Here is a 57,671-nt window from a genome sequence, read left to right on the forward strand (position 1 = left end):
GAAGAAGTTGAGATATTATTCAATCTTAGCGAGGGGATTTCAGAACAGAAGGTTCTTGAAGATGCCATTAAATCATGTATAGATGAAAGTGCTGAGGTCATGGATTCCGCAAGTGTAGAACTAGGGCAAGTGCGGAGAGAACTTAGATCTGGGGAGAGTCGTATTCGTGAGAAGTTGGATTCGATGATTCGTTCCTCAACGGTTTCAAAAATGCTACAGGATCAACTCGTTACTATTCGAGGAGATCGCTTCGTTATCCCGGTGAAGGCAGAATACCGCTCTCATTTCGGTGGTATCGTTCATGATCAATCGGGTTCGGGTGCAACCATGTTCATTGAACCAGAGGTTATCGTGGCAATGAACAATAAACTGCGAGAATTACGGATGAGGGAAGAACGCGAAATTGAAGTTATTCTTCAGAAGTTAACGGCTCTCGTTGGCGATCAAGCGGAGATGTTACTGATTGATATTGATTTGGTTGGACAACTGGACTTCATATTCGCCAAAGCAAGATTGGCACATGTGATGAAGGCGACGATGCCAAGAATGAATGATCGTGGATACTTAAAGTTGAGAAAAGGACGACACCCACTGATCCCTTTGGATCAAGTAGTACCCTTAGATGTGGAGCTCGGTAATGCCCATACATCTATCATCGTTACAGGTCCTAATACAGGTGGGAAGACCGTTACATTAAAAACGATTGGACTGCTGAGTCTAATGGCGATGTCTGGTTTATTTGTACCGGCTGAGGAGGAAAGTCAGCTTTGTGTATTTGATGCTATTTTTGCGGATATTGGGGACGAACAGAGTATTGAGCAGAATTTGAGTACTTTCTCCAGTCATATGACAAATATTATTCGTATTCTGAAGCAGATGACGACGAAGAGTCTTATCCTTCTAGATGAGGTAGGAGCTGGGACGGATCCTGCGGAAGGCTCAGCGCTAGCGATATCCATTCTGGAACATATTCATCGGTTTGGGTGCCGGATGGTCGCAACAACGCATTACAGTGAGTTAAAAGCCTATGCTTACGAACGTAAAGGAATTATTAATGCGAGTATGGAATTTGATGTGAACACATTAAGTCCGACATATCGCTTGCTGATCGGTATTCCTGGTAGAAGTAATGCATTTGCTATCGGAGAGCGATTGGGATTACCGCAGAATATACTGGATTTCGCTCGTGGTGAAGTGAAAGAGGAAGATATGCGGGTGGAACATATGATTGCATCTCTTGAAGAGAATCGTCTTCGCGCTGAGAATGAACGGGCAGAAGCTGAGAAGATTACAATGGAGATGGAAGTATTAAGAAGAACCCACCAGCGAGAGCTTGAGAAGCTTGCGGAATCACGCGATAAGCTGTTAGAGAAAGCGGAACTTGATGCACAGGAAGTGATCAACAAAGCTCGATCAGAGGCTGAACGAATTATATCTGAACTACGTGAACTTGCTATGGCTGAAGGAGCTTCAGTGAAAGAACATAAGTTGATTGCAGCACGCAAACAATTAGAAGAAGCGGAACCGAAGCAACGAAAGAAAACCCCAGCGAAGATGCAACTTAAAGCTCGTACGATTGAACCAGGTGATGATGTGAAAGTATATAGTCTTAACCAGAAGGGGACTGTTGTTGAGCTAACAGGTAACAAAGAAGCGCTAGTACAATTAGGTATTATGAAAATGAAAGTAAGTTTGGATGATCTGGAACTATTAAGTGCTAACAAGTCAGACAAACCACAAATTCAGAAGCAAGTAACGATGGTCAAGCGAACTAGAGACGATAATATACGTACTGAATTGGATCTGCGTGGAGATAATCTAGAAGAGGCATTAATGGAGGTCGATCATTTCATCGACGAGGCTTTTTTAAGTAATCTAGGTCAGATCCATATTATTCATGGTAAGGGTACAGGAATATTACGAGCTGGCATTCAGGACTATCTCCGCAAACATAAGCATGTAAAGAGTTATCGTCTAGGGAATTATGGAGAAGGCGGAAATGGAGTTACCGTTGTTGAGTTGGAATAAATCAATACTTTAAAAAGTACCGCAGTAGGAGGATCATCCTATGAAGAATTTGGCACGTATATTATTTGTGGCCGCTGTTATTTTCTTTGCGGCGGGTATTATATATTTGAAGAATAGCTAGGAGGAATAGGACATGGAAACAACGGTGTGCCCATGGTGTCAGACGGAAATTGTATGGGATGAAGAAATAGGTCCGGAGGATGAATGTCCACATTGTCAGAATGAGTTGAATGAGTATCGTACACTCAACATCGGTCTTGATGATGAGGATGAGCTAGAGGAACAAGTAAGCACACAAGCCTATGATAAACCAGTGAATAGAGTCGAATCTATTCAGCCATTCTGGGAGCAAGATATGATGACTACGACCCCTGCATTTCGTGCGCTTGATAAATATGAGAGTAGTCACGATCTAATGAACTATGAAGCTATGGTCGAAAAGGTGTTGGATCATCAGGAGGAAGTGCCTGAATGCCCTCATTGTCGTGAATTTATGTTGCTTACTGGGCAACAGCAAATAACAGGCGCTGGTTGGAATCCGGCTGTGGTGCCAGTACTGCAGGGATCTGTATTGAATGCACCATTCTCAGTGGACATTTATGTATGTACAGGTTGTTTCCATGTTCATACTACGCTATGTGAGGAAGATCGTTTAAGACTTATTCAAGGATTAAGTGGGTAAGACACAACTCAAGTAGTTGCATCATATACATGATCAATTAGCTTTTGAAAGGTATGCCATGAGGATAGTTTTTTCTATGCATAAACCTTTTAATGCTGTACTATATGAATTGATCTCTTTTTCGCGGGTATGTTATTTGATTATTATCAGTGCCCACAAAAAGCAAGCACTGGAGGGTAACTTATGAAGGAACTTAATGAACTGGAAATGAAAGTGCTAGACCTTCTGAAAGAAGATGCTAGAATGACGCCAGTTTTACTGGCTACTCTTATTGGTGTCGATGAAGCGGAAGTTGCAACGGCTATAGCAGAACTTGAAAGTGAGCACGTTATTGTGAAATACGCTGCTGTTGTAAATTGGAGTAAGGTTGAAGATGAGAAGGTAACAGCTCAGATTGAGGTGCAGATTACGCCTGAACGTGGGCGTGGGTTCGAGGGGATTGCAGAACGTATTTATTTATACCCTCAGGTGAAATCTGTTTTTCTGATGTCCGGGGCCTATGATTTACTTGTTGAGGTTGAAGGACGTAACTTAAGAGAAGTTGCAAATTTCGTATCCGAGAAGTTATCCACGATCGATTCTGTTCTATCTACGAAGACGAATTTTATTCTGAAAAAATATAAACAAGCTGGGATTATATACGAGGAACAAGAAGAAGAACCTCGACTTATGATCTCCCCGTGAAGGAGTAAACGTGATGATCTTGAATGAAGAGCGTGCGCAGAAACACAATAAATCAATGGATAGCTATTTAGCACCGCTCGTCAGGGATATCGCTCCTTCGGGCATACGGAAATTTTTCGATCTAGTATCTGGTAACAAGGATATTATTACGCTGGGAGTAGGTGAGCCTGACTTTGTCACCCCATGGCATGTACGTGAAGCTTGCATGTACTCTCTAGAACGTGGCCGCACAGGTTATACCTCTAATTCTGGAACCCCTGAACTTCGTGAGGCAATTGGCCAATACTTGCATGACAATTTCCAAGTGGCCTATGAACCTTCAAATCAGATTCTAGTTACCGTAGGGGGAAGTGAGGCGATAGATCTAGCATTGCGAGCATTGATTGTCCCAGGTGACGAAATACTCATTCCAGAACCGTGTTATGTATCCTATTCGCCGATTACAACGATTGGTGGAGGTATTCCTGTTGGGATTGAGACGACGTCTGAGAATGGTTTCAAACTGACAGCTGAGGCGCTAGAAGCGAAGATTACACCTAAATCGAAAGTATTGATGCTATGTTATCCAAGCAATCCGACAGGCGCGATTATGACCTATGAGGATTGGCTTCCCATCGCTAAAGTAATTGAAAAGCATGATCTCATCGTTATTTCTGATGAAATTTATGCAGAGCTTACTTATAGTGATGATAAACACGTTAGCTTTGCAGCCATTCCTGGGATGAAAGATCGAACGTTACTAGTGAGCGGGTTCTCTAAAGCATTTGCTATGACAGGTTGGCGGATGGGATATGTATGCGGGCATGAGGATTTCATTGCTGCGATGCTAAAGATTCATCAGTATACAGTCATGTGTGCCCCAGTGATGGGTCAAGTAGCAGCTCTAGAGGCATTGACCAATGGCTTGGAGGAGAAAGATCGGATGCTGGAATCTTACAACCAACGTAGACGTCTGATCGTGCAAGGGTTTCGCGAGATAGGTCTCAATTGTCATGAACCACAAGGGGCTTTCTATGCATTCCCAAGCATCCAAGATACTGGACTATCATCCGACAATTTTGCGGAGAGATTGCTAGTGGAGGCGAGGGTAGCTGCTGTTCCGGGTAATGTCTTTGGACTCGGAGGAGAAGGATTCCTTCGTTGTTCATACGCAACATCGGTAGCTCAATTGAACGAGGCGCTGGAACGAATAGGTAAGTTTGTAGAGCAATTGAAAAAGGGCTAAGTACTAAATAAAATAAACAATTAATAAATTCACTATTATTTTGAATGAACTATGTTATAATCTTCCTTTAGTATCAGAATGAACGGTCTAAGGAGGGATTTGAATTGTTTTGTGCTGATTATAACATGCCCACATATCGGGGAAGTAATATCGCCGAAAAAATCCGTGGTAAATGGTCAAGCCAAGCGATTGACTCTTCAAAAAGAGAGTGTACGTTAGAAGATGAGATCTGTTTACTTCGTAGTCAGATGGAACAGATATTTGTTCAGGAGCAGTCGTTTACTTCCAATATTGTAATCGAAATTAGCAGTTTGCTAGACTTGAAAATTAATGAATATATGAGAATTTCCTCATCCAACAAATAAAGTAATCATATCCAGAAAGGCTCGTCATGATGAGAGCCCTTTTTTTGTGGGTTGATCTTGACATATGGTATATTGATCTTACTTGCGATAGGAGGAATAAAATGAGATTAGGTAGAAAGTTACTTATTATTGTGATCAGTATGATCATGCTGGCAGGCTGTGGGAAGGGAAATGGGAAGGTATCGGTCTTTATTACAGATGATTACTTGGATCCTTCCGGTATTCGAGAGCCACTAGAAAAGATATTACAAGAAAAGGTTGGAGAAGAACTGGCGGTCGAGGTTTCTGCTTCGCCAATATATAATGAGCAAAAAGTAATGATAGAATATGCAGCTAAGGAGCATGAGATTTTTATATTGCCTGAATCGATTATGAAGCTATATGCTAGAGATGGAACCCATATCGTACTTGATGAGGATTTCGATTCTGAGAAATACCCCGCGGGAGTATTCGAAGCTGGTGTAATAGACGTGGACACCGATGAGGTAGTTATGGAGACGCATCTATTTGCCATTCCTATCTCCCAGATGAAGGTATTTCAGGATCTGAATTATGCGAGGGAAGGTCTGTACGCTACGATCCCAATCTCAACAGATTCTATGGAGAGTTCGATTGCATTATTGAAGGCAATGATGAAATAAGTAAATATTGTAGGAGGAATTCTAATGAAAGTATATACACGAACAGGTGATGCGGGTGAGACCTCTGTTATTGGAGGACGTGTGATCAAGGATGATAACCAAGTTGAGGCTTATGGAACGATTGATGAACTGAATAGTTTTGTAGGGCAAGTGATCAGTCTCATGGGAGAAGATCAGCTCTTCGTCGATCTGAAGGAACAATTATTAGAGATCCAACATGAGTTATTTGATTGTGGTTCGGATTTAGCATTCGTGAAGCTAAGCGAGAGTAAATATAAAGTGAGAGGCGAATTGGTTGAACGCTTGGAGCTTTGGCTGGATTCTTGTGAGAAGGAGAATCCGCCTTTAGAGCGTTTTATTCTACCAGGTGGTGACATCTTATCTTCCACTCTCCATGTCTGTCGTACAGTGTGCCGTCGAGCAGAGCGCAGAACAGTTACTTTAGGCAAGGAGAAGGATATCAATCCGCATGTACGTCAGTATTTAAATCGCTTATCCGATTATTTCTTCGTCATTGCAAGAACGGTAAATGCACGCAAAGAAGTAGTAGACATCGAATATGTGCGTAGCCAAAAGGTATTTAAATCGGAACAATGAGTCAATATTATAACCCAATCACACATGTTGTGTCCCCTGAAGAAGATGGCTGGATATTGAAGAAGCTCTTGCAAAAGAAGCTGAATGTTTCTCGTAAACTATTATCACGTTTGAAATATACCGAGCAAGGAATTATGTTGAATGGTGAAAGAGTTTACATTAGCGTACCTGTTAGGAATGGAGATGTGGTTGAAATTAGAATGGAGCAGGAAACTTCGGAAGACATTTTGCCGCAGCCCATTCCTTTCGACATTTTATTTGAGGATGATCACTTGTTAGTTGTGAATAAAGAGGCAGGTAGAATTGTCCACCCGACACACGGTCATTACACGGATACGCTAGCGAACGGAGTCGTTCATTATTGGCTTGAACAAGGGAAGAATTATCGTTTTAGGCCTATTCATAGATTAGATCGAGAAACGACGGGTGTCTTAGTTATTGCGAAGAATCCCTATGTCCATCAACATATCTCTGAGCAGATGATCGCTGGCGAAGTGGATAAGAAATATGTTGCAATAGTCCATGGTGTGCCTAGCTCACCTGAAGGAATGATAGACGGTCCGATTGATAGAGATCCAGAGGATCCTCATCGCAGAATAGTTACACCAACAGGTTACAGTTCATTGACACGGTATTGGGTGACTGAGCAATTTCATGATGCTAGCATGGTGAATTTGAAGTTGGAAAGTGGGCGAACTCATCAGATTCGTGTTCATATGACATCTATCGGCTGTCCATTGATTGGAGACTCATTATACCGGCATCCAATTTATGTTGCGTTAGATGTTGAGCAAGCGGATAATCGTATAGGAAATGAAAATGCTGACAGTTGCAGTGAGAATAATCATGTCATAAATCTTGATCTGAGTATAGGACGTCAAGCTTTACATGCATATGAATTATCGTTGATTCATCCTATTCTACATGAGTGGATGACGTTTAAGGCACCTATGCCATTAGATATGGAAACACTGCGACATCAATTACTTAATCGTTCGATCTAGGAGGAATAATACACATGAGTAATCTATTAATATATCTATATCCCAAATGCAGTACATGCAGGAATGCAGTGAAATGGTTAAGAGCTAACGGGCATGAGCCTGAGATCAGAGATATTTTTGTAGAACCTCCAACTATTTCTGAGTTAACTGAATTAGTGGAGCATAGTGGGCTTGAACTTAAGAAGTTCTTCAATGTAAGCGGGGATGTCTATAGAGCAATGGGGCTTAAGGACAAGCTTAGTGAGATGAGCCGAGAGGAACAAATCGAGCTTCTTTCGTCAAATGGCAGGTTGATTAAACGACCTATTGTAACTAACGGAGAGAGTGTGACTTTAGGGTTCAAAGAAGATCAATATGCCAATGTTTGGAGCGGTTGATGAGACCGCAAGGTCATTCATAGTTATGCTATACTAATCGTATCACCGCCATCTGTGCGGAAGTAGAGATATATAAGGAGCGGTAAAAGAGTGACACGCAATAAACAACAATCTATTATGCTAGTTGATGGAATGGCTCTATTATTTAGAGCGTATTTCGCATCAGCTTCCAGCGGTTATATTCGTCGAACGAAATCGGGTGTACCTACGAATGCTATTTATGGGTTCGTACGTTATTTCTGGGATGCAGTACAAAAATTTGACCCAACCCACGTTATTTGTTGTTGGGATTTGAGTGGACCTACCTTTCGTGCGCAGGAATATGCAGCTTACAAAGGGAATCGTTCAGAAGCACCAGATGATCTAATTCCTCAGTTTACATTGATTAAGGAAGTCGTTGAGAGTTTCGGAATTCCTAATATTAGTTATCAAGGATATGAGGCGGACGACTGTATTGGAACTTTAGCAGCGCAAATTAGTCAAGAAATGAATGTCATGGTATTGACTGGGGATCATGATATGCTTCAGCTGGTGAGTCCAACTACAAGCGTTATTATTATGAAAAAGGGACAGGGCAATTATAAAGTATATACGCCAGAATCCTTATACGAGGAAAAGGAGCTTCATCCTCGTCAAATCATTGATATGAAGGCTTTGATGGGAGACGCTAGTGATAACTATCCCGGTGTTCGTGGGATAGGAGAGAAGACAGCGACAAAGCTTGTTCAAGAATATGGCTCAATTGAGGGGATTCTTGAGAACTTAGATCAACTATCCGCGAGTGTACGTACTAAGATAGAGAATGATCTTGATATGCTTCATTTATCACGTAGACTTGCAGAAATTCATTGCGCTGTACCTGTCGCGTATTCAATAGAGAGCTCTTTACTTGAATTGAATCATGATCTAGTCGCATCTAAATTTGAAGAACTTGAAATGAGAAGCCTCTGTCAATTGATGGGGCTAGAGGTATCCTAAGTGAGGATTCTATCGTTTAAATTTAAGGGACGACATGTAGTAATTCCAGCACTAGTGATCGTAACGGTATTATCTTTTCTACTATCAGGGAACATGAATACTTCATATGCAACATCGAAGGCTACGATTAAAAGTGGCGTGAAGAAGGTAACCGTTAGTGGGAAAAGCTTTACTGTACAGACGGTTGCTATTCCGAAGGGAACACCGGGACGACAATTGGCTTCAAATCTGACGGAACCGTACTTATGGATAGTCTTAGAATGAGCCTTACAGGTACAGTTAGCAGGACAAAGGGTAGTCCCATTGGATGGTACGTTTCCTTTGTTAACCGAACTCCATCGGCTAATGCTAATGTTAGCATCCTATACACAGAAGATCGTGGTAGTTATGTGGGATTTAAGGGTGGCATTGCTGTGGTGATGGAGAATGGAGTAGTGACGAAAAAAGTAGTGAATGATAATGTCCCTATTCCGAAGAATGGCTATGTACTTATATGTACTGGAACAATGAAATCGATGACAGATCGCTTCGAGGTTGGAGCCGAAGTGATGCAGAAAATGGGCGCTAAACAGGCTATGAATTTGGATGGTGGTGCTTCCTCGGCACTTTATGGTGGCGGGATAGTCATGACCCTAGCTGGGCGGTCATTGAGCAATACGTTAGTATTTGGTAACAATCTGAATAGGTAATCAGAAGGGATGGTTCTGTTATGGGTTTATTAGGAGCAATTGAAGCCGGTGGCACTAAATTCGTCTGCGGAATAGGTACGAAGGATGGGCAAATAAAGGAAAGAGTCAGTTTTCCTACAACGACCCCAGATGAGACGATGGCTCAAGTGGAATCTTTCTTCGCGGGTAAAGAAGTAGAGGCTATTGGAGTAGGTTCTTTCGGACCGATTGATCCTATTAAGGGAAGTCCGACATATGGTTATATTACGACGACGCCTAAACCGAATTGGAGTCAGTACAATATTGTTGGTCATATGAAATCAAAGTTTAATGTACCTATTGGATTTGATACAGATGTGAACGGAGCAGCGCTTGGTGAGCATTTATGGGGTGCTGGACAAGGACTAAATAGCTGTATGTATATTACTGTTGGGACCGGTATCGGGGCTGGTGCTGTCGTTAATGGGCAAATGCTACATGGACTATCACATCCTGAAATGGGACATATCATCGTTCGCCGTCATCCTGAAGATACATATGAGGGCACATGTCCTTATCACGCGGATTGCTTAGAGGGTTTGGCAGCAGGACCTGCCATCAGTCGCCGCTCCGGATTACAAGGTGTTGAATTGGGTGCTGATCATCCAGCGTGGAAGATGGAAGCCTATTATTTAGCACAAGCATTAATGAATTATATATTGATATTATCTCCGCAAAAGATCATTATGGGCGGTGGAGTTATGAAGCAACAACAGCTTTATCCACTTATTCATCGTGAGCTTCGTAGTCTGTTGAATGGTTATGTTCAGCATTCATCCATCCATAATGACATAGAGCAATATATCGTCTCTCCTCAATTAGGCGACAATGCCGGTCTAAGTGGTGCATTAGCACTTGCAAGGCTAGCAATCGAGGAAGCTTGATCAAAAGATGACTTTTTGAACCACCCCTATAATGTGATTGACGTTATGGTAGCATATGGTATTATAGTAATAACAGGATAACATGATTCGACTGAGGAAGCACCTCTCTTACTTTATTGTAAGAGGGGTGCTTTTTTTTGCGTGTTATGCTGAATTGAATGTAGGAGTGTTAAAGATGCAGATTGTATTTATGAATCGTTTGATGAAGGCATCTGGAAGTGCTGAAGAACTAGTTGCACAAGTGTGGATTGGTGAGGAGGAAGGGGTCTGGCATCTAGGATGGAGGGATCTCTTGATAGACGGGGAATTTAATGATGTTTCATGGTACGAAGGTGGTTCATGGCACGAGCTCCTCTGTATTTATCGTCATGACCTTGCAATTAAGCTTGGTGAGGGATATCGCCCCATTATAGAGGGGGTATTTCATGAAGATGAGGAGATTCCATCACGGGGGCAGGCGGCTCAGAAGCTGTATTGCTATAGTGAACTTCATTCAGAGGAGAGCGTATATGCAGAATTATGTACATGGAGACGTAGGAGAGCAGCTACTGAGCGTAAGGCTCCCTATTTTATTGCGAGTAATAAGTTACTGCGACTAATCAGTGCTTATATTCCTCAGCATGTGGATGAATTGAAGCAACTTCCAGGAGTAGGTCAGACTAAGGCAAGTGAGTATGGGGCTGAAATCTTAGAGATTACCGCTAAAGTGGAACGCAATCATACCTTCCCTTTGAACTGGGTGTATGCTGAATTAAACGAAGAGGTATACAGGGCATGGGTATTTAAGCAGAAGGAACAGAAATACAAACAAGAGCTGAATCAATTTAGGATGCAAAGTGCTCTTATGAGAGGGATATCAGAAGGGAAGAACTTGGAGCAGTTAGAACGAGATTGTGAGTCTTCACGTAAAGAAATTATCGAAGCTTTGGAGGAGCTGGAGAAGGCGGGATATGATACGGAGCCGCTACTACAAAGTGAACTCAAGGATACGGCGAGTGAAGAGCAGACGGCCATTTGGTCAGCATTTCAAGAACTGGGGGATTCCCTGTTGAAACCGATTCTGCATAGAGTATATGGTGAAGATAAAGATTTAGTGGGCAAAGGAAGTATAGACGTATTGTATGAACGTATACGATTGATTCGTATTCAATTTAGACGAAATAAGATCATGAGACGAAGCGTCAGCTGAACATGATACACAAAAGGACGAAGAATTCTCTAAGAGGAGAGAATTCTTCGTCCTTTTGCAAATTTATTAAATCCAGTCCTTTTTACGAAAAATTAGAAACATTCCGAAACCTAACGTCGCCATAATAGCGAGGATCATAAAATATCCATATTTCATATCTAATTCAGGCATATTAGTAAAGTTCATACCATAGATGCCGGTAATAAGTGTTAGTGGTATGAAGATGGTTGTAATTGCAGTAAACACTCTCATAATTTCATTCGCACGGTTTGCGATACTGGATTGGTAAGCTTCACGTAAGTTACCCATAAGATCGCGATAGGTTTCAAAGGTTTCTGCGATTTTCACTGCATTTTCATAAATGTCGCTAAAATATTTCTGCAATTGGTCATCGATCAATCGAAGGTCCTTCTTATTGAGGATGTTAATGACTTCCTTCTGTGGTCCAAGCACTTTCTTCAGCCACAATATTTCACTGCGAAGTCCTATAATCTCAATCAAATGAGATTTCTTAGTGTGCATAAGAATATCTTCTTCTAACTTTTCAATTTTGGCTTCAATTCGGTCACCTACCGTGAAGTAGTTATCGACAACTAAGTCAATGAGTAGATACAGGAATCGGTCTGGTTCACTAACCTCTTGTTCCCATAGAATAGGTTTGAGTACGCGGAGTTCATTTATCTTTTGATTCGTAACTGTAATAATATAATTTCTACCTAAGAACACGCTAAGACCACGCAGAAATATTTCCTCATCATCAAATCGAATGCTATTGACTACAATGAAATAATGATCTTCATATATTTCGATCTTAGGGCGTTGTTCTTCTTCACTAAGGCAATCCTCTACAGCTAAGTCATGTAAAGAAAAGAGTGGTTGTAGAATGGGTAGATCTACTGAATCAGCATCAATCCAGTAGAATCCATCCTTTGGAGGGCTAAGCGTTGTTTGAATATCATCAATAGGGGTAAACACCCCTGAATTAACTAACCGAATTTTCATCTAGGTTCACTCCTTCATCCCATAATTTGTCATGGGTAACGTAAATTATACGCAAAGGAAAGAGATCAGCTTTGTCGACGTAGTATATCTACTGTAAGAGGAGTTACTGATCGAGCATGGAAAGAATGAATAGTCCCCTTTATCAACAGGCTGGTACAAATCCTATGCAATTTCATTTCAAGTCCAAAGAGCTTGGGCCTCGGGTCACCGTCCATCTTCCATCTCACCTCTTATTCATCATTTGGTTGTAACACTTGTCTAGTATAACTGTCCGTAAACTTCGTTTCAAGAAGAAAAAAAAACAACCTCTTAATATATAGCATATGGAAAGAGCGTAAAAATGACTCTCATCTTGCGAAAGTAAATAAAACATGTATAATTATGATCATATCCAAAATTTTCAATGATGTACAATGAACTTCAATTGAATAACACTAATTAGCAAGTTAACGATGAATAATCTTATCCGTAAGGTTAATAACCGTTAGAAGTGACTAATTAAAGAGTTTTTTCTTATCAAGAGCAGGTGGAGGGACAGGCCCGATGAAACCCGGCAACCGGCGTGAATAACGCACGGTGCTAATTCTTGCAGGAAGATTTGCTGAAGTTCATGCGAATCCTTCTTGAGAGATGAGAAGGGCGCATAGATTAACGATGATGACCTTTCTCCTATGGACTTTTCCTATGGATAAGGTCATTTTTGTTAGCAATAATGATGAGAGGCCTCGGCCGAAGGAGTGAAATTAGAATGCCAATTAAGATTCCAGACACGTTACCAGCAAAAGAAATTCTCACAGGAGAGAACATATTTGTCATGGATGAGAGCCTTGCATACCAGCAAGATATTCGTCCCCTACGTATTGCAATTCTTAACTTGATGCCTACTAAGGAAACGACAGAAACGCAATTACTCCGTTTGCTGGGGAACTCACCACTTCAAGTGGACATTGTATTGCTACATCCAGACTCTCATGTATCGAAGAACACATCTGAAGAATATTTAAGAGCATTTTATAAAACGTTTGAAGAAGTGAAGAATAGCCGATTTGATGGACTGATTATTACTGGAGCACCTGTGGAGAAGATGGAATTTGAAGATGTGAACTATTGGGAAGAACTACTGGAAATATTTGAGTGGAGTAAGACCCATGTGACATCAACACTTCATATCTGTTGGGCAGCTCAAGCAGGACTATACCATCATTTTGGTATTCCGAAATGGGATATGGAAGAGAAAATATTTGGTGTATTCCAACACACGATTAATAAGCCAAATGTGAAGTTGTTAAGAGGATTTGATGAAATATTCCATGTTCCACATTCCCGCCATACGGAGGTTCGCCGTGAGGATATCGAGGGTGTTCAGGAACTTGAAATATTGTCCGAATCAGAAGAGGCAGGTATTTATCTCGTTGCGACAAAAGATGGTAAACAGATCTTTGTCTCAGGCCATTCTGAATATGATCCATTCTCATTAAGATGGGAATATGAAAGAGATATTGCTAAAGGAATGGACATTCAAATTCCAAGGAACTATTATCCGAATGATGATCCAGATCGTGTCCCACCTTCAATCTGGCGGTCACATGCTAATTTATTGTTTGCAAATTGGCTGAATTATTATGTATACCAAGAAACACCTTATGATATTGGTGAAACAAGGGATATATGGCCACAAATATAATAGATGAGGAGAAATTCGATATGGAGAAGAATGGGTTAAGGATCGAGAGTAGGCTAGCACAGATTGGTTCGATTGAAGAACCAGTTACTGGAGCGGTTAATTTTCCTATTTATCAAGCAACAGCTTTTCGTCATCCTCAATTAGGGAAGAGTACTGGATTTGATTATTCACGTACTAAGAATCCCACACGTAAGGTGCTGGAGGACGCTTCCGCAGAGTTGGAATCAGGTGATGCTGGTTTTGCTTGTAGTTCAGGCATGGCAGCACTACAGACCGTATTTGCTTTGTTTGGTCAAGGTGATCATCTCATTGTCTCTTTAGATTTATATGGTGGAACGTACCGACTATTGGAACGAGTGCTTTCTAAATATGGCATTAGTGCCTCCTATGTAGATACGAATGATTTGGACGCATTGGAGAGTCATAGACGTCCGAATACGAAAGCAGTCTTTATTGAAACTCCAACAAATCCACTCATGATGATTACAGATATTCGTGCGGTCTGTTCATGGGCACGTCAACATCAATTACTAACCGTTGTTGACAATACTTTGATGACACCGTTATTCCAACGTCCATTGGAATTGGGAGCAGACATCGTTGTCCATAGTGCAACGAAGTATTTGGGCGGGCATAATGATGTATTGGCAGGATTGATTATTACGAAAGGGAAGGAACTATCGGAAGAGATGTTCTTCCTTCACAATTCGATGGGTGCGGTTCTTGGACCATCAGATTCCTACCAATTAATGCGTGGGATGAAGACGTTAGCACTTCGTATGGAACGTCATGAGAGTAATGCGATTGCCATAGCGGAGTACTTAACTACTCATTCTGCTATAGCAGAAGTATTTCATCCGTATCTAAAGGATCATCCTGGACGAGCTATTCAAGAAGAACAGTGTAGTGGGAATACAGGTATTTTCTCATTTAAAGTAAAGGATGCCCGTTATGTGGAACCGATTCTTAGACATATTAGATTAATTGCTTTTGCGGAAAGCTTGGGTGGAGTCGAGTCACTGATGACTTATCCTGCAGTACAAACACATGCTGATATTCCACTTGAAATTCGCGAAGCTATTGGTGTGGATGATCGTTTGCTGCGATTCTCTGTGGGCATAGAGCATGTGGAAGATTTGATTGCTGATCTTGGTGGGGCTCTAGAGGCTGCGCGTCAAGAAATTGAAGGGGGAGAATAAGGTATGAGTGATCAACATGAGTCGGGTAAAGAACGTTCACTGAAAAACTTGAATTTCGCAACGCGATTGCTTCATTTTGGATCTGAAATAGATCGTACGACAGGGGCATCAAGTGTTCCAATCTATCAGGCATCTACTTTCCATCATGAGGATATCTATAACCCGCCAGAGTATGATTATAGTCGCTCCGGCAACCCCACACGCCAAGCTCTAGAAGATTATATCGCTCTAATGGAGGGTGGGGTACGTGGATTTGCTTATTCATCAGGGATGGCAGCCATTTCAAGTACATTTATGATGCTGTCATCTGGCGATCACATGATTGTAACTGAGGATGTATACGGTGGAACCTACCGTCTCTTAACAAGTATTCTGAATAGACATGGGATTGAGAGTACATTTGTAGATATGACTGATATCGAGCAGGTGAAGAACGCACTTAAGCCAAATACGAAAGCTGTATATATGGAGACACCGTCCAATCCGACATTGAAGATTACGGATGTAGCAGCTGTCACGAATTGGGCGAAAGAGCATGATCTATTAACGATCCTGGATAATACCTTTATGACTCCTTATTATCAACGTCCCATAGAAATGGGAGTGGATATTGTACTCCATAGTGCTACTAAGTTTCTAAGTGGGCACAGTGATGTGCTAGCCGGACTTGCTGTTGCTAGAACGGATGCTATTGGACGTCAGTTAAAGCAGCTTCAGAATGGTCTCGGTACCGTGCTAGGTCCACAGGATTCTTGGCTTGTTATCCGGGGAATGAAGACGCTAGAAGCACGGATGAAGCAAAGTGAGATTAGTGCAGGTATATTGGCGACCTGGTTAAGTGAAAGAACAGATATTACCAATGTGTTCTATCCAGGCTTACCGGGCCATCCGGGGCGTGAAATTCATGAGAAACAGTCCACAGGATATGGAGCGTTGGTATCCTTTGATGTTGGTTCAGGAGAACGGGCGAAGAAAGTACTCAACAAAATTCAGTTACCGCTAGTTGCTGTAAGTCTCGGTGCTGTTGAGAGTATACTTTCTTATCCGGCAATGATGTCACATGCTGCTATGCCAGTTGAGGTTCGCGCTGAACGGGGCATTACGGATGGGCTACTCCGTTTCTCTGTTGGACTTGAGCATATTGATGATTTGATCGCAGATCTTGACCAAGCACTCCAAGAAAATTAATCAAAACAGCATCGTTTTGACGATGCTGTTTTTTGAAGACAGTAATATGTTAATATAAAGAAATGTAAAGATAATAGAGTTGAAATTAAGGGAGGTTTCCTTTATGAGTACGGTGGACCGTATCTTAGATAAAGCAGTTCGAGGTGAGCGACTTAATCTCGAAGAAGGCGTAAGATTATTTGAAAGTGATGAGATTGAGAAATTAGGACATACCGCAGATATTCTCATGAAACGTATACATCCTGATCCGATCACAACCTTTGTTATAGGACGTAACATCAACTATACTAACTTTTGCGATACCTATTGTCGGTTCTGTGCTTTCTATAGACCGCCAGGTTCTAGTGAGGGTTATGTGTTGCCAGATGAGGCAATATTCCAGAAGATCCAAGAGACTGAAGATGTTCGAGGGACCGAGATTCTGATGCAAGGTGGTACGAACCCAGATCTTCCATTTAGCTATTATACCGACTTGCTCAGAGGGATTAAACATCGTTTCCCTAATATTACGATGCATTCATTCTCCCCTGCTGAAATTCGTAAGATGCAGGAGGTTTCTGGATTAACATTAGAAGAAGTCGTTCGTGAGCTTCATGAAGCAGGGCTTGACTCTCTACCTGGCGGTGGTGCTGAAATTCTTGACGATCGTATTCGTAAGAAGATTAGCCGACTAAAAGGGACTTGGCGAGATTGGATGGATGTGATGCAGGCTGCGCATAAGCAAGGAATGAATACGAGTGCCACGATGGTTATTGGATTTGGTGAAACGATGGAAGAAAGAGCTCTGCACATGATGCGTATTCGGGATGCTCAAGATGAATGCATACAGAATAAGTATAACTCCAAAGGATTCTTGGCATTCATTCCATTTACTTTCCAACCGGATAATACAAATTTTGTGCGTGAACGTGAGACGCCTGAGGCTTATCTTAAGACTGTAGCAATGGGGCGGATACTACTCGATAATGTACCGAATTTGCAGTCTTCCTGGGTGACTATGGGACCGGAGATAGGTAAATTATCTTTGAGTTATGGATGTAATGATTTCGGTAGTACGATGATGGAAGAGAATGTCGTTTCTTCGGCAGGTGCAGTGTATAAAGTTAATATTGAATCTATTATTGGACTCATCCGTGAAGCAGGTAAAACACCAGCGCAACGTAATACGAGATATGATATATTGAAAGTATTTGAAGAAGGAACAACAGTTGATCGCGATTTCGTTATGCAAAATTAATATTTGTTAAATACCACCCCATTTTCCAAGAGAAAATGGGGTTTTCCTGTACTTGAGAAATGTTAGCTTGTTTTCCACTAACCCCTTCCGTATATCCTTTGTTCAGGGACCATATACTTAACAAGGATAACGAAAGGAGTGATCTCCATGATGATATTCAGTATATCAGCTACGACAGTGACATCAGAAGAAGAAGTGGCATTCCAACGAATTGTATCGAGAGTGAATGAAGAACTACATAAAAAATACAAATCATTACATTTGACTTGTGTTTCAAATGATGGAACTTCATATTGGCATTGCATGGGAAATGAGCAGAGATCATTTAAAGGTGAGAGCTTGCTCTTTATTTATCAGCTCGCAGCCAAGGCTACTGCGGAACTCATTCTAGAAATAAAGGAACAACATATAATCAGATCTTTGATTCGGAATGAATTTAATTTCTCTGAGAAAGAGGAATCTGAGCCGATTATTGAACATTGTATAACTTTGTTAGAGAAAGGAAACGATTCACCGAATCCATCTTGGAATCGGCGTTATCTGATGCTGGCAAAAAGTTTGCAGAAATGCCTCCTTGAAAGCAATGAATTAAATATAGATGGATTTATTTCCTTTCGGCTGCAGGAATATGGTAAAGAGCTGAGGGAAGTTGTTGAGTATACGATAGATGAGTTCTTGGTCGATCAACAGTATGAGGAGTTTGTCGGTCTCCTTAAATATTTCGTGTACTTCCAAGAGCCACGAATACCATTGGCTCATGTCGTTCATAAGGGCGGACGGGAACTGTTGCTGTTTGACGATAAAATGAATTCATTGGATTGTAGAGGTGATGATGCTGTTTACGTAGAAAGAATTAATCAGCAGGATATGGAAATGGAAGATGTTGTAGTCAGTACGCTTATTTCCGTTTCACCGGCTAAATTAATTATCCATACGCGTGATGTGCAAATGCCGGCCGTGAAGACGATACAGCAGATTTTTGAGAAAAGAGTTGAGATATGTCACAATTGTCCCAAATGTCATGCATTCTTTAGGGAGAAAGAGAAGATTTAACTTGACGAGTAGTGTCAGCTAGAACTATAATTACTGTTAAATTCACTAATAGCGTTGAGAAAGACATGAGCCATCGTAATACGGGCTGTTCAGAGAGAGGGAACATAGGCTGTAATTCCCTTCAGTAACCGACGTTGGTTTACCCCTTTGTAGCTGCGATTATGAACTTCTTCATCAGTTGATTGAAGAACAGTAAGAAGCGCCGGTTCATTACCGTTATATAATGCTGATGAAGGACATGATTTTACATTCAATTTTCGTAAGAATGTATATTCAACTGTTAAATTAGGGTGGAACCACGGGTGATAACACTCGTCCCTTTACCGGGACGGGTGTTTTTTGTGTGCCTTCTCGGAAATATACAAAGAAAATAGGAGGAATTGAAATGACAGTAAGCATCAAGTTACCGGACGGTTCAGTTCGGGAATACGCAGAAGGCAGTAACATTGAAGACGTAGCTGCGTCAATAAGTAGCGGTCTGAAGAAGAACGCAGTAGCCGGCAAATTGAATGGCGTTGTGGTGGATTTATCCACTGTGTTAGAAGAAGGAGCGCTTATCGAAATAGTGACGTTGGATTCGCCAGAAGGCGTTGAAGTTATGCGTCATAGTACAGCGCATGTGATGGCGCAAGCTGTGAAGCGTTTGTTCGGTAATAAAGAGGTACAGCTTGGAATAGGCCCGGTCATTGAGGATGGGTTCTACTATGATATGGATTTAGAGCATTCCCTTAATCCGGAAGATCTGCAGAAAATAGAGAAAGAAATGGAACGTATCATCGGTGCGAACTTACCAATTACTCGTAGAGAAGTCAGCCGTGAAGAAGCTTTACAGATTTTTGGTGAACTTGCTGACCCGTACAAGATCGAATTAATTAATAATTTACCTGAAGATAGCATCATTTCGATGTACGATCAAGGTGAGTTTTTCGATCTTTGCCGTGGACCACATCTTCCATCAACAGGAAAGATTAAAGTATTCAAATTAATGAATGTTGCTGGTGCATATTGGCGTGGGGATAGCAAGAATAAGATGCTTCAACGAATTTATGGAACGGTCTTTCCTAAAAAGGCGCAATTGGATGAGTACTTACATTTCTTAGAGGAAGCGAAGAAACGTGATCACCGTAAATTAGGAAAAGAATTAAAAATCTTCACATTTTCTTCATTGGTGGGTCAAGGTCTTCCAATGTGGTTACCAAAAGGTGCGAAATTACGCCGGACGCTGGAACGTTATATTGTTGATATGGAAGAAAGTCTAGGGTATCAACATGTATACACTCCAGTGCTCGGTAATGTCGAACTTTACAAAACATCGGGACATTGGGAGCATTATCAAGAGGATATGTTCCCTAAAATGGAACTTGATAACGAAGAATTAGTACTTCGTCCAATGAACTGTCCGCATCATATGATGGTATATAAGAGTGATATGCACAGCTATCGTGATCTACCGATCCGAATTGCGGAGTTAGGTACGCAACATCGTTATGAGATGTCAGGTGCACTAACAGGTCTGCATCGTGTACGCTCCATGACGTTGAATGACGCTCATATCTTCTGCCGTCCGGATCAGATTAAAGATGAATTCAAAAGAGTTGTGACACTGATTCAAAAGGTTTACGAGGATTTTGGAATCAAGGAATATCGCTTCAGATTGTCATATAGAGATCCTCAGGATACAGAGAAGTATTGGCCAGATGATGCAATGTGGGAAAACACACAACGTATTCTCCGTGAAGTCGTTGAAGAGATGGGGCTTCCATTCTTTGAAGCAATAGGTGAGGCTGCGTTCTACGGTCCGAAATTGGATGTGCAGGTTAAGACAGCACTGGGTAAGGAAGAGACATTATCTACGACACAAATTGATGTTCTGTTACCAGAACGCTTCGAATTAGAATATGTAGGGGATGATGGACAGAAGCATCGTCCAGTCGTTATTCACCGTGGTATTCTTGGAACGATGGAACGAATGACAGCATTCTTATTAGAGAACTTTGCGGGTGCGTTACCGCTTTGGTTGTCGCCTGTTCAAGTGAAGGTTATTCCGGTATCTGGTGCCTTTGAAGGTTATGCGAATGAGGTTGTAGACAAGTTGAAACTTAACGGTATTTCGGTTGAAGGTGACCTACGTAATGAAAAACTTGGATACAAAATTCGTGAAAGCCAACTGGAGAAGATTCCGTATATGTTCGTAGTAGGTGAGAATGAAATGACAACTGGCACGGTTTCAGTTCGTAAACGTGGAGAAGGCGATATAGGAGCTAAATCCCTTGATGAGGTTATTTCCATGCTGAAAGATGAAATCGATAATCACCGAATCTCCTAACACTAAATAACAATTATTTATTTATAAACCTCTGTCATCGTATGTATACTTATCTGTTTATGTGGGAACCCTCGATAGTAAGGGGGAGATTTCCATATGAATCAGGTAACAACATGGCAGAGGATTTTGTTATGTGTATTTTTGCTAAGTATGATTGATGGGGGAAATAAGTTATATGCTTCGATGAGTTTCACAGAATGCGGTGAGTTAGGAATATCTACAAATAAATGTTACCAGCAACAGATGTATTATAGTCAACAAATGAAGAATAATGTTAACTTGAACAATGTTCGCACACAAACCAATAACGTGCAGAATGTTAAGATAAAACCAGGGAATACAACAGAGGATAAGTCACTTCCAGTATCTGCGCCTAGCCAAGAGCAAGTTATTCGAACGGTTAAGGTAGTGGCGACCGGTTACACGGCTGGATATGAATCAACAGGTAAAAGACCGAATCACCCACAATATGGAATTACCTATTCAGGTGTGAAGGTGCAACGGAATAAAAATAAAGTATCCACGATTGCAGCCGATCCCAAAGTGTTCCCACTAGGAAGTATTCTTTATATCCCTGGTTATGGCTACGGTATTGTTGCTGACACAGGATCAGCTATCAAAGGACATAAGATTGATTTATATTTTGCGACAACGAAGCAGGTATATAAAGAGTGGGGGAAGAAAGACGTTAGCGTACAAGTAATTAAACGTGGAAATGGCAAGTGTACTGAGCAAATGTTGCAGAGACTTGGTACAGCGATTGAGACTTATAAATCCCTACCAGCCTCTGTGCTAGAAGAAGCTATTTGACGGATTTCCAAGCCAGCGTGTACGAGTTCATGTTGGTGTTAAATCCTCTGCATAAATTTCTGAGTGGATGACATACTAATGAATGGGATAAGATGTGACCCCAATTCAAGTTGTCGACAGGCAGAAATAATGAGGAGGTGGATATCCGTGGAAAAGGGCCAAAACCAAAATTTTAAATCAAAACAAAAGAAAGTGCAAGAAAATTATAAAACTCCGAATGAAAAGTTTAACGCTGAATTTGCCGAGGAAAATGGTCAAATTGAGAAGAAGAATAAAGTTCAAGAAAACTATAAAACTCCGAATGAAAAGTTTAATGCGGAGTTTGAATCTAAAGAATAATGATTCTACATGTTTGTGTAAAGAGTGCCCATGCCGCTACTACAGCGGTATGGGCATTTTTGGTTTATCCATCTCATCCTCTAGACTGAGAGAATATCATTCTAGCGCATGTATCCGAAATAAAGAGTCTGTTGTACACTTATAATAATATATGAGGAAAAGGGGATCTGAACATGAAAAAGGGATGGGTTGATCGAAGTATCGGCGGATTAGTACTTATCGGAATAGGGGTAATATTTCTCCTTCAACAAATGAATATAGTGGATATCAGTATTGGATCTATTATTTCTACGTATTGGCCGCTAATCTTAATATATGCAGGTATAAAAAATCTGTTGACGTTACGTAATGAAGGGAGTTCTTTTGTAGGAGGCTTCGTTCTCCTTGCTATTGGATGTTATTTTCAAGCGCGGGCGTTGGACTGGATTATCTTGACTCCAGGTGATTTTTTTAAGTTCCTAGTTCCTGGTTTTCTAATTGTGGCGGGTCTTGCCGTTATATTTAAACCGCAACGCCGTCATTCTATTTCGGGGAAGAAGATGAAGTCTACGATCGAACCGAACGTGCAACCACAGGAACCATCTGAGCTACCTAACTTACCTAATATATCGGATTTGCCGAATGGAGAGTCCCAATCAACATTAGATAAACAATTTGAAGAGAAATTCGGTATGTCTTTTGGAAGTAAGAAACATGTAGATTCGGATGAAGCAGAAGATTTCGATAACAATAAAAAGGGTAATTCCTATGATGATAGACGAAAAAGACATTATTCGAAAGAAAATTATGGTGACGGTGAGAAGATTAACAAGTCCACTTTCATTGGCGATACGCATATGGGACGGGAGTATTTCGAGTTGAAGCCTACGAATATCTCTCAGTTTATTGGTGACACAGTACTTGATCTGACGAAAGCTCAAATTCCTTATGGTAAGACTAAGATTAATATTTCAGCGTTCATTGGAGATATCAAGATCTATGTTCCCGATGATATGGATTTAGGTTTCAAAATTAATGCCAGTTCTTTCATAGGAGATATGTCGATATTATCCGAAGATAAGAGTGGATTTATTAGCAATATTTCATCCTCAACCCCATATTTCAAGGAAGCTAATAAAAAAATAATTATTACTGTTAGTGCTTTTATTGGAGATATTAAAGTGAATACGGTAGCTTAAGCCAATGCTGAAAATAATTAAGAGTACTAAATGGTTGTTGTTGTTGTATTTCTTGCTAAGTGGAGTTGTAATGGCTGGAGTTATCTATGCTGGGAGTTATATGGGATACATTGAGATCAAAGATAGTGTGATGTGGGTATATTATTCACTTGGAATCATTGTGTTTACTGTCGTCATAGGTTATATGGCAGGACAGCGTATTCAGCGGGGAATTGACGTTCTGGATCTTAATATGCTGCAGGTGGCTAAGGGCAACTTATCTGTGCGGATGCCACTTGCGGATGATCAATCCTTTGCACGCGTATATCACGAATTCAATACGATGATGGATGCTGTGGAGAAAAAGATGAAGTTATTGCAACGGTTAGGCGCTCAAGAAGTGATGGAGAAGGAGAAAGCAGCAGAGAATGCTGTTATTGAAGAGCGTCGCAGGATGGCTAGAGATCTCCATGACACAGTGAGTCAACAGCTGTTCGCCATACATATGTCTGCCTCAGCTCTGCCCAAAGTAATGATCCACAACGAAGAGCAGGGCAAGCTTGTACTGGAACAACTCATTGAAATGTCACATATGGCACAGAAGCAAATGCGCGCACTCATCGCTCAACTGCGTCCCGTGGAACTTGAAGGGAAGAGTCTTGCAGAGGCACTGGAGAAATGGTTCCCAGATTATTGTCGCCAGAATGGGCTAAAGGGGATGAAGGAGCTTGAAATGCAAGGGAATATGTCGGAAGCTATTGAGCATCAACTATTCCTTATTATTCAAGAGGCAATGGCTAATATTGTGAAGCATGCACAGGCGGTGTTAGTGAGCATGTCTTTACGTGAGGGAACACATCAGGTCGTGCTCAGTCTTAGTGATGATGGTCGTGGCTTTAATGGAGGCGTGCAGAAGCAAGGTTCTTATGGGCTTATGACGATGCGAGAGAGGGCGGAGAAGCTGGGGGGGCAAGTAGAGATTATTAGTAAAGAAGGTGCAGGGACAACGATTCGGGTACATATACCTAAATTTACGCCATTGGAACATGAACAGGATGATGCTATTTTTGAGGGGGAACTGTAAGTATGGAAGATAAAATTAAGATACTGCTTGTAGATGATCATGATATGGTAAGAATGGGTCTGAAAACATATTTAATGCTAGAACCCAAATTCGAAGTGATTGGTGAAGCGAAGGATGGTCAAGAAGTTCTCGGAATGTTGAGAAATGAATTATTAGAAAGTCCGCCCGATTTAATATTGATGGATCTTATGATGCCTATTATGAATGGTGCCGAGACAACCAAAGTGGTCATGAAAGAATATCCTGAGATGAAGATTGTTATATTAACTAGTTTCCTTGAGGATAATCTAGTGGTGGATGCTATCGAAGCAGGTGCTGTTAGTTATGTGTTAAAGACTGTATCAGCAGATGAATTGATCTATGCGTTACAAGGTGCATTTCGGGGTATGCCCGTCATGACAGGGGATGTTTCTCAAGCTCTAACTCGAGGAATTCGTAACCGCATGGTTGAAGCAGATTCCTCTAATCTTACAGAGCGTGAGAAAGAAGTGCTTCTCCTAATAGCTGAAGGGAAAAGTAATAAGGATATAGGTGAAGAACTACATATTAGTATTAAGACGGTGAAAACGCATGTTAGTAACTTGTTAATGAAATGCGAATTGGACGATCGTACGCAACTTGCCATTTATGCTCATCGAAAAGGATTGGTTTAGTTGTGAAATAAATACATAAGTCGTTTGAATATGTTTTATCTCTCTTTAAATTGTTTTTAATGTGACGTTAAGGTTCATAGTACATGATAAGAACAGTTAAATAATATCCCACTTACAACAGTAAGATTAGGGTATAGGAGGTAACAAAACATGGACGAACGCGATAATAAATTTGGACAGTTGGACGACGAATTGGATCAAGAAATGGCAAAAGGTAATGAGTCTTCAGATTCAGGTTCTTATTATTATTCCTACGGACCATTTCAATCCATGGGTAAAGATAGCGTGTTAAAGAATAATGCAGATTCCAATAATTATAAGGAACGTGAGGAAGTGGAGATTACTCAACCTCAACCACTACGTAACTTACCTGTAGAGAGTTCATTTAATTCATCAAGGCATTCCCAAGATGGAGGCAATAACAACAATGGTTCTGGTGGGAATGGTAACTGGCAGTATAGCCAAAAGCCAAAAAGCTCGGTTAAAACGATATTGGTCTCCTTCTTAGCAGGTATGGTTGTGATTACGTCATTAATGTTCACAGCGGATCGAATGAACTTGTTTACACCGGACACGCCAATAGCGGCGCTTGCTCCAGTTGAGACGAATACAGCAGTAGCAACATCGTTGCCTTTAACGAATTCTGGAAATGTCTCAACGGTATTTAAAGAAGCAAGTCCTGCAGTTGTGAAGATTGCAACATTCGTGAAGTCTGGAAATACGAAACAGACTAATCCATACTCTAATGACCCATTCTCCTATTTCTTTGGTGATCAATTCGGGGGAAGCAGCAGAAACAATAATGGAGGCTCATCCTCACAATCCGAATCGCAATCAGATTCAGATAAGTTGATCGCTTATGGTATTGGTTCAGGATTTATTTATAACGCAGAAGGATATATATTGACGAATCAACATGTTATCGGTGGTGCGGATGTTATTCAGGTGACAATAGAAGGGATTACTAAGCCTTATGAAGCTAAGTTGCTTGGATCAAGTAAAGATCTTGATCTAGCAGTTTTGAAGATTGAAGGAGATAATAACTTCCCGATTGTTCCAATGGGAGATTCAGATCGAGCTATCATTGGCGAGAGTCTAGTAGCTATCGGTAATCCTCAAGGCTTTGACCATACTGTTACGTCCGGTGTACTTAGTGCCAAGGAACGTACGATTGAAATCGCTGAAGAAGATGGTAGTGGTACGCGCAAATATGAGCATTTACTACAAACAGATGCTTCTATAAATCCTGGTAACTCTGGTGGTCCGCTTCTGAATCTGAGCGGTGAAGTTATCGGAATGAATGTTGCAGTTAGTGCAGATGCACAAGGGATTGGGTTCGCAATACCGACAACGGTTATTAAAGGAGTCTTAGATAAGCTTGAGAATAATCAAGAAATTCCGAAAGCGCCAGCTCCTTTTATCGGTGCATCTTTAATTACGATGACCGATGAAGTAGCCAAACAAATGGAAACAACGGTGAAAGAAGGATCGCTAGTTGCAGATGTCATTTTTAAATCTCCAGCATATGTAGCGGACCTTCGTCCATATGATATCATTACTGGAATCAATGGTACTAACTATGCTGCAAGTCAAGATTTGATCGATTTCATTCAGAAACAAGAAATTAACACTGAAATAACACTTAACATTGTAAGAGATGGTAAGAGTATGGATCTGCCTGTATTAATTGGGGATAAAAACGGATTCCAAGTTTCGGCAACTCAGAAATAAGGCGGATCAACGAATAGCGGAAGGGAAATACTCCTTCCGCTATTTATATATGGATAGATAGCAAGATGAGTTACAGTTGGTTACAATAAACATATAACTAGTAAAAAAGTATGAATAATGATTCGTTAATAATAAAGGGGTTGTAATCTATGCGGTCGACTATTTTGCTGATTGATGATGATGAGAAGATTATATCTATGTTACGTAGAGGATTAGCCTTCGAAGGATATGATGTAGTAACGGCAATGAATGGCGCAGAGGGATTGAATATTCTACTAAGCAGTGAACCTGACCTTGTTATATTGGATGTCATGATGCCAAAAGTGGATGGATTTGAAGTGTGTCGACGACTTCGTGAAGGAGGGAGTAAGGTTCCTATTCTGATGTTGACTGCCAAAGATGAGATCGAACACCGAGTGAAGGGATTAGATCTGGGTGCAGACGATTATTTAGTTAAACCATTTGCACTAGAAGAGCTCCTTGCTCGTGTACGTGCATTACTTCGTCGTAAACCAGGACCTAATGAATCAGGAGAGCCAACACTCAGCTATGAAGATATTATATTGGATATGGATGCTAGAGAAGTGCTTCGAGCCGGTATTCGATTGGAATTAACGGCGAAGGAATTTGAGTTGCTGAATTTATTTATGCAGAATCCGAAGCGAGTGCTATCTCGTGATTTGATTATGGATAAGATATGGGGATACGACTACAGTGGTGAGTCCAATGTGTTGGAAGTGTATATTGCCATGCTTCGTCAAAAAGTAGAGGAGCATGGAGGCAAGCGGGTTATTCAAACCATTCGAGGAGCTGGATACATTCTAAGAGGAGACACATAACATGTCCATTAGACATCGACTTACTGCATGGTATTCGGCGATTTTGGCGGTGACGCTGATCATATTTGGCTCCGCCATCTATGGTGTTATCTACTTCAATACATACAATGAAGTGGAGAAACGCATTCAACAGCAGCGTCTACGCATTGATCCATATCCTTCTATTAGAGTAGATTGGAATAAAGGAACATTTGATATCAGGTATAAAGAGCCAAGTACTATTCAAGAAAATCAGATCTTTGTACAGATACACGATTATTATAAAGGAGTAAATATAGCGGATCAAAACTTGAAGGGACTGGATATAGAGATTCCTATTCCATCAGTCGATCCAGAAAAGATAATGAAAAGTATAAGTCATGTCCAAATTGAAGGTAAACCATTCTTCGTATATCAGGAGCCAATTGTTGCTGAAGGGGGGACTGTCATTGCTCTTCTCCAGATCGCTGCTTATACAGGATCTGAACAGAACCTATTAAATGGTCTTCAGAACATACTCGTAATGGGCTCGGCGATCATGATCATTATTGCTTCGAGCTTGGGATTATTCCTTGCACATAAATCTATTCGACCTATAGGTAAAGTGATTGAAGCTGCCAATCAAATTCAGAAGGGTGCAGATCTTAGCTTACGAATTGAGTACAATGGTCCACAGGATGAAATAGGTCAGTTAATTGGAACTGTCAATAATATGCTTAGTCGTATGAATGGATTCTATAAGGAATTAGAAGATGCTTATGCGGCACAGCGTAGATTCGTCTCGGATGCTTCACATGAACTAAGAACACCGCTTACGACGATCCGAGGGAATGTTGACTTACTCCAAAAGGTGTGGGATGAGGAGTCTGGCGATCGTCCTAATATGGATGAAGGGACATTGCGATTGATGTCTAACGAAGCGCTTAGTGACATTGCGGATGAAGCTAAGCGAATGAGCCAACTTGTGAGTGACATGCTTTCATTAGCACGTGCGGATACAGGACAGACATTTGAGAAGTCGCCAGTACCCCTGGAGCCATTAGTTCAGGAGGTTGCACGGCGTGCGCAGTTTCTTCCTCATCAGGCAGAGTGGATAATAGGAAACTTATCGACGTTAAATGGGGTTTATGTGCTGGGGAACAAAGATTATTTACAACAGGTACTGTTCATTTTCATTGAGAATGCATTTAAATATACTCCCAATGGACAGGTATCTCTGGACGCATTTCGTTATCAGGGCCAAATTGGGATACGAATTGCGGATACAGGGATTGGGATGGATAAGGAAGATGTTCCGCTTATATTTGAACGCTTCTATCGCGCTGATCAATCTCGAGGTGTAACAGAAGGGATTGGACTTGGATTATCGATTGCGAAATGGATCATAGATGAAATGAATGGCTCCGTTGAAGTGGTTACGAAACTTAATGAGGGGAGCACTTTCATCATTTGGTTGCCTATGATCTTTAATGTCCCTTTGGAATGAGGTATAATGGATAAAAGGTAAGTCTATGAAAAGAGGTTAATAACATGGAAGTACTTAAGATTTCTCCAAGAGGTTATTGTTATGGCGTTGTTGATGCCATGGTTCTTGCTCGCAAAGCAGCTCAGAACTTAGATCTTCCCCGTCCTATATATATATTGGGCATGATTGTTCATAATAGCCATGTCACGAATTCGTTTGAAGATGATGGCATTATAACACTAGATGGTACGAACCGTCTTGATATACTAGATAAGGTAGAGAGTGGGACTGTTATATTTACTGCTCACGGAGTGTCACCAGAAGTGCGTAAGATTGCAAGGGACAAAGGATTAACAACGGTTGACGCTACCTGTCCAGATGTAACAAGGACGCATGTTCTTATCGAGGAAAAGGTTAATGATGGCTTTGAAGTGATTTATATTGGCAAGGATGGTCATCCTGAGCCAGAGGGTGCCATTGGTATTGCGCCTGAGCATGTACATCTTATTGAAAAAGAAGAAGAGATTGAAGATCTTCAAATAAATACGACACGTATTGTGATTACGAATCAGACGACGATGAGCCAATGGGATATTAAACATATCATGAAGAAGTTGTTAGAAAAATTCCCTACTGCTGAAGTGCACAATGAAATCTGTTTCGCGACACAAGTGCGTCAGGAAGCTGTGGTAGAACAAGCTGGGCAAGCAGATCTTCTTATCGTAGTAGGAGATCCGAAGAGTAATAATTCCAATCGTCTTGCTCAAGTGTCTGAGGAAATTGCTAATGTTAAAGCATATCGAGTAAGTGATGTGACAGAAGTTAAGCGGGAATGGCTTGAAGGAATCGCGAAGGTTGCGGTCACATCGGGTGCATCGACACCGACACCGATTACGAAGGAAGTTATAGCCTATTTGGAGCAGTATGACCCCAATAATCAGGATACATGGGAAATCAAGCGAACAGTTAATATGAAAAAGTTGCTACCCACTGTTAAAGCGAAGAGTGAAGCTACCACTTAAATGATGATGAATGAAGGAGTTATTCTAAAGGCCAAGAAAGCCTTTTAGGATAACTCCTATTTTAATTATAAAAAAATCAGCTGCACTTGATACTCTACTCTATTCCTTATATTTTCGCTGAAACAGGTGCTTTAAAGTGATACGACACCCACCAAATTCCATAAAACTCTTAAATTATGGATGTCATTCAGTGAAATGGGCATAGAATGAGGATGTTAGGGTGATGAACAAAGCTTCGGGCATGAAGGTAGTGAAAGAGAGGATTGAATAGATGCATAGAGTACATTTAATTAGCAGAAAAATTAGGGGGAGAGAGTATTAGTTGTAAAAATACACTTAGAAGTGGAAATAACGCTGAAAAGTAGAACTTTCAGTAATTTAGATGCAGTTTTGCAATTAAAATTGGCTGAAGATGACAAAGGTAGAATTTAGATGTATACAATGCAACTGGATGCATAGCGAAGCTAGCAGACAGCTATTGGCGAAATGCAATGACTGAAGCTCTGTGAATAACACAGTTACTATCAGTAGTAATAGGCGATTGAGAAAGGGGGCTGAGGCACGGTAACCTCAGTCCTTTACTCTACAGTGCTAATGGATAGAGGTGAAATGGGATTATTAGTGTTGCAACACATACCTGCCAGCGATGCAAAGGCCGCTTCTGCACAACATGCTCTTGCGACGAAACGGAAGAATGGAGCCGTATGTTGCTAGAAGATGTCATTCAAGTTAAACATCGAATAGTTAAACTTCTACGTACCGATTATCCGCATTATTGGTATCGTATTGTAAGAAGTCGATCTTTAGATCGGCTTTTCTTAAATAATAGAAGACAGTAGATGTTTCGTCTTTCACCTTGACGGCGAAGGGGGATTTGATGTATATTTACTTTAGCGCTTAAAAGCGTTTAAGCGTCTAAGTGAGATGTGGATTGAATTATTAAGCAAATAAATAAAAAGTAATCACTATCTAAGCAGTAGATTAATTCTGTTGCCTTTAAATAAGGAAAGGATGATGAGCATTATGATCGTTATTATGTCAAATGTAACACCAAGTGAACAAATTCAGGAAATCGTGAGGGTCATTGAGAAAGAGGGGCTACAGGCACATGTATCCCAAGGAGCAGACCGTACTGTGATTGGTCTAATTGGTAGTGTTGATCCTAAACTTGCTGAGCATTTACGCCAGATGACAGGTGTAGAGAACGTAGTCAAAATATCTAAGTCGTACAAATTAGCTAGTCGTGATTTCCATCCGGAAGATACCATTATTGATATTAATGGTGTGAAGATTGGCGGGAAAGAAATCGTTATTATGGGTGGACCATGTGCCGTAGAATCCGCTGAACAAATTGATGAAATAGCTGCATTAGTCAAAGCTGCTGGAGGCCAGGTGCTAAGAGGTGGAGCCTTTAAACCACGTACAGGACCATATAGTTTTCAAGGTGTTGGAGTAGAAGGTCTTATTATGATGCAAGAAGCAGGGAAGAAACATGGTTTGTTAACAATTACTGAAGTGATGACACCTGAATATGTGGATGTTTGCGCTGAATATGCCGATATATTACAGATCGGAACCCGTAATATGCAGAACTTCGACTTACTTCGTAAGTTAGGAACTTGTGGTAAACCCGTTCTTCTTAAACGTGGTTTCAGTGCAACGTATGACGAATTGCTAAATGCTGCAGAGTATATTCTTGCTGGAGGAAATCCCGATGTTATGCTCTGTGAACGTGGGATTAGAACATTCGAATCCTATACACGAAATACACTTGATTTAACTGCGATACCAGTATTACAACAATTGAGTCACCTTCCAGTCATTTCGGATCCAAGCCATGGTACTGGACGACGTGAATTGGTAGAGCCAATGTCGAAGGCATCCATTGCTGCGGGTGCAAACGGACTGATTGTTGAGATGCATACCGATCCCGATAATTCGATGACAGGCGATGGCGTACAGTCACTATTCCCAGATCAATTTGCAGCGTTACTTAAAGATTTAGAGAAACTAGCACCTTTGGTAGGAAGATCATTCAATACAGAGAAAGCACCTGCTGAGTTTTTCTCTACAAGAGCATAATTAATATATTTATATTACTCTATGGCTTCATCTACCCAGTAAGTCCGGTTTAATGAACCGAACTTACTGGGTCTTTTGACGGATACGTTGATCCTATTGGATTACAAGTATTTCATTCATCATTCCAATAAATATAAGTAAATGAACCAATAAAAAAATTAAATGTCCCAGTATATGTTAGAACATGGGGAATATACTTGCTGAGGTGTTAGAATACTGCTATCATAACGTTATTATAATAGAAGATAGAGAAAGGGTGGGAGTACTGATGAGTAAGAGAGCCTATAATTTTAATGCAGGACCTGCTGCGTTACCGCTTGAAGTTCTTGAACGTGCACAAGCTGAATTTGTAGATTTTAGAAATACAGGCATGTCAATTATGGAGATGTCTCATCGGGGTAAAGTGTACGAAGAAGTGCATAATGAAGCAGAGAGTCGTCTGTTGTCATTACTCGGTGGTGGGAAAGGATATAAAGTTCTATTCTTGCAAGGTGGAGCTAGTACTCAGTTTGCTATGTTGCCTATGAATTTGCTTCCTAAAGGCAAGGTTGCTAGTTATGTACACACTGGAAGTTGGGCAGATAAAGCAATCAAAGAAGCGAAATTGATTGGTGAGACACAAATAGTAGCTTCATCAGAGGCTAATAAATTCATGTCTATTCCTGATCTGAGTGGGATTCAATTGTCTAATCAGACAGCTTATCTGCATGTGACTTCTAATGAAACAATTGAAGGTACACAATATCAAGTATTCCCAGATACAGGAGATATTCCGTTAATTGCCGATATGTCGAGTGATATTCTTAGTCGTCAATTGGACTTGAATCAATTCGGACTTATTTATGCAGGTGCTCAGAAGAACCTAGGACCATCAGGTGTAACAGTTGTTATTGCTCGGGAAGAATTGATCTCTAACTCACCGAAGGATATTCCAACGATGTTGCGGTACAGTACACATCAGTCGAATAACTCACTTTATAACACGCCGCCTGCTTTCTCTGTTTATATGGTTAATGAAGTTCTGAAATGGATCGAAGAGCAAGGTTCATTGGCAGGAATGGAGAAGATTAATCGGAAGAAAGCACAGTTAATCTATGATACAATAGATAACAGCGGAGGATTCTATCGCGGTCCTGTTGAACCAGGAAGCCGTTCCATTATGAACGTTACATTCCGTCTGACTTCTGAGGAGTTGGAGACGCAGTTCATTAAAGAATCAGAAAAGGAAGGCTTCGTAGGACTCAAAGGACATCGTAGTGTGGGTGGATTGCGCGCCTCGATCTATAATGCTGTTCCTTACGAGAACTGTAAAGCATTAACGGACTTCATGATACATTTTCAAAAAAGTAACGGGTAATCGAAGTCGATAGTTCTATTGATTAAGATGTAATCTTTGCCCTTCGCCAATGGTGGAGGGCTTTTGCTGTGGAACAAACAGGGGTATAATAACAATAAATCGAAGAGGTGGGGGATATCATCATGGCATTACATATTGTGCTCGTAGAGCCAGAAATACCGGCTAATACAGGGAATATATCAAGAACATGTGCTGCGACAGGTGCTCATTTACATTTGGTTCACCCGTTGGGATTCAATACTGATGATTCAGCATTGAAGAGAGCGGGTCTGGACTATTGGCATGCTGTTCATATTGAGCATCACGATTCTTTTGCAGAGGTTCAAGAGAAATATGCAGGAAGTCGCTTCTTCTATGCATCAACCAAGGCGACGATGAGATATAGTGACTTTGAATATCAGGATGGTGACTTTTTTGTATTTGGAAAAGAGACAAAGGGACTTCCACAACAATTACTTTCAGCGAATCTAGATACATGCATAAGGTTGCCAATGGGTGATCTGGTTAGATCATTAAACTTGTCTAATTCTGCAGCAATTGTCGTTTATGAGGCATTAAGGCAGCTAGATTTCGCGAATTTACAATAATTTTGTCGAGTGAAGCAGGATTCGACGTAATTATATCGAACTATTAGGTATTACCTATTTATTTTGCTGTGAAAGTATGATTTGTTTCTTTAGACCTATTTTTTTGAGTGTTTTATAATTAATTATTGATAGGAGAGTGTAGTACCAATATGAAACCTGCCGGTGTGGTTCGTAAAGTGGATCAACTGGGAAGAATCGTTCTACCTAAATCACTGAGAAAGAGATATCAGATGAATGAAGGAGACCCAGTAGAGATCTTGGTTCAGGGAGATCACATTATTTTGGAAAGATATCGTCCGAAATGTGTGTTCTGTAGTTCGGTAGCAGAAGTCAGCTTATTTAAAGAACGTTTTATTTGTGAACAGTGTCAGTCAGATATGATGCAATTAATAAAGGCCTAGTATAAGTAACAGAAAGCATTGCGACATTGTCGCAATGCTTTTTTGTGTGGTAGTTGCTCAATGAAAAAAAGAGGATTCCTCGAAGTGAGGAATCCTGATAGTACTTACTAGCTTATAGGCCTTTAGTTTTATCCTCGTTATATGATGATGTGAGGATGCCAGTCATGAATAGAACGAGTACTAATGTAACAATCCAAAAAGTTAATGAAAATGACATCATGGACACCTCCTGTACAAATACATTGCTATCTGTATTATACCCAGACAGCGTATAAAAATAAATGGTAGTTTCACTAAAATTTTATTTCATGAAAAAAATGGGGTATGAACGTGGCAATGTCTCCATCATATCATTTTAGACAAAGTGATGACAGTATAGGTGAACATTAATATTTATGATGAATAGTCATAATTTTGTCTGCGTAGGAATACCTATTAGTGCGAGTTCAAAAAGTCAGCTTTTCAGCAAAATGCAAAGGAGGACGTACATGAAATATTCTTTTTCTTCTCGTATGGAATGGATAATGTCGGCCCCATTCAATAATATTAGATCGCATCCTCAGCAGAGCTCATTTATATCACTAGCAGATGAATGGCCAACTTCAGATATATTTCCTCTGACATCCTTGTATTCTGCTACAACGGATGTCCTCTTAAGTCTTCCGCAGGCTCTTCAATATGGTAATGTAGAAGGGTATACACCTCTTCGTGAATGGCTCCAGTCAGAGTGGAAACAACATAAACAGCTGGACTTGGATATGAACCAAATCCTAATGATAACAGGTAGTGAACAAGCGCTGGATTTGTTGATGCGGGTATACGTAGATATAGGAGATAATGTACTTATTGAGAATCCAACGTCACCCATTAGCTTACAAATTCTAAGAATGCAAGGAGCAAATATTATTCCGGTTGAGGGGGATCGGGAGGGGTTGCTCATTGAACGTTTAGCTGAGTTAATTGAGAGGCATCATCCGAAGCTTTTATTTGTAACTCCCAATTACACCAATCCGACAGGAGCTCTATGGAGCTTGGAACGGCGCAAGCAGGTATTAGATTTATGTCGAGCCCATGGGGTATTCATTGTGGAAGATGATTCTTATGGTGATTTGTATTTCGAAGAGAATAAGGAGAATGAACCATTCAGCAGACGGTATCCGTCCTTAAGTGCACTGGACGATCACGGAAAAGGTGGACAAGTGCTTTATATAGGATCGTTCAGTAAAACGGTGGCACCAGGTCTCTGCACTGGCTTTGCAGCTGGTCCTAGCAAGTTGATTGATATGATGGGGGTAGCTAAACAGTGGTTGGATCAGCAATGCTATAACTTAAACCAACGACTGCTGTACCAAATGCTTACATCAACAACTTTTAATTGGCATGAACATATTACTTTACTGAGGCGTGAATATAGTACACGTCTAAGATTGATGACGGAGTTACTAAAGCGCCCTACCTGGAGGAAGTGTAAATACAACCTACCTTCTGGTGGAATGTTTCTATGGATTCAATTGCCCGAGGGCATGCGAAGTGAAACATTATTGAAGTGTTCTATTAGTAAAGGCGTATCATTCTGTATCGGGACGCATTGCTATACGGACAAGACTATGGGAATGGATGTCATTCGTCTTAATTTCACTCATCCAAGACGAGATGAATTGTTACTTGGTATGAATCTATTAAGTGAGGCAGTGAATGAATTTACTGCTAGAAGCTAGTCATTTTCTGTGTCCATGCGGTATTCTACCGGTGTAGACAATGTGTGAAGTGATGCAGATACTTCTAACACGTTTTGATACTTAATCAAATCAGAGATTCCTAATGGAGTGAGAACATAGCGACCGCGAGATACACGCTCAAACCAGCCATAATAGTTTTTCTGCAGGATTGAGGAGGCGGTACCAATGCCTGTCATCTCGCGCAATGAAGCTGGGGACAACCCACTAGAATCAGCATGTCGTAACGGTAGAGCGATACGCAGAGCTCTTTCTCGGTACGAAGTGATCAACTTAGTACGATTACTTCCACCTATATTATAATCACCGCTTCGTTCATGAAACTCATCTACTAAACGTGATTGACGTCGTTTACTTCTCGGTAGCGGTTTGACCTGATCCGTAGGTTGGGTGAGTATCTCAACAAATGGTTTCTTCGTTTTGTAAAATGTTATGGTAATTAATCCGAGTCCTAAACGTCGACAAAGCGCCGATAGCTCCCCCCAACGTTGGTTTACAGCCCCGCGCTTGGTTCGACTACGTTCAACAGCTAAATATACGTTAGAGCTCATTTTGAGGCGTTCCATTCCTTGCAGTAACAGCGAGAGATTGAATGTCTTCTTCATTTCCACAATTAATGGATCTGCTAACTCATCCTTCACTCCGACCAGATCACAAAGGCGAACTTCCCCTTTAATGATATACCCTTGTTGCTCAAAGAACTGCTTCAAAGGTTCATACAGTTCAGTTTCGTATTTCACAGCCATACGGATGCACTCCTCGAATGTATTTCAATCGTTTATTAATAATGATCCATTATACCATCTCCCAAAAGACAAACTCCATATATCAAAAAAAATAGGTCAACTAAACCGACTTTCTAGCATAGGTATGTAATACACTTTTCAATCGAGATAGGAGTTCACAACATAGTTATAGGAGGTACCAATCATGGATATTTTTGAACGTGTGGCAGCGTATAGGGCAGAAAGTGATCAGTTGGAGTGGAGTGGCACATGTAAAGAATATATTGAATTACTGCGTAAAGATCCGACTCCGGCCATGACTGCACACGCTCGTGTGTACGAAATGATCCGATCTTATGGGGTTGAAGTGGTTAATGGGCATAAGCGGTATAAGTTCTTTGAACAAGAGATTTTTGGATTAGATAGTGCTGTTGAGAAGCTAGTGGAGGAATATTTCCATTCATCAGCAAGACGCCTAGATGTCCGTAAGCGGATACTATTGCTTATGGGACCTGTAAGCGGTGGGAAGTCAACCTTGGTAACACTTTTAAAACGTGGAATGGAGAAATTCTCAAAGTCATCTCAGGGCGCTGTGTATGCCATTGACGGTTGCCCCATGCATGAAGAACCACTACATTTAATTCCATTGGAATTACGTCCTGAAGTAGAAAAGGAACTAGGCGTGAGAATTGAAGGGAGTTTGTGCCCTTCTTGCCAAATGAGGCTTAAGACGGAATATGATGGTGATATTGAGAAAGTGCGAGTAAAGAGAGTGTTAATTTCTGAAGAGGGACGTGTGGGGATTGGAACGTTCAGTCCTTCGGATCCTAAATCGCAAGATATAGCTGATCTTACGGGTAGCATAGACTTCTCGACAATTACAGAGTTTGGATCAGAATCTGATCCACGAGCGTATCGTTTCGATGGAGAGTTGAATAAGGCGAATCGCGGGATAATGGAATTCCAAGAAATGCTCAAATGTGATGAAAAGTTTCTGTGGAATTTATTATCGTTGACTCAAGAGGGGAATTTCAAAGCAGGGAGATTCGCGTTAATATCGGCGGATGAAATGATTATTGCCCATACAAATGAATCTGAGTATAAAACATTTATCTCTAATAAAAAGAATGAAGCTTTGCAATCACGTATGATCGTCATGCCTATACCGTATAATTTGAAGGTATCTGATGAAGAGAAAATATATGCTAAATTAATTGATCAAAGTGATATGAAACATATACACATCGCACCACATGCATTACGCGCTGCTGCAATCTTCTCGATTCTGACTCGTCTGAAGGAGACCAAGAAACAAGGGATGGACCTCGTCAAAAAAATGCGGATGTACGATGGGCAGGAAGTGGAGGGGTATAAGGAAGCGGACTTAAGAGAGATGCAGAGTGAATTTCTGGACGAAGGAATGTCTGGAGTAGATCCGCGTTATGTGATCAATCGGATATCAAGTGCTCTCATCAAGCAGGATCTCCATTGTATTAATGCACTGGATGTACTACGAGCAATCAAAGATGGGTTAGATCAGCATGCCTCTATAACGAAAGAGGAACGCGAACGATACCTTAATTTTATTGCTATAGCCCGTAAAGAGTATGATGAATTGGCGAAAAAGGAAATACAAAAGGCATTCGTCTATTCTTTTGAAGAGTCTGCCAAAACGTTATTTGAGAACTACCTTGATAATATTGAAGCTTTCTGCAATTGGTCTAAAATACGCGATCCGCTTACGGATGAGGAAATGGATCCGGATGAAAGACTGATGCGTTCTATAGAAGAGCAGATTGGTGTGTCAGAAAATGCAAAAAAGGCATTTCGGGAAGAAATTCTGATCAGGATCTCTGCGTACTCACGCAAAGGTAGGAAGTTCGAATACAATCATCATGATCGGCTTCGGGAAGCGATTGAGAAGAAGTTATTTGTGGATCTGAAGGATATTGTGAAGATTACGACTTCAACAAAGACCCCAGATGGAAATCAGTTAAAACGAATGAATGAGGTAAGCAGACGCCTTATTGAAGATCATGGTTATTGCCCAATATGTGCAAATGAGTTGCTGAAATATGTGGGAAGCTTATTGAATCGATAGTTAAACGAAAGATGTTAACAAAAGTTTGTACTTCTACCCTGTATTCTCTTCAATGGAGATTACAGGGTTTTTATAAACACAAGAAAGTATAAGTTCTACTTGATTTGTAAAGTCATACCGTTTCAGAACGTTTTAAGTTATAATGATTGATAAATGACATGTTGTTCAGATATGACAGAGAGTAGGTTGAGTTAGTAGTGACTTCTATTCATGATGTTGCAAAGGAAGCAGGCGTTTCGATTGCAACCGTATCCAAAGTAATTAACAATTATACAGATGTCAGCGATAAAACAAGAAAAAAGGTTAAGTTAGCTATTGAATTATTGAAGTATCAACCCAATGTAGTTGCGCGAGCATTAGTCACAGGGCGTTCTTGGACCGTAGGTGTCTTGATTAATATTCCATTTACGAATCCCTATGTGGCCGAATTGTTAGAAGGAATTAAGACTGCTTTAGAGCATAGCGGATATGATCTTATGCGTCTTTCGACCCGACTTGATGACCCTAATTATTCTTTTATAGATCATTGTCAGAGTCGTAATTTAGACGGGGTTGTTGTATTTGGAGTAGAATATGATAATCCCAATTTGGAACAACTGATTCAATCAGAAATTCCAACTATGTTCGTGGATACAGCATTGATGGGGAAGCGCGCGGGATACATTACTACGGATAATGAAAAGGCAGTTGAAATAGCAGTTCAACACTTATATGATTTGGGGCATCAGAGAATTGCATATATATCTGGCGTATTGGGTCATGTGATGTCAGATAGTAGATATGGTGGATATAAACAACGATTAGATGTATTAAATATTCCTTATAATCCATCTTATTTTGAATTATGTGATTATTCATTTGATGGGGGAAGTCTCTCAATGAGGAAGTTACTCTCTTTGCCGGTGCCTCCGACAGGTATCATATGCACTTCTGATATGGCAGCTTTTGGCGCGATTCACGAAATCGAAGAGCAAGGGTTGTCTGTTCCAGATGATATTTCAGTTATAGGATTTGATAATACATATTACGCCCAAGTGTTTAAACCGGCGCTTACTACCATTAATCAGAATACGCATAGCATTGGGATAAGAGCGATAGAGAATCTGATTAAGATGATTGAGAAATCGGATACACCGCCACCTATTCTTACTGAGCCGTCTAGTTTGGTTATAAGGCAGTCTACTGGAATAGTAAGGGAACCGTAAATAAGGAACACTATAAGGATACCTAGGCTTATAGGTGACTTATAGTGTTCCTTATTATTTATTTACATAAATCTTCGGATACTCTTAGATCCGTCATAACTAAACAACACCGTCTTTTCCTCCATGATCGTTTCTACATGAATAGTTCTACCCCAAAGCTTATGAACATAAGGTAGCGTTCGATCGACATACTTTAAATCCAACTCAACACCTTCATACATGTGTTTGATATAGAGTTCGCCATTGTCCATATAATTCCCATTTTGAACAACTAGGTAAGGGAAACCGCCATTCACGCGGGAGTAGACAAGCTGATCTCGAATGTTCTCCCATGTTTTGTCGGTTATTTTCCACTCAACGCCCTTTTTCTCAAATACATATAAGTCTAGATCATTGACTAGATCTTTTGTCATATAATTGCGAATAAAGGAGGTGTCAGAATCTAGCTCTCGTACCTCGAAGATTTTGGCTCGACCTTGACCGGGTTTTCTAGAGGGTTGATGCGGATTTAAGTTCGAAGGCGAATTCCAGCGTTTCTCAATATCCTCAAATATTTTTAATCCTAAGTAGTAGGGATTCAAGCTATTCTTGGAAGGCTGTACAACGGAAGAATTGAGCTTAGCATACTCGATGGTTTCCTCTGATGTTAGGTCTAATTCGCGTAGAATTCTTTGATGCCAATAGCTGGCCCAACCCTCATTCATAATTTTAGTTTCCATTTGCGGCCAAAAGTAAAGCATCTCATCTCGTAGCATCGTAAGGATATCACGTTGCCAAGGTTCCAAATGAGAAGAGTACTCTTGGATGAACCAAATGATATCCTTCTCCGGATGAGGTGGGAATACAGTCGTTTTGTCCTCGGGTGTTTGATCATGCTTATGTTCATTATCAAGATCCCATAAATCCTCAAACCCAGTTACTTGTTGAGCGGGCTCTTTATTGTAGGAATCTTTCTTACCATCACTATTTAGATCGTATCGATTCTGACGGTAAGGCCGAACTAATTCTGGATCTACATGCTCCTGAATAGCTAAGACGGCATCAAGAAATTCCTCAACGACTTGACTGCCATATTTTATCTCATACTGGCTAATTCGTTCCGCTGTGGCTGACATACTATCGACCATAGCGGGGTTTGTTTTGCGAAAACGTGCATTATTCTTGAAAAAGTCACAGTGAGCAAGGACATGTGCCACAATTAGTTTGTTCTGAATTAATGAATTTCCATCGAGCAGGAATGCATAGCAGGGATTAGAATTGATGACAAGCTCATAAATTTTAGATAAACCAAAATCGTACTGAGTTTTCATCTTGTGGAATGTTTTACCGAAAGACCAGTGGGAGAACCGGATCGGCATCCCGTAGGCACCAAAAGTATAAATAATTTCAGCAGGGCATATTTCGTATCTCATAGGATAAAAGTCGAGTCCGAACCCAGTAGCAATCTCAGTGATTTCTGCAATGGCACGTTCTAATACGGTTATTTCATCTTGATGCATGTGAAGTTCTTCCCCCCTTTCTGGAAGGAGAAATTTAGATACCTTCTATGTCTATGAGGGGAAACAACGAGATATTCAATGGATTATGGGCATTCTATTCCTAACTACAAGAAAGAAGGATGTCTAATGAACACAAATAACGATATAATAGCTATATAGTGTTTCTATTTTATGCTGGAGGATAACTCATGACATTAATTAATACGTTAACGAATCAAGAAGAGTTTACTGGATACTACTTATTAAAAGAATTAGAAGTGAAGCAAACGAATGGGACTCCACCGAAGGATTATTTCGATATCGTGCTTGGAGATGCCAGTGGTCAGCTTTCGGCAAAGTATTGGGATGTTAAACCAATGGAGAAAGAGACATTCTTTCCTATGGACCTAGTTAAAGTTCAGGGAGTCGCTCATGTGTATCGAGAAAGGTTGCAAGTGAAAATAATGAAGATACGGAAGGTAACAGACGAAGATGGTATTTCGATTACCGATTTTATTCGTGCTGCACCTGTTCTTCCGGTGGATCTCTTATTTACGATTAAGCAGGCAATAGAAAGTATCAATGATACTGAGATGAGAACGATCGTGAATTACTGTGTTACTAAAGTTGAAGGGAAATTAATGCATTATCCCGCCGCCAAAATGCACCATCATGCTTTTTACGCTGGTCTGGCTTACCATATTGTACGGATGTTGGAACTAGGAGACTTTATTTGCAAGCAGAGACCTTTTCTCAATGCGGATCTGATCAAGGCAGGTATTATACTTCATGACATAGCCAAAACAGAAGAGATGACAGCTGAACTAGGCATCGTGAAGGAATACAGTGTTCAAGGGAAGCTTCTTGGTCATATCTCAATGGCATCGAACTGGATTACGGAAGCAGCTATTCGAAGTGAGATTGATCAACATTCCGAGAAAATGATCTGTTTACAACATATGGTCTTATCTCATCATAACTTAGGAGAATGGGGTAGCCCTGTTCAACCACAAATGGCTGAAGCTGTAGCCCTTCACTTCATTGATGCGATGGATGCTAAGTTGCAAATGGTAGAAGATGCGCTAGATACAACACCACAGACGGAAGAATGGACCCCTTTTATTCGTGGATTGGAGAACAAGGCAATCTATCGTATGAAGTCGTAGGTCGTTTAATAGGAGCTGAACATGATGTCATTAGAAATAGAACGAAAATTTCTCTTACCTGAATTTCCTGAAGCACTGGTTAAGGAAGGAACACTTCGCGTACGCTCAGAGCAACGGATTGAACAGACCTATCTGGCGCTGGATGCTACGCAGGAATTGAGAGTTCGAAGAATTATGGATCTGATCACTGAAGAGGTTGAGTTTACACATACATTTAAGAGCGGGAATGGTCTCGTTCGTGAGGAAATTGAATACTCCATCACTGAAGAGATATATGCGCAGATTGTACAAGCCTTCAAGGCAGTGCCCCTTACGAAGAACCGTATAACAGCAGAATGGGAAGATACTCTCGTTGAAATTGATTGCTATGATCAAATCAACATGACTGTAGTCGAGGTTGAATTCGAGTCTATCAAGGCAGCAGAATCTTTCGTAGAACCAGACTGGTTCGGTAAAGATATTAGTTCAGAGAAGCAGTATAGCAATAAGAAGGTGTGGAGAGATCTTCAAGAGGAAGTCAAATAGCCGAGTGAATAATGATTACGTTGCCTTAATAGCAATTGACATTATTATGCTATTTGTAGGGCATACAATAACACAAAAGACTGCGGAGAAAGATCGCAGTCTTTTGTGTTTCTAACGTATTCATAAATATCCCCAAAATTAGAATACACTCGAAATCTTAAGTTGCTCCTTTTGTAAATACTCTATGATCATGGGTAGAATGTCTAATGTTGCTTTGGATTCATGTAAGAGTATGATGGCTCCTGTAGATCTAGTTTGGGAGATATAATTAAGTGTTTGTTGCGGACTGTCATTATTCCAATCTTCAGGATCGTTGTTCCATAATACCATCCTCATGTTCTTCTTTGCTATTAACTCGGAGAGTTTATCATCTCGCGAGCCATAAGGTGGTCTGAACAGAAGTACAGGCTTGGAAGTGATATCCTGTATCAATTGATTGGTTCGCTCAAGCTCAGAAAGTTGCTTCTCCGCAGATAGATTAGATAGGTTAGAATGCGTCATGGAATGATTTCCAATCGAAAAACCATGGTCATGAACATACTTAACCGATTCGGGGAATTTCTGAACTTGTGTTCCCACAAAAAAGAATGTTCCACCAACATTATATTTGTTCAATATGTTGACGATATCCTTGGTGTAAATGGAAGGTCCGTCATCGAAGGTAATGGCAACATATCCAACAGGTACACTAAAACTAACGAAGTTGTCCAGTGTCACTGCGTGTTTCTCAGGTAGTTCGTTTTCCTCGGTAGGTTTCGTTACTGTAGCTAATGACACTGATGCTACAGTAGTAGGATTAGAATAAACCGATTCTTTCATCTCAAGCGTCGCTGCAGGTTCCAGATAGGTAGGTTCTGCTAAATCAGGAGCTACTGTAATGAACTTTGCGAATACTTTTTCACTTATATATGAATAACTGGGAAGGTAGATGAAAGATAGCATAGTTAAAATCATCGTCATAACTAATGTCCGAGATAAGATTGGTTTTAATCTGCTAACCATCAAAGGACGCAATCCATTTATCCCACTAGGTTCTTTATTAAATTCTGAGACATCTTGTTGATCTAAATTAGGAACCGCTGAGTTTAATTGGTTCGGACTTTCAATAACTCTCAATGAAGAGATCTTCGCTGCATAAGCTTGAGAACATGGGAACATTGTTTTATTACTATTCTCATGATCATATGTAGTTATGTAGCTGTAATAATGGTTGTGTGATGCATTATAATAACTTTGTAAAGAAAGCCTGTATTTGATATTATCAGCAGCTTCGGTTATAGCCATAATATGATCTGCAGTATATGAATCAATCTCCCATTGCAGTAAGAAGGTTCGCTCAAAGGTAAACTTGATATGGATGTAATTAGTACTGGATCCTTTATCCACGTATAGGAGCTCCAGCCATTTCTCAGTGTGAGTGTGGATAAGCTTGCCCTCCTTGTATGCAGAGATTAGTATTTATTTTTCTGAAGGGGGTGAAAATGAAAAAGACATGCGTTCGGTAAAATCGGTGACAGTCTGTAGTAATTGTGTCTTTTCTTCCATAACCTTTTGGAATTGGCTTGAAATTTGCGCATTCTCAGCTTCTGAATCTCGTATTGTTTCTTCTAGTTCTTTTATCTTCTGCATGCTATCATACTGATGTTTTGCAAACTCTTCATTTATTAGAGAGTATTTACTTTTTTCCTTCTCTAGTTGATATTTCAAGTTCTCGATCCCTGTATTTGAGGAGCTTTGATAGTCTTTATAATCCTCTAGAAGTTGATCATAGCTCATTTGTTTGTTTGTCAATTTATCCTCAAGTATTCTAAACTCTTTCTCCTTCTCAAGAATCATGTGTTCTTTCTTGTTCAAATCATTCTTAAGTCGGTTAATTGATTCATTAGCACTTGACAACTGGTCTTCCGTATCTTTACTTTTGAAATGGGATAATTGTCGGTCATTCAGAAGGTTCTCAACAGCAACAACAAGATCGAGAGCTGTTTTGTCTTGATCCAGAAATGAAAAGTCGAGTTTGGAAGAATCGACATCAGTTCCAATGAGTTCTCCTTCGGAAACCTCTTGTGAGGAAATAAGCTCATTTCCGGATTCAGAGCGAGCAGTTAAAACATTTTTCAACCATCCCCGTGTTTTAGTACTGGAATTGGATTTGTTAGTCACAATATTCATCTCCCATTGAAACGATTCTATTATATGATATCGGTATATAGAGCGTATGATTTTAGTTGAATAGCAATAAATGCACCTAGACTATTTGCTGAATAACATCTTTGAATATAGTGACATTACGATTGAAAAGATCAATGCGTGTCTCCCCAGGTTTCTGTGATGCCCCAGCGGTAACAATAATAATATCAGCATCCGTACAATCTTCATAACCCCCAGCCCATAGTTTAATGCCGCCAACGCAAGGAAGACCATGGTTCATATCAAGTGATTCGCCCAAAGCTTTTTCGTGATTTACGTCAATTAATACTAGTTCTGTCATACGATGTCTTTACAGTGATGTATATGCAGTAGTAGTTCCTACTGCGCCAGTACCAACAATCACCATTCGACTTGGTTTATGAGTTGGATCTATTACAATTACTTCACCCCTTGGAATGTCACATATTTTACTTTATTGTAACAAATTTCAGCAAACTTTTATATGATAGATTGTCTAAGTTTGTCACACTAAGCTTAATTGTACTATAGTCACCGTTAATTTAAACTATAGCTACTACAAATAACCATCTAATCACCATTAATTCGGTGGAATAGATGGTTATGGAATAATGATGTTATTTGTTATTTCGCCAATATTGTATCGCCTTGTCTAATCGTTGCATTGCTTCTACTGCGATTTCGCGCTGACATCCCATATTCATCCGTATAAAGCCTTCTGCAGTCCGCCCAAATGCCACCCCGTTATTACATGCAATTCTTGCGTTGTTCAGCATGAAAGAAGAGAGTTCTTCAGATGACATTCCAAGCTTACGGAAGTCAATCCAGAGTAAATAGGTGGCTTCTGGCATCGTAACTTGTAGTTCAGGCATGTGTTCCTTGATATAATGTATTACATATTCCATATTACCCTGGATATATAACAAACATTCATCAAGCCATTCTTCTCCATCATTGTAAGCTGCTTCTGTTGCAACTAAGCCGAATGGACTAATCGAACCTAACGCATACTTTTGAAGTGCTTCTACCAATTTACTTCGAATATCTGGATTAGGAATGATCATATTCGAAGTATGAAGTCCTGCAATATTAAAAGATTTACTAGGTGCCGTGCAAATAATGGACTGATTTCTTGCCTCCTCTGAGAGAAGAGCATAAGGAGTGTGTGATCCTTTATCGAAGAGAAGGTCGGCATGGATCTCATCCGAAATAACAAGAATATTCCGACGTGCACATAGCTCTGCTAAAGGTACAAGCTCTTCCTTTGTCCAGACGCGACCTACTGGATTATGTGGACTACATAAAATTAACATCTTCACTCGATCATCGATCTGTGCCTCTAGCTGAGCTAGATCCATCGTGTATTTACCATCTACTAAATGGAGTGGATTTTCTATAAGCTCTCTTCCATGGTTCTCTACGACTTGATAAAAAGGTGGATACACGGGTGTCTGAATGATGACTTTATCGCCGGGATCTGTGAAGGCTTGCACGATCAAGCTTAGTGCGGGTACGACACCGGGAGTATAAACGATCCAATCCTTTTCGATATCCCATTGGTGACGTCGTTTCATCCAGTCGATAATGGCTTGGAAATAGGAATCAGTCTGGAGCGAGTATCCAAATATGCCATGAGCTATTCTCTTCTGCAAAGCTTCAAGGACAGATGGAGGTGCCATGAAATCCATATCCGCTACCCACATAGGTAAGGCGTCTTTTACCCCGAAGATACTCTCGATTCCATCCCATTTTAATGATGCGGTATGATTACGTTGTGTAAGTTGGTTGAAATCCATGTTGTTGTCCCCCTAAGGTTAATCTAGAATAGAAGATAGTATAAGTTTGACCCAATACGCTCTCCTTGATAACAGTCATTATACTAAAGGAAAGTGATATATACTAATAAGAAGCAACTTAACTAAAAGGAGATCTTGTAATGCAATGGATTGCGATGTTAACGATGCTCATAGATCATATTGGATATGTATTCTTTCCTAATGAGATGCTTTGGAGAATAATTGGAAGGGTGTCCTTCCCGATTTATGCATATGCACTAGTACAAGGACATTTGCACACATCGAATAAGTCAAAGTATATGATCCGATTGTTTATTATAGCGTTGGTGTCACAAATACCGTATCAACTAGCATTAGACCCCAATGGTATGAATGTCGTGGGGACTTTAGTAGTAGCAGTCGTAGTCCTGAATATAATAGATAGAATTTCTTCCAAGATGCTGTCAGCAGGGATTATTCTTTTATTTGGAATGGTGATGGAGGCAATTCCATTTGATTATGGAGCCTATGGACTTCTGCTAGTATTATTATTTAGATATTGTTCTTCTCATCAGTTAGTTGGTGCACATTTGCTACTTAACTTACTGTTTTTGTTCTCGAATAACTGGATATTACAAATGCTTAGTATTGTTCCGACGATAATTATGGTTTATGGTTCACAGCTTTGGAATAGGCTAGAATCGATGCGAGTGCCCAAATGGATATGGAGATCATTTTATCCTCTTCATCTTTGTATTTTAGTGGTTGTTCAAAAAACTATCATGTGATTAAGAGGGTGTCCCTAGCCATTTATAATGACTTATGGGACACCCTCTCTCTACACACCTGAATAGGCCATAAATCCACCATCGACTGGAATGGTTACGCCAGTAACAAAACCTGATGTATTCTCGTCACTTAGCCATAGAAGCGTGCCAAGTAAGTCCTTAGGTTCACCGAATCTGCGCATCGGTGTATGAGTGATAATTTTATGTGAGCGATCAGTTAATGTTCCATCCTCATTCTTTAGAAGTTTCTCATTCTGTTGCGTGAGAAAGAATCCCGGAGCAATGGCATTTACACGAATGCCACTCTCGGCCATATGGACTGCAAGCCACTGGGTGAAGTTATCGATAGCTGCTTTAGCTGCGCTATACGCAGGTACTTTGGTCATAGGTGAAGGTGCGCTCATCGATGAAATGTTAATAACTGTAGTTCCTTGTTTACCAAGCATTTGTTTCGCAAATATTTGCGTTGGAATCAGGCTGCCAATGAAGTTAAGATCGAGCACATTGCGAAAACCAGTAATACTTAAATCGAAGAATGTTGAAATATTAGGATTGTTTAAATCTTCGCTACTGAAAATTTCATTCGTAGTATTAGCGCTCGGATGATTTCCACCAGCACCGTTAATTAGTATGTCGCATGTCCCTAATTCTTCAAGAACTATTTCTGAAGCCTGAAGGACACTGCTATGTTCTGTCACATCGCATGAGACTGATATAGCTCGCCCCCCAATGGCCTGAATCTCAGCTACGACAGCAAGACCTTTCTCCATGGTACGATTTAGAATAGCAATAGATGCCCCTTGTCTAGCAAGTTCAAGTGCCATTACCCGGCATAAGACACCAGCCCCTCCTGTAATGACAACAACCTTACCTTTCAAAGATGGATGAACCGTTAATGAGTGAGTCATTGTTGCACCTTCTTTCCCTCAATTGTAGTTCCTTGTCGATAAGCATCCCAAAGTCCCCATAGGTACATGATACCGAGTGCTCGGTCATATAAACCGTACCCAGGTCTACATTGTTCATCCCATATATGTCGACCATGATCAGGTCTGCAATAACCTTCAAAGCCATTCTCATGGAAAGCTTGCACAATTCCTGTAATATCAACCGTGCCATCTTGCGTACGATGTGATGTTTCAATGAAATCTCCATTATCAAATACGCGAACATTACGAATATGGGTGAAAGGAATGCGATCGGCGAACTCGTGGATCATGCCAATAATATCATTATCAGGATTGGCTCCAAGCGAACCACTGCATAATGTAAGACCATTATAAGGACTATCGTGCAATTGTAAGAACTTACGGATATGATCTTGGCTAGTTATAATTCGTGGTAGTCCAAATATAGGCCATGGTGGATCATCCGGATGAATGGCCATCTGAATATCGTGTTCAGCCGCAAAAGGAATAATTGCATCTAAGAAGTATTTGGCGTTGTCCCACAGATCATCGACAGTGACATTCTTGTAAGCTTCAAAGAGTGCAGTCAAATGCTGTAAACGTTCTGGTTCCCAACCGGGCATCGTAAAATCTGAATTTTGGTTAATTTGTTTCACTAGCTCGAAGGGATCGAGACCACTAACTTTGCTCTTCTCATAGAAGAGAGCTGTTGAACCATCACTTGCTTCTTTATATAGATCAGTACGTAGCCAATCGAAGATGGGCATGAAGTTGTAACAGATCACCTTAACACCTGCTTGTGCTAGCTTAGCGATTGTTCTTTTGTAATTCTCGATATACTTGTCGCGACTGGGAAGTCCGAGCTTTATATCTTCATGAATATTAACACTCTCCACGACATGTATATGAAGACCAGCTTGCTCTGCCTGTTCTTTGATTTCGAGTATTTTCTCCATTGGCCATTCTTCACCGGGTAATTCATCATGAAGCGCCCAAGCGATGCCTTCAACACCTGGGATTTGTTTTATTTGTTGAAATGTAACAGTATCGTTATTCTCACCGAACCATCTGAATACCATTTTCATAATGCGTTCACTCCATTATATAATTTTGAAATAAGCTGGGTACTTTTCCTTTAATAGAGCTTGATCAGTAATCGTCAGGTGTAAGTGGTCGCTCATCAGTTGTTCAGCCTGTTGATGATAATGCCACTCTATGGCCTGAACCATTTGGAGATGTTGATTATAGAGCAGATCCCAATGTTGATCGGCTGCTAAGCGTAGTGTTCTAGTTCGATTCAAGTGTACGTTCATTTGTTGCATGATCGACCATGTGTTCAATTTATTACAACCATCAAATAGGATACGATGGAAGGCTTCATCAAGCTCGAACATAGTGATGTGATTGTGTTCCTCGATACATAATTGTTGTAACGCTAGATTACTCTTTAACATCGCTAATTGATCGGAGGGAAAACTTGTGCATGCGAGTTGAATAATGGCTTTTTCTAATTGTTCACGCATGAAGCGTGCCTCTTCAACAAGATCTAAATCAATGAGGGAGACGAAGGTTCCGCGTTGAGGGTATATTTCCAATAGACCTTCTTGTGAGAGTCTAACGAAGCTTTCCCTTACAGGTGTTCTGCTCACATTGAACTTGATCGACATTTCCTTCTCGGATATTCCGGTGCCCGGAGGAAGTTCTAACAACACAATCTGATCCCGTAGTGCATAATAGATAGCGTCTCGGGTTGAAATTGGTTGCGCTCTCATAAATAGATCCAATAGATCATCTCCTTATTAAGTAGGATAAATATATACTAGCATACTTGTATGCTAGTATGGTAGTAGGGAATTTCATCTGGATGGTAAAATGTGTCCGTATATTGCTAAGTTGGACAAAAAAATATCCAAAAATAGGATTGAAATAATCCATATAAGCAGTTACAATATATGAAATAAACGCGCTTTCACAAAAGAGGGTTACTATGCGAAGTGAAGATATCGCCAAACTTGCGGGGGTGTCTAGAAGCACAGTGTCCCGCGTCATTAACAATTATTCAAACGTACCTGAGAAGACACGAGTAAAGATCATGAAGATCATTGAAGAACATCATTATGAGCCCAACACATCTGCAAGAGTGTTAGCAGGCAAGGGAAATAATACGATTGGGCTATTTGTTGTTAGTACCGCTGAGAAGCATAATCCGAATCGTATTTATCAGAATAATTATTTTGCACCATTTGTGGATGCACTAGTAGACACCGCTAATGCGCTTGGCTATTATGTGTTGATCCACACAATATACTCGGAGGATGATTTCCAGAAGGTAAGGCAAGCGTTCCAGCAGAAAAGAATTGACGGAGGCATTATTGTAGGTACCGAGAATAATATGGCTATGGCTAGAATCATAGCTGATCTGGAGGTACCTTTTGTTCTGATAGACTATGACATTGCAGAGTTGCTTGAGAATGGGCTAGACCGCAACAATTTGGCTGTTATAAACTCTAAAGATTATGAGGGTGCAGCAAAAGCGGTCGAACATTTGATTAGTCTAGGACATCGTGATATTGCATTTATTAGCGGTAGACAGAATACTTATTCTGGCCAACAGCGCTATCAGGCATATGTTATGGCGATGCATAATCATGGTTTGAATGTGGATAATGATTATATCTTAAGTGGTGATTTCCTAAGGGTTAAGGCTCAAGAGGAAGTGAGAAGGCTATTGCAATCTGATAAGAATACATGGCCGACTGCGATCTTCTCAGCGAATGATGAGATGGCTCTTGGAGCAATGGATGCTTGCAAAGAACTTGGAATTGCAATTCCGGAACAGTTATCACTCATTGGATTTGATAATATACCTGTAGCTTCACAACTGAATCCTAGTCTTTCATCTGTAAGTCTACCTATCTATGAAATGTCTCAAAAGGCAGCGATTAGTCTAGTCGAAATGTGTGAGAAGGGAAGCGTATCCTTCAGTACAATTAGCTTTCCAACACAGTTAATGATCAGGGAATCCACTAAGAAACTGGGATTCTAGGCTTTAAAGAAGAAGGTTTTTATAGTAACCATTTCACGATATTATTCTAAAGTGTTCCCCTTTACAGGGGATTCATTTAACGCGAAATAAACACGCGTTCATAGATTTATAAATTGAGAGGAGTTTTGTAAATGAAGTACGGATCTTTCGATGATAAGAACAAAGAGTATGTTATTAACACGCCTAAAACACCGTATCCTTGGATCAACTATCTTGGTAATGAGAAGTTTTTCGGTTTGATGTCCAATACGGCGGGTGGATATTCCTTCTACCGTGATGCTCGGCTTCGTAGATTAACTCGTTACCGTTACAATAACATTCCAGTAGATAATGGTGGTCGTTACTTCTACCTGTATGATGAAGGTGATTTCTGGACTCCAGGTTGGATGCCAGTCAAGAGAGAACTCGATTTCTATGAATGCCGTCACGGTCTCGGTTATACCTCTATTACGGGTGAAAGAAATGGAATTCGCGTTAATCAATTAGCACTAGTACCTTTGAATTATAACGGTGAAGTTCATAAAGTAACGGTATCCAATACATCAAATGCAACGAAAAAAGTGAAATTGTTCTCATTTGTAGAGTTCTGTTTGTGGAATGCATATGACGATATGACGAACTTCCAACGTAACCTAAATACAGGTGAAGTAGAGGTGAAGGATTCTGTCATTTATCATAAGACAGAGTATCGCGAACGTCGTAATCATTTTGCTTTCTTCTCGGCGAATCGGCCGATGGATGGATTCGACACGGATCGCGAGTCCTTCTTAGGTCTATATAATGGTCTTGATAACCCACAAGTGGTTGCTGCTGGACAATCATCCAATTCTATTGCAAGTGGTTGGTCACCGATTGCTTCACATTGTATGGAGATTGAACTTGCACCTGGAGAAGAAATAAGTTACAACTTCATATTGGGGTATGTAGAGAACCCAGAGGAAGAGAAGTGGGAAGCGCTGGATGTCATTAACAAAACACGCGCTGAAGCGATGATACAGCAATTCGCGAATGAATCAGACGTGGACAGAGCGATGGAAGATCTTCAAGCTTACTGGAATGATCTTCTGTCTAAATATACGGTTAATAGTGGAGACGACAAGCTGGATCGTATGGTTAATATTTGGAATCCATATCAATGTATGGTTACCTTCAATATGTCACGTTCAGCTTCTTACTTTGAATCCGGTATTGGCCGTGGTATGGGCTTCCGTGACTCCAATCAGGATCTACTTGGATTTGTACACCAAATTCCAGAACGGGCGAAAGAGCGTATCATTGATATTGCCTCAACTCAATTCGAGGACGGCGGAGCATATCATCAATACCAACCATTAACGAAACAAGGTAATAACGAAATCGGTGGTGGATTCAACGACGACCCATTATGGTTGATCCTCGGAACAGCTGCGTACATTAAGGAAACGGGAGATTTCAGCATTCTAGATGAAGAGGTTCCTTTCGACAGTGATCCGAATAATACAGCAAGCTTATTCGAACACTTGAAACGTTCCTTCTACCACGTCATTGAGAATCTTGGACCACATGGTCTACCACTCATTGGTCGTGCAGATTGGAATGATTGCTTGAACTTGAACTGTTTCTCTAACGTTCCAGATGAGCCTTACCAAACGACTCAGAACTTAGAAGGACGCGTAGCAGAATCTGTGTTTATCGCGGGTCTATTCGTATTCACGGGACCAGATTTTGTGGAACTATGTAAACGTAGAGGGCTTGACGACGAAGCTAATGCTGCGCAGAAACATATTGATACCATGACATCAATAACGCTTGAGCATGGGTTCGATGGTGAATGGTTCTTGCGCGCTTATGATCATTATGGTAATAAAGTGGGAAGTAAAGAGAATGAAGAGGGACAAATCTTTATTGAGCCACAAGGATTCTGCGTCATGGCTGGAATTGGTGTTGAAGAAGGATTAGCGAAGAAAGCCTTGGATGCGGTTGAAGAAAGACTAGATACGAAATATGGTATCGTTCTGCAGAATCCACCATATTCCAAATACTATATTAATCTTGGTGAAATTTCCTCGTATCCGCCAGGATACAAAGAAAATGCAGGCATATTCTGCCACAATAATCCATGGATTATGATGGCTGAGACGACTATTGGCCGTGGAGATCGTGCATTTGAACTTTACAAGAAGATTGCACCTGCCTATTTGGAAGAGATCAGTGATATTCATCGTACAGAACCATATGTCTATTCTCAAATGATTGCAGGTAAAGATGCGGTGCGTGAAGGTGAGGCGAAGAACTCTTGGCTAACGGGTACAGCAGCATGGAACTTTGTGGCAATCACACAATCCATACTCGGGATTCAACCAGAATTTGATGGACTTAGAGTGAATCCATGTATCCCAACTGCTTGGGATGGATTTAGTATCACACGTGTCTTCCGTGGAGATACCTTTGTAATTAACATTACGAATCCAAACCATGTATCCAAAGGAGTAGCCTCCATGACTGTCGATGGTAAATTGATCGAAGGTAACGTACTATCCGTTATTGGCGATGGCAAGACACATCAAGTGGACGTTGTATTAGGATAAACATAATATAGTTTATACTGAAATAGATCATGGCTTAGGCTATGGTCTATTTTTTATGGAAAAATGTAAATTCTTATGCATAAAAACCGATGTCATTCACTTAATTTTTAAAATATTACTTATTATAGAAGGTTTAAGCCATCAATAGGTAGAATGTATAGATTATTCAATATTGATATCTATAACTTTAATCTAAATATTACTACTGAGGTGCTGTTTACTATGAAGGTTGTACCCAAAATGATGGCTGTTATTATTGTGTTGATCATGATCTCATTAGTTCTTATCTCAACCAATAATAGAGAAGTTCAGCAAGATCAGCAAGAAAACACTATAACAATTAAAGAATGGCAGACCAAATGGGGCTCGCAGGCCGAGTTAATGGGAGATACAGCTTTAGAACTGCAGGAGGATTGGGTAGATGGTGACTCAAGCGAGCCAATACCCATTAAACCGAAAATCGATTCAACCCTATGGTATAAGATACAGTTATCTGAGATGCATTGGGGTACCCCAGCATTATTTATCAATAACAATTATAGACAGGATATTGCCCTTAAGACAAGTAATTCGCTAATATATGAATCGCAGAACATGGATGACTATAAAGTGAACGAGGTTATTAATCCCAAGAAGTTGAACGATTCTAACGAATTAATGTATGTAGGAACTGCAACAGACATTGGAAGAATAGGCATTCAGGATAGACTAGTGCTTGGGAACTTCCATGAACGGATCTCGAGATTTGTTAATCAGGATCTGATTGATGTTATTTTTGGTAGCTCGTTTATTTTTGTATCGGTCATAATGCTGATTGGCTCCATTTTTCTAAGAAAAGAATTTTTATCGATGTGGTTTTCATTGTCAGTCATTATTTTCTCTATAGGTATTTTACTGATGACCTATTCATCTTATTTATACATGTTATTTGGAAGCCAGGGGAAGTTATTTGATATTGCGTTTGATTGTTCAATGTTTGTTTTGTTGCCATCATTAACGTTCTTCTTTGAGGAAACGTTTGGTAGTGGATATCGTTCTATTGTGAAACATTTTCGAAGATTCCAGGTTGGATACTCTATTATTTGTTTTATGTTTATGTTAATGAATGAGTTTTTGAGAGACAAGTATTATGAATACTATTATTTTGTTTCTGTCGAGATTTTAGGGTACACGATTATCGTTCAATGTCTGTTATTGGTCATTACTTCGATTGTTTATGTCGTTAAGGGCAATAAGGATGCCTTAATTCTATCCATTGGAATCATGCTTATTGCAGGAACTGTTTTAATTGAAATGGTACAGTTTTATTATAGCTCGGGAAACTATGACTTTTTTGCTTGGAAATGGGGTGTTGTCGCATTTATTGTAGTGCTCATTATTATTAGTGGAAGAAGATTCGCTGCTAATCACGATCAAATTGTTCAATATTCTAAGGAACTGGAATTATTTAATAATGAGCTACAACGCTCCGAGAAGATCGAGATCATTAGTGAGCTGGCAGCATCAGTTGCACATGAAGTGAGAAATCCGTTACAGGTGACAAGAGGATTCTTACAGTTATTATTGGAAAGTTATGAGAAAGAACGGGAGCGAGAGTATTTGACATTGGCACTTGATGAACTAGATCATGCTTCGAATATCATTACTGATTTCCTGACATTTGCTAAGCCTGGATTCGATCGGACTATAGAGTTGAATATTTATGATGAATTGAAGCATGTTGAAGGTATTCTTTTGCCGCTTGCTAATTTATCAGGTGGAGAAATTAAGGTAGAGGTTCCTCAGGATATTAAGATCAGGGGCGATTCATCTAAGTTTAAGCAGGCTCTTATCAATTTAATTAAGAATAGTATTGAAGCTTGGAAAGGTGGAGGTGATATTAGAATATGGGCTTATCAAGATCATTCATCTGTGTCTATCCATATTCAAGATAATGGCGAGGGAATGGATCAGGAGGAATTAGCACGATTGGGAGAGCCCTATTTCTCGAATAAAACGAAAGGAACTGGATTAGGCTTAATGGTGAGTTTTAGAATAATTGAAGTAATGAAAGGAGAAATTCAATATAAAAGTCAAAAAGGGGTTGGGACAGAGGCGGTCATTACCTTCCCATCCATCTTGGATTGAATCCATGATGGATAGAGAGGTAGTGTGCCCCATGCCCAACCCTTAGCAGTAATCTATGAAGTGAAAGGTAATGTAACTAAACTACCACTTTGCTTTTGTTTGAGTGTCATCAGGATTGTTTCCAGAAGGGCTAGAAGGAAGGACTAGATAGAATACATCGGATGATTCCTCCACTGTTCTAAGCTTAATATGATCTGGAATAATAACTCCTAGTGCGTCTTTGATAGCTTTCTTAGGATCTGTTAAGAGAAGTGCCTTGAAACTTGGATCCTCCCATGCCTTGTTAATGACTTGTGTTTGAAGGAGAGCCTGTTGCGCCATTAGAATCACCCTTTCAAATTGGTTAATACTTACTTTATGAGGATAACATGGGAAGTGAAATAAATCTACCATTATTTCATATTTTTTGATAAAAAGTAATATAATCCACCATGTATTTGTAATGTTTTGTCTTTCTCAATCCGTTCAGCATCTTTAATCAAATCATTAACAAGTGTTTCATGAAAGGATAAAAGGTAAGGAAGGTTTAAGTTTAACTGTTGAATATAAGTGTGATTACGAATGGCGACTTCTGTATAACGCTTCAATACACCATGGACAAAGATAGCATTTTTAATATATTCGATAGTTATAGGTTCCCCTGAATCATTCTCCATTTTAATCATGGATATCAATCCGTTGTAGTTGTTTTCATTGTAATCTTCCTGCCAATCAATCCAGTCATCAGCCATCTGTAAAGTAATAAGGACATGATTGATCATGTCTGATAAGGGGGATACGAGTTCAGACTGCCCTGATAGTA

Annotated in this window: 53 protein-coding genes, 2 pseudogenes and 1 riboswitch (2 of these 56 running past the window's edge); of the genes and pseudogenes, 43 read left to right on the forward strand and 12 right to left on the reverse strand. The window is 40.3% G+C overall.

The features are described from left to right. The 14 genes from AC1TO8_RS10080 to AC1TO8_RS10145 form a co-directional block, all read left to right on the forward strand. Window positions 1–2,028 carry the 3' portion of an endonuclease MutS2 gene (locus AC1TO8_RS10080; protein WP_482055475.1) on the forward strand. It extends 336 nt beyond the left edge of the window, so only the last 2,028 of its 2,364 coding nucleotides appear in the window; its start codon lies beyond the left edge, outside the window; its stop codon occupies window positions 2,026–2,028. A gap of 133 nt (window positions 2,029–2,161) precedes the next feature. Beyond that, window positions 2,162–2,710: a hypothetical protein gene (locus AC1TO8_RS10085; protein WP_482055476.1), complete on the forward strand. Its 549-nt coding sequence runs from the start codon at window positions 2,162–2,164 to the stop codon at window positions 2,708–2,710. 183 nt (window positions 2,711–2,893) lie between these two features. After that, complete coding sequence (locus AC1TO8_RS10090) at window positions 2,894–3,394, forward strand: Lrp/AsnC family transcriptional regulator (protein WP_482055477.1); 501 nt, start codon at window positions 2,894–2,896, stop codon at window positions 3,392–3,394. A gap of 13 nt (window positions 3,395–3,407) precedes the next feature. Beyond that, window positions 3,408–4,619: an aminotransferase class I/II-fold pyridoxal phosphate-dependent enzyme gene (locus tag AC1TO8_RS10095; RefSeq protein ID WP_482055478.1), complete on the forward strand. Its 1,212-nt coding sequence runs from the start codon at window positions 3,408–3,410 to the stop codon at window positions 4,617–4,619. Between the two features lie 104 nt (window positions 4,620–4,723). Next, a complete protein-coding gene (locus AC1TO8_RS10100; protein ID WP_482055479.1) occupies window positions 4,724–4,984 on the forward strand; it encodes an aspartyl-phosphate phosphatase Spo0E family protein in 261 nt (86 codons plus the stop codon). Window positions 4,985–5,085: 101 nt separating this feature from the next. Then, window positions 5,086–5,625: a hypothetical protein gene (locus tag AC1TO8_RS10105; RefSeq protein ID WP_482055480.1), complete on the forward strand. Its 540-nt coding sequence runs from the start codon at window positions 5,086–5,088 to the stop codon at window positions 5,623–5,625. Window positions 5,626–5,649: 24 nt separating this feature from the next. Then, complete coding sequence (locus AC1TO8_RS10110) at window positions 5,650–6,222, forward strand: cob(I)yrinic acid a,c-diamide adenosyltransferase (RefSeq protein WP_482055481.1); 573 nt, start codon at window positions 5,650–5,652, stop codon at window positions 6,220–6,222. After that, complete coding sequence (locus AC1TO8_RS10115) at window positions 6,219–7,226, forward strand: RluA family pseudouridine synthase (RefSeq protein WP_482055482.1); 1,008 nt, start codon at window positions 6,219–6,221, stop codon at window positions 7,224–7,226. The genes AC1TO8_RS10110 and AC1TO8_RS10115 overlap by 4 nt, the downstream gene beginning before the upstream one ends. A gap of 14 nt (window positions 7,227–7,240) precedes the next feature. Next, a complete protein-coding gene (locus tag AC1TO8_RS10120) occupies window positions 7,241–7,603 on the forward strand; it encodes an arsenate reductase family protein (protein ID WP_482055483.1) in 363 nt (120 codons plus the stop codon). A 117-nt stretch (window positions 7,604–7,720) separates the two neighbouring features. Then, window positions 7,721–8,581: a 5'-3' exonuclease gene (locus AC1TO8_RS10125; RefSeq protein ID WP_482055670.1), complete on the forward strand. Its 861-nt coding sequence runs from the start codon at window positions 7,721–7,723 to the stop codon at window positions 8,579–8,581. Next, window positions 8,582–8,845 (forward strand): hypothetical protein, encoded by a 264-nt coding sequence (locus tag AC1TO8_RS10130; protein ID WP_482055484.1) that lies wholly within the window; start codon window positions 8,582–8,584, stop codon window positions 8,843–8,845. Continuing rightward, window positions 8,827–9,270 (forward strand): phosphodiester glycosidase family protein, encoded by a 444-nt coding sequence (locus AC1TO8_RS10135; protein WP_482055485.1) that lies wholly within the window; start codon window positions 8,827–8,829, stop codon window positions 9,268–9,270. The genes AC1TO8_RS10130 and AC1TO8_RS10135 overlap by 19 nt, the downstream gene beginning before the upstream one ends. Window positions 9,271–9,290: 20 nt before the next feature. Beyond that, window positions 9,291–10,172, forward strand: coding sequence for an ROK family protein (locus AC1TO8_RS10140; protein ID WP_482055486.1), 882 nt, complete (start codon window positions 9,291–9,293; stop codon window positions 10,170–10,172). Window positions 10,173–10,347: 175 nt separating this feature from the next. Then, a complete protein-coding gene (locus tag AC1TO8_RS10145) occupies window positions 10,348–11,361 on the forward strand; it encodes an HRDC domain-containing protein (protein ID WP_482055487.1) in 1,014 nt (337 codons plus the stop codon). A 66-nt stretch (window positions 11,362–11,427) separates the two neighbouring features. Here AC1TO8_RS10145 and corA read toward each other — a convergent pair whose 3' ends face one another. After that, window positions 11,428–12,363, reverse strand: coding sequence for a magnesium/cobalt transporter CorA (gene corA / locus AC1TO8_RS10150; protein WP_482055488.1), 936 nt, complete (start codon window positions 12,361–12,363; stop codon window positions 11,428–11,430). 510 nt (window positions 12,364–12,873) lie between these two features. Continuing rightward, window positions 12,874–13,000: riboswitch (SAM riboswitch) on the forward strand. Between the two features lie 111 nt (window positions 13,001–13,111). Here corA and metA point away from each other — a divergent pair. The 21 genes and pseudogenes from metA (at window position 13,112) to AC1TO8_RS10255 (ending at window position 36,274) form a co-directional block, all read left to right on the forward strand. Then, window positions 13,112–14,047: a homoserine O-acetyltransferase MetA gene (gene metA / locus AC1TO8_RS10155; RefSeq protein ID WP_482055489.1), complete on the forward strand. Its 936-nt coding sequence runs from the start codon at window positions 13,112–13,114 to the stop codon at window positions 14,045–14,047. A gap of 20 nt (window positions 14,048–14,067) precedes the next feature. Beyond that, window positions 14,068–15,246 (forward strand): PLP-dependent transferase, encoded by a 1,179-nt coding sequence (locus tag AC1TO8_RS10160; RefSeq protein WP_482055490.1) that lies wholly within the window; start codon window positions 14,068–14,070, stop codon window positions 15,244–15,246. Window positions 15,247–15,249: 3 nt separating this feature from the next. Then, window positions 15,250–16,434, forward strand: a complete 1,185-nt coding sequence (locus AC1TO8_RS10165) for a trans-sulfuration enzyme family protein (RefSeq protein WP_482055491.1) — start codon at window positions 15,250–15,252, stop codon at window positions 16,432–16,434. A gap of 103 nt (window positions 16,435–16,537) precedes the next feature. Further along, complete coding sequence (gene mqnC, locus AC1TO8_RS10170; RefSeq protein ID WP_482055492.1) at window positions 16,538–17,671, forward strand: cyclic dehypoxanthinyl futalosine synthase; 1,134 nt, start codon at window positions 16,538–16,540, stop codon at window positions 17,669–17,671. A 147-nt stretch (window positions 17,672–17,818) separates the two neighbouring features. Continuing rightward, on the forward strand, window positions 17,819–18,724 hold the full coding sequence (gene ytxC, locus AC1TO8_RS10175; RefSeq protein ID WP_482055493.1) for a sporulation protein YtxC: 906 nt from the start codon (window positions 17,819–17,821) through the stop codon (window positions 18,722–18,724). Window positions 18,725–19,109: 385 nt separating this feature from the next. After that, window positions 19,110–21,050 (forward strand): threonine--tRNA ligase, encoded by a 1,941-nt coding sequence (gene thrS / locus AC1TO8_RS10180; RefSeq protein ID WP_482055494.1) that lies wholly within the window; start codon window positions 19,110–19,112, stop codon window positions 21,048–21,050. Between the two features lie 96 nt (window positions 21,051–21,146). Further along, on the forward strand, window positions 21,147–21,860 hold the full coding sequence (locus AC1TO8_RS10185) for a 3D domain-containing protein (RefSeq protein WP_482055495.1): 714 nt from the start codon (window positions 21,147–21,149) through the stop codon (window positions 21,858–21,860). Window positions 21,861–22,007: 147 nt separating this feature from the next. Further along, on the forward strand, window positions 22,008–22,199 hold the full coding sequence (locus tag AC1TO8_RS10190) for a hypothetical protein (RefSeq protein ID WP_482055496.1): 192 nt from the start codon (window positions 22,008–22,010) through the stop codon (window positions 22,197–22,199). Window positions 22,200–22,372: 173 nt separating this feature from the next. Next, window positions 22,373–23,377 (forward strand): cell wall-active antibiotics response protein LiaF, encoded by a 1,005-nt coding sequence (liaF, locus tag AC1TO8_RS10195; protein WP_482055497.1) that lies wholly within the window; start codon window positions 22,373–22,375, stop codon window positions 23,375–23,377. Window positions 23,378–23,381: 4 nt separating this feature from the next. Further along, window positions 23,382–24,440: a sensor histidine kinase gene (locus AC1TO8_RS10200; RefSeq protein ID WP_482055498.1), complete on the forward strand. Its 1,059-nt coding sequence runs from the start codon at window positions 23,382–23,384 to the stop codon at window positions 24,438–24,440. Between the two features lie 2 nt (window positions 24,441–24,442). Next, on the forward strand, window positions 24,443–25,093 hold the full coding sequence (locus AC1TO8_RS10205; protein ID WP_482055499.1) for a response regulator: 651 nt from the start codon (window positions 24,443–24,445) through the stop codon (window positions 25,091–25,093). A 150-nt stretch (window positions 25,094–25,243) separates the two neighbouring features. Then, window positions 25,244–26,824, forward strand: a complete 1,581-nt coding sequence (locus AC1TO8_RS10210; protein WP_482055500.1) for a S1C family serine protease — start codon at window positions 25,244–25,246, stop codon at window positions 26,822–26,824. 149 nt (window positions 26,825–26,973) lie between these two features. Then, a complete protein-coding gene (locus AC1TO8_RS10215) occupies window positions 26,974–27,663 on the forward strand; it encodes a response regulator transcription factor (RefSeq protein WP_482055501.1) in 690 nt (229 codons plus the stop codon). A gap of 1 nt (window position 27,664) precedes the next feature. Next, window positions 27,665–29,128, forward strand: coding sequence for a sensor histidine kinase (locus AC1TO8_RS10220; RefSeq protein WP_482055502.1), 1,464 nt, complete (start codon window positions 27,665–27,667; stop codon window positions 29,126–29,128). Between the two features lie 44 nt (window positions 29,129–29,172). After that, window positions 29,173–30,129 (forward strand): 4-hydroxy-3-methylbut-2-enyl diphosphate reductase, encoded by a 957-nt coding sequence (locus AC1TO8_RS10225; protein ID WP_482055503.1) that lies wholly within the window; start codon window positions 29,173–29,175, stop codon window positions 30,127–30,129. 644 nt (window positions 30,130–30,773) lie between these two features. Continuing rightward, window positions 30,774–30,875, forward strand: a pseudogene (locus AC1TO8_RS10230) (transposase zinc-binding domain-containing protein); the annotation flags it as partial. A 277-nt stretch (window positions 30,876–31,152) separates the two neighbouring features. After that, on the forward strand, window positions 31,153–32,211 hold the full coding sequence (gene aroF / locus AC1TO8_RS10235) for a 3-deoxy-7-phosphoheptulonate synthase (protein ID WP_482055671.1): 1,059 nt from the start codon (window positions 31,153–31,155) through the stop codon (window positions 32,209–32,211). Window positions 32,212–32,479: 268 nt separating this feature from the next. Next, window positions 32,480–33,568: a 3-phosphoserine/phosphohydroxythreonine transaminase gene (gene serC, locus AC1TO8_RS10240; RefSeq protein WP_482055504.1), complete on the forward strand. Its 1,089-nt coding sequence runs from the start codon at window positions 32,480–32,482 to the stop codon at window positions 33,566–33,568. Between the two features lie 122 nt (window positions 33,569–33,690). Then, window positions 33,691–34,155, forward strand: a complete 465-nt coding sequence (gene trmL, locus AC1TO8_RS10245; RefSeq protein ID WP_482055505.1) for a tRNA (uridine(34)/cytosine(34)/5-carboxymethylaminomethyluridine(34)-2'-O)-methyltransferase TrmL — start codon at window positions 33,691–33,693, stop codon at window positions 34,153–34,155. Between the two features lie 149 nt (window positions 34,156–34,304). Next, window positions 34,305–34,556 carry an AbrB/MazE/SpoVT family DNA-binding domain-containing protein gene (locus AC1TO8_RS10250; protein ID WP_482055506.1) on the forward strand — a complete coding sequence of 84 codons (252 nt, stop codon included), beginning with the start codon at window positions 34,305–34,307 and terminating at the stop codon, window positions 34,554–34,556. Between the two features lie 488 nt (window positions 34,557–35,044). Next, window positions 35,045–36,274, forward strand: a complete 1,230-nt coding sequence (locus AC1TO8_RS10255) for an aminotransferase-like domain-containing protein (protein ID WP_482055507.1) — start codon at window positions 35,045–35,047, stop codon at window positions 36,272–36,274. On the opposite strand, the gene AC1TO8_RS10260 is transcribed toward AC1TO8_RS10255, so the two are convergent. After that, complete coding sequence (locus tag AC1TO8_RS10260; protein WP_482055508.1) at window positions 36,271–37,038, reverse strand: DUF2161 domain-containing phosphodiesterase; 768 nt, start codon at window positions 37,036–37,038, stop codon at window positions 36,271–36,273. The two genes, AC1TO8_RS10255 and AC1TO8_RS10260, sit on opposite strands and share 4 nt — an antisense overlap. Before the next feature lie 184 nt (window positions 37,039–37,222). Here AC1TO8_RS10260 and AC1TO8_RS10265 point away from each other — a divergent pair, with 184 nt between their 5' ends. Both AC1TO8_RS10265 and AC1TO8_RS10270 read left to right on the forward strand, forming a co-directional pair. Beyond that, window positions 37,223–39,118: a PrkA family serine protein kinase gene (locus AC1TO8_RS10265; RefSeq protein ID WP_482055509.1), complete on the forward strand. Its 1,896-nt coding sequence runs from the start codon at window positions 37,223–37,225 to the stop codon at window positions 39,116–39,118. 197 nt (window positions 39,119–39,315) lie between these two features. Continuing rightward, complete coding sequence (locus AC1TO8_RS10270; protein ID WP_482055510.1) at window positions 39,316–40,323, forward strand: LacI family DNA-binding transcriptional regulator; 1,008 nt, start codon at window positions 39,316–39,318, stop codon at window positions 40,321–40,323. A 62-nt stretch (window positions 40,324–40,385) separates the two neighbouring features. Here AC1TO8_RS10270 and AC1TO8_RS10275 read toward each other — a convergent pair whose 3' ends face one another. After that, window positions 40,386–41,822 carry a SpoVR family protein gene (locus AC1TO8_RS10275; protein ID WP_482055511.1) on the reverse strand — a complete coding sequence of 479 codons (1,437 nt, stop codon included), beginning with the start codon at window positions 41,820–41,822 and terminating at the stop codon, window positions 40,386–40,388. 188 nt (window positions 41,823–42,010) lie between these two features. Here AC1TO8_RS10275 and AC1TO8_RS10280 point away from each other — a divergent pair, with 188 nt between their 5' ends. Both AC1TO8_RS10280 and AC1TO8_RS10285 read left to right on the forward strand, forming a co-directional pair. Beyond that, on the forward strand, window positions 42,011–42,967 hold the full coding sequence (locus AC1TO8_RS10280; protein ID WP_482055512.1) for a 3'-5' exoribonuclease YhaM family protein: 957 nt from the start codon (window positions 42,011–42,013) through the stop codon (window positions 42,965–42,967). Between the two features lie 24 nt (window positions 42,968–42,991). Beyond that, entirely contained in the window at window positions 42,992–43,492 is a 501-nt protein-coding gene (locus AC1TO8_RS10285) for a CYTH domain-containing protein (RefSeq protein ID WP_482055672.1), read from the forward strand. Window positions 43,493–43,630: 138 nt separating this feature from the next. Here the strand turns inward: AC1TO8_RS10285 and AC1TO8_RS10290 are convergent, their stop codons facing one another. From AC1TO8_RS10290 to AC1TO8_RS10305, 4 genes and pseudogenes are all read right to left on the reverse strand, one after another. After that, window positions 43,631–44,878: a polysaccharide deacetylase family protein gene (locus tag AC1TO8_RS10290; protein WP_482055513.1), complete on the reverse strand. Its 1,248-nt coding sequence runs from the start codon at window positions 44,876–44,878 to the stop codon at window positions 43,631–43,633. Window positions 44,879–44,950: 72 nt separating this feature from the next. After that, on the reverse strand, window positions 44,951–45,652 hold the full coding sequence (locus AC1TO8_RS10295; protein ID WP_482055514.1) for a hypothetical protein: 702 nt from the start codon (window positions 45,650–45,652) through the stop codon (window positions 44,951–44,953). Between the two features lie 88 nt (window positions 45,653–45,740). Beyond that, window positions 45,741–46,046 (reverse strand): annotated as a pseudogene (locus AC1TO8_RS10300) (lactate/malate family dehydrogenase); the annotation flags it as partial. A 229-nt stretch (window positions 46,047–46,275) separates the two neighbouring features. Next, window positions 46,276–47,454, reverse strand: coding sequence for a MalY/PatB family protein (locus AC1TO8_RS10305; protein WP_482055515.1), 1,179 nt, complete (start codon window positions 47,452–47,454; stop codon window positions 46,276–46,278). A 140-nt stretch (window positions 47,455–47,594) separates the two neighbouring features. Here AC1TO8_RS10305 and AC1TO8_RS10310 point away from each other — a divergent pair, with 140 nt between their 5' ends. Continuing rightward, on the forward strand, window positions 47,595–48,221 hold the full coding sequence (locus AC1TO8_RS10310) for a TraX family protein (RefSeq protein ID WP_482055516.1): 627 nt from the start codon (window positions 47,595–47,597) through the stop codon (window positions 48,219–48,221). Window positions 48,222–48,271: 50 nt separating this feature from the next. Here AC1TO8_RS10310 and AC1TO8_RS10315 read toward each other — a convergent pair whose 3' ends face one another. The 3 genes from AC1TO8_RS10315 to AC1TO8_RS10325 are packed head-to-tail and all read right to left on the reverse strand — an operon-like array spanning window position 48,272 to window position 50,913. Further along, complete coding sequence (locus AC1TO8_RS10315; protein WP_482055517.1) at window positions 48,272–49,129, reverse strand: SDR family oxidoreductase; 858 nt, start codon at window positions 49,127–49,129, stop codon at window positions 48,272–48,274. Continuing rightward, complete coding sequence (gene uxuA / locus AC1TO8_RS10320) at window positions 49,126–50,214, reverse strand: mannonate dehydratase (RefSeq protein WP_482055518.1); 1,089 nt, start codon at window positions 50,212–50,214, stop codon at window positions 49,126–49,128. The genes AC1TO8_RS10315 and uxuA overlap by 4 nt, the downstream gene beginning before the upstream one ends. A gap of 15 nt (window positions 50,215–50,229) precedes the next feature. Then, the gene (locus AC1TO8_RS10325; protein ID WP_482055519.1) at window positions 50,230–50,913 is read right to left on the reverse strand and encodes a GntR family transcriptional regulator; all 684 of its coding nucleotides are present in this window, start codon (window positions 50,911–50,913) and stop codon (window positions 50,230–50,232) included. A gap of 203 nt (window positions 50,914–51,116) precedes the next feature. Here AC1TO8_RS10325 and AC1TO8_RS10330 point away from each other — a divergent pair, with 203 nt between their 5' ends. The 3 genes from AC1TO8_RS10330 (at window position 51,117) to AC1TO8_RS10340 (ending at window position 56,869) form a co-directional block, all read left to right on the forward strand. Beyond that, window positions 51,117–52,175 carry a LacI family DNA-binding transcriptional regulator gene (locus tag AC1TO8_RS10330; RefSeq protein ID WP_482055520.1) on the forward strand — a complete coding sequence of 353 codons (1,059 nt, stop codon included), beginning with the start codon at window positions 51,117–51,119 and terminating at the stop codon, window positions 52,173–52,175. A gap of 131 nt (window positions 52,176–52,306) precedes the next feature. After that, on the forward strand, window positions 52,307–54,742 hold the full coding sequence (locus AC1TO8_RS10335; RefSeq protein WP_482055521.1) for a glycoside hydrolase family 94 protein: 2,436 nt from the start codon (window positions 52,307–52,309) through the stop codon (window positions 54,740–54,742). 222 nt (window positions 54,743–54,964) lie between these two features. Then, the gene (locus AC1TO8_RS10340) at window positions 54,965–56,869 is read left to right on the forward strand and encodes an ATP-binding protein (protein ID WP_482055522.1); all 1,905 of its coding nucleotides are present in this window, start codon (window positions 54,965–54,967) and stop codon (window positions 56,867–56,869) included. A gap of 81 nt (window positions 56,870–56,950) precedes the next feature. Here the strand turns inward: AC1TO8_RS10340 and AC1TO8_RS10345 are convergent, their stop codons facing one another. Both AC1TO8_RS10345 and AC1TO8_RS10350 read right to left on the reverse strand, forming a co-directional pair. After that, entirely contained in the window at window positions 56,951–57,190 is a 240-nt protein-coding gene (locus AC1TO8_RS10345; protein WP_482055523.1) for an NHLP leader peptide family RiPP precursor, read from the reverse strand. Between the two features lie 71 nt (window positions 57,191–57,261). Continuing rightward, window positions 57,262–57,671, reverse strand: the 3' end of a protein-coding gene (locus AC1TO8_RS10350) for a hypothetical protein (protein ID WP_482055524.1). 520 nt of this gene lie beyond the right edge of the window; the window shows 410 of its 930 coding nt (coding positions 521–930); its start codon lies beyond the right edge, outside the window; its stop codon occupies window positions 57,262–57,264.

The organism is Paenibacillus sp. Y859, assembly GCF_056786405.1.

Bases quoted from the DNA above. Each gene is read 5' to 3' on its own strand.
- AC1TO8_RS10220 (WP_482055502.1), top strand. From the start codon at position 27,665: ATGTCCATTAGACATCGACTTACTGCATGGTATTCGGCGATTTTGGCG.
- AC1TO8_RS10310 (WP_482055516.1), top strand. From the start codon at position 47,595: ATGCAATGGATTGCGATGTTAACGATGCTCATAGATCATATTGGATAT.
- metA (WP_482055489.1), top strand. From the start codon at position 13,112: ATGCCAATTAAGATTCCAGACACGTTACCAGCAAAAGAAATTCTCACA.
- AC1TO8_RS10340 (WP_482055522.1), top strand. From the start codon at position 54,965: ATGAAGGTTGTACCCAAAATGATGGCTGTTATTATTGTGTTGATCATG.
- AC1TO8_RS10185 (WP_482055495.1), top strand. From the start codon at position 21,147: ATGAATCAGGTAACAACATGGCAGAGGATTTTGTTATGTGTATTTTTG.
- ytxC (WP_482055493.1), top strand. From the start codon at position 17,819: ATGATGATATTCAGTATATCAGCTACGACAGTGACATCAGAAGAAGAA.
- AC1TO8_RS10205 (WP_482055499.1), top strand. From the start codon at position 24,443: ATGGAAGATAAAATTAAGATACTGCTTGTAGATGATCATGATATGGTA.
- trmL (WP_482055505.1), top strand. From the start codon at position 33,691: ATGGCATTACATATTGTGCTCGTAGAGCCAGAAATACCGGCTAATACA.
- AC1TO8_RS10115 (WP_482055482.1), top strand. From the start codon at position 6,219: ATGAGTCAATATTATAACCCAATCACACATGTTGTGTCCCCTGAAGAA.
- AC1TO8_RS10165 (WP_482055491.1), top strand. From the start codon at position 15,250: ATGAGTGATCAACATGAGTCGGGTAAAGAACGTTCACTGAAAAACTTG.
- AC1TO8_RS10135 (WP_482055485.1), top strand. From the start codon at position 8,827: ATGGATAGTCTTAGAATGAGCCTTACAGGTACAGTTAGCAGGACAAAG.
- AC1TO8_RS10200 (WP_482055498.1), top strand. From the start codon at position 23,382: ATGCTGAAAATAATTAAGAGTACTAAATGGTTGTTGTTGTTGTATTTC.
- mqnC (WP_482055492.1), top strand. From the start codon at position 16,538: ATGAGTACGGTGGACCGTATCTTAGATAAAGCAGTTCGAGGTGAGCGA.
- AC1TO8_RS10315 (WP_482055517.1), bottom strand. From the start codon at position 49,129: ATGACTCACTCATTAACGGTTCATCCATCTTTGAAAGGTAAGGTTGTT.
- AC1TO8_RS10110 (WP_482055481.1), top strand. From the start codon at position 5,650: ATGAAAGTATATACACGAACAGGTGATGCGGGTGAGACCTCTGTTATT.
- AC1TO8_RS10120 (WP_482055483.1), top strand. From the start codon at position 7,241: ATGAGTAATCTATTAATATATCTATATCCCAAATGCAGTACATGCAGG.
- AC1TO8_RS10215 (WP_482055501.1), top strand. From the start codon at position 26,974: ATGCGGTCGACTATTTTGCTGATTGATGATGATGAGAAGATTATATCT.
- AC1TO8_RS10090 (WP_482055477.1), top strand. From the start codon at position 2,894: ATGAAGGAACTTAATGAACTGGAAATGAAAGTGCTAGACCTTCTGAAA.
- AC1TO8_RS10330 (WP_482055520.1), top strand. From the start codon at position 51,117: ATGCGAAGTGAAGATATCGCCAAACTTGCGGGGGTGTCTAGAAGCACA.
- AC1TO8_RS10345 (WP_482055523.1), bottom strand. From the start codon at position 57,190: ATGGCGCAACAGGCTCTCCTTCAAACACAAGTCATTAACAAGGCATGG.
- aroF (WP_482055671.1), top strand. From the start codon at position 31,153: ATGATCGTTATTATGTCAAATGTAACACCAAGTGAACAAATTCAGGAA.
- uxuA (WP_482055518.1), bottom strand. From the start codon at position 50,214: ATGAAAATGGTATTCAGATGGTTCGGTGAGAATAACGATACTGTTACA.
- AC1TO8_RS10140 (WP_482055486.1), top strand. From the start codon at position 9,291: ATGGGTTTATTAGGAGCAATTGAAGCCGGTGGCACTAAATTCGTCTGC.
- AC1TO8_RS10145 (WP_482055487.1), top strand. From the start codon at position 10,348: ATGCAGATTGTATTTATGAATCGTTTGATGAAGGCATCTGGAAGTGCT.
- AC1TO8_RS10105 (WP_482055480.1), top strand. From the start codon at position 5,086: ATGAGATTAGGTAGAAAGTTACTTATTATTGTGATCAGTATGATCATG.
- AC1TO8_RS10265 (WP_482055509.1), top strand. From the start codon at position 37,223: ATGGATATTTTTGAACGTGTGGCAGCGTATAGGGCAGAAAGTGATCAG.
- AC1TO8_RS10280 (WP_482055512.1), top strand. From the start codon at position 42,011: ATGACATTAATTAATACGTTAACGAATCAAGAAGAGTTTACTGGATAC.
- AC1TO8_RS10275 (WP_482055511.1), bottom strand. From the start codon at position 41,822: ATGCATCAAGATGAAATAACCGTATTAGAACGTGCCATTGCAGAAATC.
- AC1TO8_RS10285 (WP_482055672.1), top strand. From the start codon at position 42,992: ATGTCATTAGAAATAGAACGAAAATTTCTCTTACCTGAATTTCCTGAA.
- liaF (WP_482055497.1), top strand. From the start codon at position 22,373: ATGAAAAAGGGATGGGTTGATCGAAGTATCGGCGGATTAGTACTTATC.
- AC1TO8_RS10225 (WP_482055503.1), top strand. From the start codon at position 29,173: ATGGAAGTACTTAAGATTTCTCCAAGAGGTTATTGTTATGGCGTTGTT.
- AC1TO8_RS10255 (WP_482055507.1), top strand. From the start codon at position 35,045: ATGAAATATTCTTTTTCTTCTCGTATGGAATGGATAATGTCGGCCCCA.
- corA (WP_482055488.1), bottom strand. From the start codon at position 12,363: ATGAAAATTCGGTTAGTTAATTCAGGGGTGTTTACCCCTATTGATGAT.
- thrS (WP_482055494.1), top strand. From the start codon at position 19,110: ATGACAGTAAGCATCAAGTTACCGGACGGTTCAGTTCGGGAATACGCA.
- AC1TO8_RS10260 (WP_482055508.1), bottom strand. From the start codon at position 37,038: ATGGCTGTGAAATACGAAACTGAACTGTATGAACCTTTGAAGCAGTTC.
- AC1TO8_RS10085 (WP_482055476.1), top strand. From the start codon at position 2,162: ATGGAAACAACGGTGTGCCCATGGTGTCAGACGGAAATTGTATGGGAT.
- AC1TO8_RS10250 (WP_482055506.1), top strand. From the start codon at position 34,305: ATGAAACCTGCCGGTGTGGTTCGTAAAGTGGATCAACTGGGAAGAATC.
- AC1TO8_RS10160 (WP_482055490.1), top strand. From the start codon at position 14,068: ATGGAGAAGAATGGGTTAAGGATCGAGAGTAGGCTAGCACAGATTGGT.
- serC (WP_482055504.1), top strand. From the start codon at position 32,480: ATGAGTAAGAGAGCCTATAATTTTAATGCAGGACCTGCTGCGTTACCG.
- AC1TO8_RS10125 (WP_482055670.1), top strand. From the start codon at position 7,721: ATGCTAGTTGATGGAATGGCTCTATTATTTAGAGCGTATTTCGCATCA.
- AC1TO8_RS10210 (WP_482055500.1), top strand. From the start codon at position 25,244: ATGGACGAACGCGATAATAAATTTGGACAGTTGGACGACGAATTGGAT.
- AC1TO8_RS10335 (WP_482055521.1), top strand. From the start codon at position 52,307: ATGAAGTACGGATCTTTCGATGATAAGAACAAAGAGTATGTTATTAAC.
- AC1TO8_RS10305 (WP_482055515.1), bottom strand. From the start codon at position 47,454: ATGGATTTCAACCAACTTACACAACGTAATCATACCGCATCATTAAAA.
- AC1TO8_RS10095 (WP_482055478.1), top strand. From the start codon at position 3,408: ATGATCTTGAATGAAGAGCGTGCGCAGAAACACAATAAATCAATGGAT.